Below are 57671 nucleotides of genomic sequence, written 5' to 3' on the forward strand. Positions count from 1 at the left end.
GACACCAGTCCACGCACTCTCGATCCGGAAGAGCCGCCATACCCGACGCATCCGGCGCGATTATCAAACGAATGGTTGTGCTCGAAACCGTCAACAAATTCGAAGATAGCCCGGATCGGAAGCTACGCGAAAAGCTGGAAGCCGAACTGCCAGGAATCTTCAACTGGGCGCTCGACGGCCTGGAACGACTCAACGCGCAAGGTGAGTTCACCGAACCGAAGTCATCCCGCCAGTTGGCCGCAGAAATGGATGAAGCCGCAAGCCCGATCACTGAATTCATTACCGAAACCTGCGAACTGGACGAAGCCGGTTTCGTGCCGCGAAGCATCCTGTATTCACACTGGAAAATGTGGTGCGAGCGCAACGGATATTTCAGTGGATCAATGCGCCATTTCCTAGCCCAGATCAGGGCAGCATATGGCCGGAAGATCGTAGAGAGTCGACCCGGTGGCGTAGGGAGCCAGCAACGCGGCTTCTCGGGCGTGGCGCTCGGTGACCGAGTGATCGGCGCAGAGAACGTGATCCGGCTGCATTCACCGGCCAGTCAACGGAGCAAAGCGCCGTGACCAGCGCGTAGACACGAAGCCACCGCCATATCCACGACATATCCACTACCGAAACCGGCTCTGACCTGCACATATCCCTGGTATCCATGTATCCACTTCTTTTATTAGAGAGAGAAAAATAGGTATATGAGGGGGTAAAAACGTGGGAGAGAAAAGTTTTCGAAGTGGGGTGCATTTCGTGGATTCGTGGTTTCGTGCCTGGTCAGAGCGTTTTCGTTCGTGGCTGCACGCGACTGGTATCACTGGACGGGCCGACCAGCCCCAGCGGGACACGACCGGAAGGAACTAATAGCGTGTTGTTACGGCCCTGCGTAGAGTGTGGAGAATTGTCCGAGAGTTCCCGATGCGACGAACACAAAACTACCGATAACCCGGAAGTCAAGGCACCGACAACCGCACGCGGCTACGACCACGCTTGGCGCAAACTGTCAGAGAAAGCGCGAAAACTGCAACCGTTCTGCTCGGATTGCGGGGCTACCGACGATTTACAGTCCGATCACACGCCGGAAGCATGGGCCAGAAAAGCCGCTGGAAAGGCGATACGCTTACGAGATATCGCCGTAGTGTGCGGACCATGCAACCGGAAACGTGGAGCCGCACGCGGCCAGTCAGCAAGGGTGGGGGATAAACCGTCAAAGGGGGGTTAACGACCCGATGGGGGGACTCAAACTTTCGATTACACACGCCAAAACCGCCAAAAGTGAGGATTTTAGAAAATGAGAGCCGGCCCGAAAGGTGCGATTACAGCTAAACCGCTGGATTTCGACCATTATCCAAGTAATCGCGCTCTGCGACGACAGAAATTTATCGAAGACTATCTGATTACGCCGCGTGGTCACGGGGCGAAAGAGCCGTTTAAGCTCCGTTCGTTCCAAAAGGAGATCATCAAGGGAGCTTTTCACCGAAATATCCGCACTGCGCTAATCAGCATCCCCCGTGCGAACGGTAAAACGATGCTCGCTGCCGCGCTCGGATTGTCTGAAATGTTCGTTGGACCACCGTCTGCCGAAGTTCTGGTAGTCGAATCCGATCAGCGTCAGGCCAATATCACCATGCGGTATGCGAAGCGAATGGTTGAACTGAACCCGACGCTGGATGAACGGATTCAGATTTACGCGGATCGGCTGTATCTGCCGGAAAACGATGCCACGCTACTACCGCTTCCCGCTGAACCCGGCGCTTTGCACGGTCACGACCCTAGCCTGATGGTCGTGGATGAACTTCACGTCGTGACCGAAGACGTGTGGGAAGCGGTTACTTCCGTGGCGGGGAAGCGACCAGAATCGTTGACTCTGGCGATTTCGACTCCAGCTGACTCTGCTGATTCGGTGATGTGGCGGCTAGTTGAACATGGCCGATCCGGCATAGATTCGTCTTTTTACTTCAAGGAGTATTCCGCTCCCCCTGGCTGTGACGTTGACGACCGGAAAGCCTGGCGGGAAGCAAATCCTGCTCTCGCGTGTCATCACCCGTTTCTGTCGGAAGATGGCCTAGAAGCTGTTTTGAAGACTATCCGCGAACCGGTTTTTCGCCAGTTGCGGCTAGGCCAGTGGGTTACCGGTGTGGAGTCCTGGCTTCCGTGGGGAACGTGGGCCGAATGCCAGAAGCGCCGGGATATCAAACCTGGCGAGCGCGTGGTTTTGGCTTTTGACGGTTCCGCGTCCGGTGACTCTACGGCGCTGGTCGGTTGCACGATGGACGGTTACGTTTGGCTTGAGGGTATTTGGGAGAATCCCGGCGACGACCGCTGGCGCGTTCCGCGTGAAGATGTCAGTAACGCGGTCGATCTGGCTTTCCAGAAATACGAGGTTGTCGAACTGGCGTGTGATCCGTGGGGATGGCGGTCGGAAATCGAAGCGTGGGCGAAACGTCACGGAGAGCGTCAGGTGATCGAATGGAATACCGCGACGGCTGCCCGAATGGCACCGGCAACGGATCGGCTGTATCAGGCTGTCGTGACTAAGGCGATGACGCACGACGGCGACGAACGGCTTTCTAACCACGTCCTGCATTGCGTGGCGAAGCGGACTCCTATGGGCGATTTGGTGAGTAAGGATAAGCGTGGTTCGCCGCGCAAGATTGACGCGGCGGTGGCTGCTATTGTGGCTTATGATAGGACCGCGTGGCATTCGACACGGACGACCAGAAGACGAACTAGGAGTTTCGCGTGACCGCACCGAATCCAATCAGTAATTTCGATCTTCTGCAAAATCTGCTTCAAAAGTTAGATGAGCCAATCGGGCGATATTCGCTTCTTGACGCTTATTACGACGGAGCGCAGCCGCTCGCTTTCTTGAGTCCCGAAGCGAAGATTGCGCTCGGGGATAGGTTCGGTCGCATGGCATCGAATATCCCCCGTTTGTCGGTTACCGCACTGGCTGAACGTTTGCGGATCACCGGTTTCTCGGATAAATCGCTTTGGGAAGATTGGATCAGAAACGACCTAGATCAGCAATCAGCGGTCGCGCACCGGGAAGCATTGCTGCTCGGGGATTCGTACGCGATTGTGTGGGCTGATCTGGCGGGACAACCGAACGTAACCGTCGAATCCGCGAAACAGGTCACGATTCAGGTTGACCCCGGAACACGCGAAATCGTTGCCGCCGTGAAGCGGTGGGAAACCGACAACACGACCGAAGCGGTTTTGTTCCTGCCGGATCAGATCGTTCGGTTCAGCGCGAACCACGTTGGCGCAACTGTCGGTTTCAAGGTCACGAAAGAAATTGATAATCCGCTCGGCGTGGTCCCCGTCGTGAACCTCCGGAATTCGGATCGGATTCTGGACGATTACGGTTCCAGCGAGATTGACGACCTTATGCCGTTGTGCGACGGCCTGAACAAATCGCTAACTGACATGATGACAACCAGCGAATATGTCGGTAGGCCGCGCCGATGGGCAACGGGCATCGAACTTGAAGAGCAGGAAGTTCTAGACGACGACGGAAACCCGATTCTCGAAAATGGTCAGCCCGTCATGGACGCGGTAAATCCGATCCCCGAGGGAAACCGGGCGATGATTTCCGAATCGCCTGACGCGAAATTCGGACAATTGCCTTCCGCTGACCTGGCGGGATACGACGCTTCCGTGCGCGTGCTGCTCGGGCAGATCATGGCCGTTTCCACGCTCCCGGCGCACTACGTCGGCGTGTTTGCCGATCAGCCGACCAGCGCCGACGCTCTGCGGGCCAGCGAAGCCAGCCTGACGGCCAGGGCCGAAGCGCGTCAGCAGACGTTCGGGCGAGCGTGGGAGCAGACGGCGAAATTGATGCTGGCCGTGCGCGACGGTTTCGATCCCCGGCTGATTCCTGACGTTCGCGTTCAGTGGGCCGACGCGGCAACGCGAAGCGTAGCGCAGGAAGCCGACGCGACTGTGAAGCTGTATCAGGTCGGCCTACTCCCCCGAGATTTTGCGCTGAAAAAGCTCGGATACTCCGATACCGAGATTTCGGAGATTCGTGCGGCCGGCCAGTTCGCGCAGAATCAGCGCGGCTCTATCTCGCAATATCCCGTAATGCCAACTAGCTAGACGATAGAAGGATCGGAAAAATGGCCCGTAATGATGAGCGCGTTTCTGAAGGTTTCAGCGCGGAATCGGATAACGACGTACCCGCAAACGCGACCACCGACGACGCCGATTCGACTGACGGCGAAAACACGGCAGACGGCGAAAGCGCAAACGGGGCAGATACGTTCAGCCGTACCTACGTCGAAAAATTGCGTCGTGAAAGCGCCGGATATCGAGAACGAGCGCAGAAAGCCGATGAACTGGCGCAACGCTTGCACGTCGCGCTGACCGCTGCCACCGGAAAGCTAGCCGACCCGACCGACCTACCATTCGACGCGACGCACCTAGACGACCCGGACGCACTGGCCGCTGCTGTGGACGCTCTGCTGGCGGGAAAGCCGCACCTGGCAACGCGGCGCGTTACTGGCGACGTGGGTCAGGGCAATCGGGGCAATTCGGTTGACCCGGTGAATTTGCACGCCATGCTTCGCGCTCGGGCGTGAATTCCTGCTACTATCGACGGTATATCGCGCCTGGCGTGCGATTGACGTGAAACGTCCCGGTGGCGTGGAATCCCCCGAAAAGCGTACGATTCACAATTAAGGATATTTCACAATGGCCGTCAGCACCGTTTCCGCAAATGAATTGACTCAGCAGCAGGTCGCGCAGATTCTCGTTAAGCCGCTTGAGGAAGCCGCAAAGTTCCTGGCTGCTGGTCCGCGCATTTTTGACACTGCGAGCGAACTTCGAATCCCGAAGCTCGGCGCACCTACGAACGTTTCGTGGGTCGGTGAGAATGAGCAGATTCCCGAAGCTAACCCGGATTTCGATGAAGTGGTTCTTTTGCCGTCCACGATGAAATCGCTGAAAACGCTGACCCGGTACTCCAACGAACTGGCCCGCCAGTCGGTTGTAGCTCTGGACGCCGCTTTGCGGGATCGGCTGGTTACCGACGTTGCCGCCGTTCTGGACGGGCAGCTCTTCGGCGCTTCCGGCGACGGGACGACCACGCCGCAGGGTTTGTTCGCGTGGGCCGGTACGCAAGACCTCGCTGTGGCCGGTCCTCTGGAACTGGATGATTTGCACGACGCGGAAGCTCTGGCGCTCGGAGAGAACGTGAATCCGGCGAATTTGAAGTGGATTATGCGGAGCCGCGAACTGATTGATCTTCGCAAGATCAAGGATTCCACCGGGCAGTACATCGTTCAGTCTGACGTTACTGCCGCTGGCGGGTACACACTGCTCGGGCATCCGGTGATCGTGTCCAATCGGATTCCTGACACCGGCGATTCCACGCCTACCGGTCGGGCCGCTTTGGTCGATTTCAGTCAGATTGCGGTTGCGCGTGACGTTGCGCCGACCGTGAAGATTCTGGATCAGACTTACGGCGATTTCGACCAGATGGCGCTTCGCGTGGTTTGCCGTTACGACGCTAAGCCGCTGAACGCGGAAGCCGTCGTGAAGCTGACCGGAATCACCATCTGATAATGGCCGCTGTCACCGGCCAGACGGTCGCTGATTTTCTCGGCGGGGGCGACGATACAGGATTAGTCGCCCTCGCCGGGAGCCACGCGGCCATCGTTACGGCGCTTGCTCGGGGCTACACGCGAGGGATCGGATTCGACGCTTCGGAGCCGAACGACGAAATCGCCGCCGTGATCGTTACCGCTACGGCGCGATTGGTTGCGAATCCGCAGCAGCTTTCTACCGACGTTGGCAACGTTTCGATTCGTGGTGGTTTCTCCGGTTTCAACCTGGCAGAGCTTTTCGTTCTGAATCGGTATCGGAAGCGTGCGGAATGATTTTCAGCGATCGGGTTACCGTAATCCTGAAAGAAAAGAAGTTCGTTGCTGGTACTGCGACGTTCGTAGAAGTCTTTCGTGGCCCGGTTCCGGGGATCGTTACGACACTCGCCCCTAGCGTGACGTTCGATCCGACTGGAAATAAGGTTCATTCGCGGCTGCAAATCTTTCTTTCACCGTTCGGCTTCGATATTCCGCCGATGCCAGCGTCGGGTAATTTCTCTATGTCATGGGGTCCGTTCACTGCTATTAATGTGGAAGGCATGGTAGAGCCGCACTACCTGAATGGACGATTGCATCATTACGAGATTATCGCTGCTGCGTTTACCTAATTAAATACTTGGGGTGGTTCCGTTGGCGTTAAACCCTAAAATCCAGTCCCTTCGACCGGTCTTTTGAACCGTAGGGCAAGGGATCGCCAGGACCGCATTTCCGAGCGCGAGCGGTCACCTGCGCTGGCGGGACTACCTCAACCTAACTGGCTAATTCGGGTTGCAAATATGCCGGAAGACGATCAGCGTCCCATGGGCAGTAATACTTAACGGCACCAACGATATTCCGATGCCGATTTGCCGAGTCGGGTGCGTCCTGCATTAAATCGTTGTATTCGAATCCCCGATTAAGATAATTGCAAATATCTATGCCAATTTGGCGTGTTATTCGTCTGTGTTCGTCTTCGTGGCCCTGGAGCGGCGTGTTGCCAGCCAGCACGTAGTCCTCATATGCGTCATCGGATCGACTGCTGGGGTTCGGTGTAGGTCTGTCCGGGTCGCCCATCGCCGGGGCTGCGACGGTCAGCGCGGCTGCCAGCAGACCGGCAACGACCGCGAAGCAAGCTCTCATGGTCGGGATGCTACGGGAGCCGGTCGCGTTGGACGCACTTTGGACACGATTTGCTCGCACACGCCGTGATTTGGCGTGACTTACCTTGACATGTTTTTGCTGGTAAACCGTGCTTTTCGGCTTTGACCAGCACCTTGCATTACAGTTCGAATCTCACCGAGGGCACTCCGATTACCCGGCGAATCAGCCGTCGATGTGCCCGGGCTGGCCGAACGGGATGTTGCCGGCGTCGAGGGTGACGCACCGACCGGTCTCCGGGATGTAGCCGCCGATCCCGCCGCTGCCGTTGAAGAACGGCACCGAGGAGGTGTGCCAGCAGCGCCGCCAGGTGCCGTCCGGTCGGATCGGCTCGTCGCACCACTGGGTGGTGCCGAACGCATCGGACTCGCAGCGGGTGTCGGGGTCGCCGGGGATGCCCGGGTCCGCGCCCGCCGGTGCGGTCGGCGTCAGTGCCGTCGCAGTCACAACAGCTCCGATAACGATGCCGCGGAGGGCGGAATTGGTTGCCATGGCTGCACCGTAGTGCCAGGGTACGACGGGGTCCGTCAGTGCACCGTCCGGTGCGGCGGGGCCATGCCGCCGCCTCCACCGATCGAGGCGCCGCCGTCGAGGTTCCAGCTCCAGGAGATCTCCGGCGTGATCCGCAGGTACGGCTGCGGCCCGTCGACGACCTCGGCGGTGCCATAGATCCGCAGATACCGCGGCACCCAGGGCCGCTCTGACAGCAGGTCGTCGATGACGACCGCAACCTTGGGATTGCCGGCCAGCACGTTGTGATGACGCCGGGTCGTGGCCGGCCGGTAGCCCCCGATGTTGAGGTGGGTGCCGTCGAACTCGAAGCCCACCGGCACCACGTCGGGTTGTCCGTCGGGGCTGACCGTGGCGATCCGCGCCAGCCGCTGGGAGCGCAGGTAAGCAATCTCTTCGTCGCTGAAACTCATCGTGCACACCTTTCGTCGTCAGCATTCGAGGTTTCGGATGGGGCGATCAGGGCCCGCAGGGCCGGGGTGAGGACGGCCAGGATCTTCTCGGTGTCCACGTCGCACAGATCCGGCATCCCCAGCAGGTAGCGCTGGCTGGCCACCCCCATCAGCATCGCGCCGAGCAGTGCCGCGCGCAGCCGGGCGTCGGGGGCGTCGATGACGCCGGCCAGCGCGGGGGTGGCCTCGGTGGTGATGTGGGTGCGCAGGACCTCGGCGGCGTCCTCGCTGGTCATGCTGGCGCGCAGCAGCACCGTCATCGGTGAGTTGGGCTTCGCCGACCACGCGGCGAACATCCCCCGCGCCAGGTTCTCGGCGGTCTGGTCGGCGCTGTCACCGACCGCGGCGACCGCCGGAACAGTCCAGTGCACCGCCTCACGGAACAGGTTCTGCTTGGTGCCGAAGTACTGGATGACCGACGACTTGTCGGCGCCGGCGGCTGTCGCGATAACCCGGATGGTCGCGCGCTCGTAACCGAGGTCGGCGAACACCCCGCGGGCCGCTTCCAGGATGCGACGACGGGTGCGCTGGCCCTTGCGCTCGGCGGTGTCGTCGGGCACCACCGGATCAGTCTCGCTCACCGCACCCTCCCGATCGTCGTCTCACCGAAAATTATAGACAAACGTTGAGTTTTATGCATACTGGAAACGGCGCGAATGCATCCCGCGCTTCGAGGAGGATCCATGACTTCCCCCACCACCGAACCGGTCACCGACCGCGGGCACCGGCTGGTCGGCAAGCGCGCGCTCGTCACCGGCGGCAGCCGCGGGATCGGCGCCGCGATCGCCCGCCGCCTTGCCGCCGAGGGCGCGTCGGTAGTGATCAACTACGTCGCCAACTCGGCAGCCGCCGACGAACTGGTCGATGAGTTGCGTGCCGCCGGCACTCACGCCGCGGCACTGCAAGCCGATGTCAGCAACGCCGAGCAAGCGCATGACTTGGTGCGGAACACCGTGGCGAGCCTGGGCGGGTTGGACATCGTCGCCAACAGCGCCGGTATCGAGCATTTCGGGCCGCTGGCATCGCTGACCCCCCGCGACTTCGATCGGGTGTTCCACACCAACGTCGCCGGGCAGCTCTTCGTCACCCAGGCCGCGGTGACGGCGATGGGCCGTGGCGGTCGCATCGTGCTGATGTCATCGGTCAGCGCCCGCATCGCGGTCTACCAGCACACGCTGTACGCCGCGAGCAAGGCAGCCGTCTCGGCGATGGTGCTCAACCTGGCCCCGGAATTGGCAGAGCGCGGCATCGCCATCAATGCCATCGCACCCGGTGGAACGGCCACCGATATGGCCGCCGAGGTCGGTGCGCGCTACACCCCGCCGGCCCTGCGCACCGCCCCGCCCGAAGCGGTGATCGCGTCGATGAACGCCCTGGGCAGACTGGCCGAGCCCGCGGAGATCGCCGCGGTGGCCGCATTCCTGCTCTCCCCCGATGCCTCCTACCTGACCGGGGCCACCATCGACGTATCCGGGGGCTGGGTGTGATGACCGCTTCGGACATGACGGCACTGGTCGTCGGCGCCAACGGCAACCTAGGCCAGCGGATCGCAAAAGCGCTGCGGGCACGCGGCTTACAGGTCCGCTCCGGCGTCCGCGACCCCGACCGCGCACCTGGGCTGCTGCAGGAACTCGGCGAGGTGGTCCGCGCCGACCTCACCGACCCGGCGTCGCTGGCCGCCGCCTGCGACGGCGTTCAGGTCGTGATCTCCGCGGTGCAGGGCGGCCCGGAGGTGATCGTCGATGGTCAGAGTCGACTGCTGGCCGCCGCGCAGCAGGCCGGCGTGACCCGATTCGTGCCCAGCGACTACTCGCTGGACCTGTTCGCGCTGGCACCCGGTGAGAACTGGAACTCCGATGCCCGGCGCGCTTTCGACCGGCAACTGATCGACAGCGGGCAGGGCTACACCATCGTGCTCAACGGATGCTTCATGGAGGTCATCGCGTCACCGTTCCTGGACCTGATCGACGACACCGCCGGCACCCTGTCGTTTTGGGGTGACGGTGAAACCCCGGCCGATTTCACCTCGATGGACGACGCCGCCGCGTACCTGGCCGAGATCGTCTGCGACCCCGGCACACTCAACCGAGTGGTGCAGGTGGTCGGCGAGACCGCCACGATGGCCGACATCGCCCGGTTCTACCGTCAGGCGACCGGGCGGCCGCTGACGCTGCGGTCCCGGGGCAGCATCGCCGACGGGTATGCGGAGTTACAGCGACGTGAAGCCGAAGGTGCCGACCTGATGCGGATCCTGCCGCTGATGTATCAGCTGCCGATGATGTCCGGCCGCGGCCGGCTGGAGAACCCCGAGAACGACCGCTACCCGAACATTGCTCCAACCACCCTCACCGCCGTCCTGCGCGGACCGAGCCCATCCGAGTAGAAAGGCATCCGCCGATGATGAAGAAGGACCAGGTGCTGGCGTTCAACGAACGCAATATCACCGAATTCCGCAGCCGCGGAGGGAAACTCGGCGGACCATTCGAAGGTGCACCAGTGCTGTTGCTGACCACCACCGGCGCCAAGTCCGGCCAGCCGCGCACCAGCCCGATGATGTATTTGCCCGACGGCGACCGGATCATCGTCTTCGCGTCCAACGAGGGCCGGGACACCCACCCGAGTTGGTACCACAACCTGCGGGCGAACCCCTCGGCGACCGTCGAGGTCGGCACCGAGACGTTCCCGGCAACCGCCACCGAGATCACCGGCGAGGAGCACGACCGCCTCTACGCCATCCAGGCTGAGCGTTACCCCGGTTTCGCCGGCTACCAGGCCAAGACCGACCGGGTGATTCCGGTGGTGGCACTGACCCGTTCTACGGCGTCATGAGCACCAGGATCATTGCCGTCACCGGCGCCACCGGTTCCCAGGGCGGTGGGCTGGCGCAGGCGATCCTCGACCACGGTCCGGGCGAACATGGGTTCACGCTGCGCGCCATCACCCGTAACCCGAGCAGCCCCAAAGCCCGGGCGCTGGCTGAGGCCGGGGCGCAGGTGGTCTCCGCGGACCTCAACGACCCGGCGTCGCTGACCGCGGCGTTCGACGGCGCCTACGGCGCGTACTGCGTCACCAACTTCTGGGAGCACATGGATCCGGCCGTCGAGGACACCCAGGCTCGCCACCTCGCCCAGGCCGCGAAGAACGCCGGTCTGCAGCACGTGATCTGGTCGACGCTGGAAGACACCCGCCTGCAGGTTCGACTGGACGACGACCGGATGCCCACCCTGCTGGGCAAGTACAAGGTGCCGCACTTCGATGTCAAAGGCGAAGCCGACCAGTATTTCCGCGACCTCGGGGTGCCCACCACCTTCCTGCACCCGCCGTTCTATTGGGACAACCTACTGACGACGTTCGCGCCCACCGCCGGTCCGGACGGTCGACTGACACTCACCCTACCGATGGGCGACCGGAAACTCGCCGGCATCGCCGCGGTCGACATCGGTCGCTGCGCCTACGGAGTGTTCGAGCGCGGCGGTGACTTCATCGGCAAATCCATCGGGATCGCTGGGGAGCAATTGACCGGCGACGAGATGGCGGCCGCGATGAGCCGGGTACTGGACCGCGACATCACCTACCGCGCGATCACGCCCGAGGCGTTCCGCGCCTCCGGCGCGCCCGGCGCCGCGGATCTGGGCAACATGTTCGCCTACTACGCCGACTTCGAGACGGAGTTCTGTGCGTCGCATGATCCCGCCTTCGCCCGCTCCATCAATCCCGCGCTGCAGACCTTCGAGACGTGGTTAGCCGGAAGCGCCACCCAGCTGACCCTGACCTGACCACTGTCGACCCAACCGAAAGGCGCTCCGCGACAATGAAAGAGCCGATCGACAAGGCGCTGTTGACGCCACTGCTGCGCGACCCGGGCGTCGGCGACAAGTTCCCGTACTTCGCTGCCGAACTGGAGCGAGTGATCGCCCGCTCGGAGACCAACGACACGATGAGCATTCTGCGGTTGACACTCACCCCCGACGGCTCCCCTCCCCTGCACATGCACACCCGCGAAGATGAGATGTGGGTGATCCTCGCCGGTGAGGTGAAGTTCTGGACCGGTGGGCAGACGCTGGCCGACTGCGATTCCGGGGTGGTCTCCGCCGGCGGGGTGGCATACGGACCACGACTGGTCCCGCACACTTTTCAGACCCACACCCCGCAGGCCGAGGTGCTCATCGTGATGACCCCAGGCGGCTTCGAGGATCACATGCTCAGTATCGGGACGACGGCCGATTCCGAGAAGTCCAACAGCGCCGCGGAGATGGCGAGCTTCGGGGTGACGATCCTGGACCGTCCGCCGATCTTCGGTCAGGACTGACTCGACAGCCCGATCGCCGACGTGGAACGCGCAGGTGGTGACACGCTAGGGTGCATGGGTCGGCCGCAGACTAACCCGCCGATAGAACGGTTGGGAGAGAGCTCATGACTGCAGCGCCGGAGGCGTCACCGCTGGAATCGCGGATCGGCCACTACTACCAGGCGGACCGGCCCTACCTCGTCGGCCGGGAGAAGATCCGCGAATACGCCCGCGCGGTGCAGGACTACCACCCCGCGCACTGGGACATCGCCGACGCCGAGAAACTGGGCTACCCGGATCTGGTTGCGCCGCTGACGTTCACCTCGACGCCGGGCATGGTGTGCAACCGGAAGATGTTCGAGTCGGTGGTCGTCGGCTACGACACCTACATGCAGACCGAGGAGGTCTTCGAGCAGCACCGGCCGATCGTGGCCGGAGACGAGCTGCTGATCGACGTCGAGCTGACCGCGGTGCGCCGCGTCGCCGGCCGGGACCTGATCACGGTCACCAACACCTTCACCGACACCGCCGGCGAGGTGGTGCACACCCTGCACACCACCGTCGTCGGCGTCACCGCTGAGGAGATCGACGCCTCGGTGAAGACCGCGGTGCAACGGGCGATGATGCACGACGTCAACATCCTCGACATCGACGAGTCCCAGGCGAACTACGTCAAGACGGTGCGCCCCGAGGGCGAACTGCGGATCGCCACCGGCGGGGACACCCGCACACCGGGCACACCCGCATTCGAGGACGTGCAGGTCGGCGACGCGTTGGCGGTGCACCACACCCGGCTGTCCCGCGGCGACCTGGTGAACTACGCCGGGGTGGCCGGCGACGCCAACCCGATCCACTGGGACGAGGACATCGCCAAGCTCGCCGGGCTGCCCGACGTGATCGCCCACGGCATGCTCACCATGGGGCTGGGTGCCGGCTTCGCCTCCACCTGGTCGGGCGACCCCGGCGCGGTCACCCGCTACGCGGTGCGACTGTCGGCGCCGGCGATCGTCACGGCCACCGAGGGCGCCGACATCGAGTTCAGCGGCAAGGTCAAATCGCTGGACCCGGCCACCCGCAGCGGCGTGGTGATCGTCGGGGCGAAATCCGCCGGCAAGAAGATCTTCGGGCTGGCGACGCTGAACGTGCGCTTTAGCTGAGCCGAGCGGCTACACCTCCGCAACGCACCCGTTCTCGACCCGCCAGGACCGGTCCAACCGGACGTTGGCCAGCATCCGCCGGTCATGGGTGACCAGCAGCAGCGCGCCGTCGTAGCTGTCCAGCGCCTGCTCCAACTGCTCGATGGCCGGCAGATCGAGATGGTTCGTCGGCTCGTCGAGGACGAGCACGTTAGTGCCGCGGGCCTGCAGCAACGCCATGCCGGCGCGGGTGCGCTCGCCCGGTGAGAGCTCGTCGACCGTGCGTTCCACATGATCGGCGGCCAACCCGAACTTCGCCAGCAGGGTGCGCACGTCGGCGGTCGAGAAGTCCGGCACCCACTGCTCGAACCGGTCGACGAGGCGTGCACTGCCGGTGAAAGCCGCACGCGCCTGGTCGATCTCGCCGACGGCGACGTTCGCGCCCAGGCTCACCCGGCCCGCGTCGGGCTGCCGGCGGCCCAGCAGCAGCCGCAGCAGGGTCGACTTGCCGGCCCCGTTGGGCCCGACGATGCCGATCCGCTCACCGGCATCCACCTGCAGCGACACCGGGCCCAGCGTGAAATCCCCTTGCCGCACAACGGCGTTGTCGAGGGCGGCGACGACCGAACTCGACCGGGGCGCCGATCCAATGCTGAATTGCAGTGTCCATTCCTTGCGGGGTTCGACGACTTCTTCGAGCCGGGCGATCCGGCTCTCCATCTGCCGCACCTTCTGCGCCTGCTTCTCGCTGGACTCGGTCTGCGCGCGACGCCGATTCTTGTCATTGTCAGGCGCCTTCCGCATCGCGTTACGCACCCCCTGGCTCGACCATTCCCGCTGAATGCGGGCACGCGCCACCAGATCCGCCTTCTTCTCGGCGAACTCCTCGTACTGCTCGCGGCGGTGCCGGCGCGCCACCGCCCGCTCCTCGAGGTAGCTGTCATACCCGCCGCCGAAGACGGTGGTGGTGTTCTGCGCCAGGTCCAGTTCCAAGACGCAAGTGACGCTGCGCGCCAGGAATTCCCGATCGTGGCTGACCAGCACCACACCGCCGCGTAATTCGGCGACGAACTGCTCCAGGCGGGCCAGCCCGTCCAGGTCGAGGTCGTTGGTCGGCTCGTCGAGCAGCACGATGTCGAACCGCGACAGCAGCAGCGCCGCCAGTCCCACCCGGGCCGCTTGCCCACCGGACAAACCGGTCATCAGCGTCGACTCCGGTGGTAGTGCTTGGGCGTCCATGCCCAGATCGGCCAGCACGGCCGGCAGCCGTTCGTCGAGGTCCGCGGCGCCGGTGGCCAGCCAGTGATCCAGCGCGGCGGCGTAGACGTCAGCCGGATCGGTGCCCGGGTCGGCCTGATCCGGGTCGGCCAGGGCGGCGGCCGCCGTATCCATTGCCAGTGTCGCCGGGGCGCACCCGGTTCGTCGCGCGATATAGCCGGTGACGGTCTCCCCCGGCACCCGCTCATGCTCCTGGGGCAGCCAGCCGACGAACGCGTCCGCCGGGGCGAGGTGGACCGTCCCGTCGAGTGGCTCCAGGTCCCCGGCCAGGATCCGCAGCAGCGTGCTCTTGCCGGCACCGTTGGCGCCGACCACGCCGACCACATCCCCCGGTGCCACGGTCAGGTCGACCCGCTCGAACAGCGTGCGGTGGGCGAAGCCACCGGCCACATTCTTGGCCACGAGCGTTGCGGTCATCGGTATATGGTCGCACCGCGACGTTTTGACGCATTCATGGGGAACTCCCCGACACAACGGCAATCCCGGAAATTGCCCGCTGTGCTGTGCCAGAATTTGCGTATGGGAACAACTGTTCTGCCCAATCTGTGGAAATCAACACTGGTCTCCGGTGTCTTGGCGCTGGCGCTCGGCGCGCTCACACTGGTCTGGCCGGGCCGCACGATTCTCGTCGCCGCCATTCTCTTCGGCGTCTATTTGTTGGTCAGCGGTGTCGCTCAGGTCTTCTTCGCGTTCGGACTGCCGCTGGCGTCCGCCGGCGGTCGGGTTCTGCTGTTCCTGAGCGGGACGGCCTCGGTGATCCTCGGCGTGCTGTGCTTCCGGCACTTCAACTCCGACGAGGAAGCCGTCGCGGTGGTGCTGCTGGCAATCTGGATCGGGGTCGGTTTCATCTTCCGGGGGGTGGCCGCGACCGTCGCCGCGATCAGCGACCCGGCACTGCCGGGTCGCGGTTGGCAGATCTTCAGCGGCGTCGTGAGCCTGCTGGCCGGGTTCGTGACGCTGGCGTCGCCATCGCGGTCGCTGGTGGTCATCGCGCTGGTGGTGGCTATCTGGCTGGTCGTGATCGGTATCGCTGAGATCATCACCGCACTGAAGATCCGTGGGACCGGCAAGAAGGTCGAGGAGATGCTGTCCGGCGAGCCTCGCTGAAGGACAGCCGAAGCTGGACCGCCGTATAAAAGCCCGCGGTCAGCCCGCGCTGTACTGGGCCGATCGTGGACTTCTGGAACGCGGGTACGCTGAGGGACGCCCCCGTTGACACCCGTCTAGACGCCCCGATCCGGAGTCCGCGCGATGCCCCAGTACGGCACCCCCCCACTGCCGCCCGCACCCCCACAGCCCTGGCCGCTCTACCCCTATCCGACGCCGTACTCTGGCTACGGATCGCCGAGTCAATACACCGCTCCGCGGAACGGCCTGGGCATCGCCGCACTGGGTGTCGCCGTTGCCGGACTGCTGACGGCGCTGACCATCATCGGCGGTATCGCACTGGGTGTCGTCGCGATCCTGCTCGGGTTCGCCGGGTTGGCCCGGGTCCGGCGCGGTGAGGCGAACAACGGCGGCGTCGCCATCGCCGGCATGGTGTTGGGTCTGCTGGCGGTGGTCGCCGGGATCGGCTGCATCTTCATCTACATCGGCATCTTCCGGACCGCCGGTGCCGGTGATTATATGGACTGCATGACCAAAGCCGGGTCGGATCCCGCAGCGCAGCAACGCTGCACCGATCAACTGCGCGAGCATTTCGAGCGCACATTCGGCGGCACCGGTGGCCCGTCGGTGCAGGAATCCGATTTACCGGGTGTACCCGCTTAGCGTTTGACGCTGGGAAAGTATTTCAACACACCTTCCTGCACGACCGTGGCGACCAGTTCGCCGGCACGGTCGAAGAAATGCCCGGTTCCCAAGCCCCGGGAATCCGCTGCCACCGGCGAGGACGTCGAATACAGCATCCAGTCGTCGAAACACACCGGCCGGTGGAACCACATGGAGTGGTTCGCCGAGGCGGCGAAGATGCGGTCGTAGCCCCAGGACAGGCCGTGGGTGGTGATGATCGAGTCCAGCACGGTGGTGTCCGACGAGTACACCATCATCGCGGTGTGCAGCAGGGTGTCGTCGGGCAGCGGGCCGTCGGCCTTCACCCAGACCCGGTTGTAGTCGAGTTGCCGGTCCTGGCCGCGCAGCACCCAGGACGGGTCGTTGGTGTAGCGCCACTCGATCGGGTGCGGGGCGTTGACGAAGCCCGGGACGACTTCCTCGTAGCCAACCAGCAGTTCGCGCAGCCTGGGCAGCGCCTCCGGTTCGGTGACCGTCGGAGCCGTCGCACTGTGCTCCAGTCCGGACCCGCCGGACATGTAGGACAGCAGGGTGGTGGCGATCAGCGTCTCCCCCTGCAGCGCGTCGACGCGCCGGTTGGCGAACCGCCGTTCGTCGCGCAGTCGGGTCACCCGGAATTCGATGTCGTGCGCCGGATCCCCGCCGTTGATGAAGTGCACCGACATCGCGGCCGGTGGCAGGTCGACGGTCAGGGTGCGCCCGGCCGCGATGAACGACTGCGCCATCAGCTGACCGCCGAACGTGCGCAGCGGCGTCTTGCTGGGATGGGAGCCGACGAACACGCCGTCGGCGGTGCGGTCCAGATCGAGTATCGCCAGCAGTTCGTCGAAGTCGGTGTTCAGCGCGCTTCCCCCGTCAGACGTCATCCTCCCCGATCCGGTGCACGTGGATCAGGTTGGTCGAGCCTACTGTGCCCGGCGGAGCACCCGCGACGATGACCACCAGATCACCGCGCTGGTAACGGCCCAGGTCCAGCAGCGCCTTGTCGACCTGGCGGATCATCGAGTCGGTGGACTGCATCTGCGGGACGATGAATGTCTCAGTGCCCCAAGTCATTGCCAGCTGGTTACGGATTTCGGGCAGAGCCGTGAACGCGAGCAGCGGCAGCGGGGTGTGCAACCGCGCCAGCCGGCGCACGGTGTCGCCGGACTGGGTGAACGCCACCAGTGCCTTCGCGTCGAGGCGTTCGCCGATCTCGCGGGCCGCGAACGAGATCACCCCGCGCTTGGTGCGCGGCGTGTGGGTCAACGGCGGTGCCGCCGTGGAGTTCTGCTCCACCGCGCACACGATCCGGCTCATGGTCTGCACCGCCTCCAGGGCGTGCTTGCCCACCGCGGTCTCCCCGGACAGCATCACCGCGTCGGCGCCGTCGAGGACAGCGTTGGCGACGTCGGAGGCCTCCGCCCGAGTCGGCCGGAAGTTCTCGATCATCGACTCCAGCATCTGGGTCGCGACGATCACCGGGCGCGCGTTCTCCCGGGCCATCTGGATGGCCCGCTTCTGCACCAGCGGCACCTCCTCCAGCGGCAGTTCGACGCCGAGGTCGCCGCGGGCGACCATCACCGCGTCGAATGCCAGCACCACGGCCTCGAGGTTCTCGATGGCCTCCGGCTTCTCCAGCTTCGCGATCACCGGAACCCGGCGCCCGACCCGGTCCATCACCTCGTGCACCAGGTCGACGTCGGACGGTGATCGGACGAACGACAGCGCCACCATGTCCACACCGAGATTCAGTGCGAACTCCAGGTCTTCGATGTCCTTCTCCGACAAGGCCGGTGCGGACACGTTCATGCCGGGCAGTGAGATGCCCTTGTGGTTGCTGACCGGACCGCCCTCGGTGACGGTGCACACCACGTCGTCGCCGTCGATGTGCTCCACCACCAGGCCGACCTTGCCGTCGTCGACCAGAACCCGGTCGCCCGGCTCGGCGTCGGCGGCCAACTGCTTGTAGGTGGTGGAGACCCGGTCGTGGTCGCCGGGGCAGTCGGCGACCGTGATCCGCACGGTCTCACCGTTGTTCCACTCCACCGGACCGTCCGCGAACCGCCCCAGCCGAATCTTCGGCCCCTGCAAGTCGGCCAGCACACCAACGGCACGACCAGTGGCCTCCGCCGCGGCGCGCACCCGCTCGTAGGAAGCCTTGTGGTCCGCGTGCTCACCGTGGCTGAAGTTCAACCGCGCCACGTCCATACCCGCGTCGACCAGTGCCTTGACCATTTCGGCGCTGCGGGTTGCCGGGCCGAGAGTGCAGACGATCTTGCCGCGTCGATTCACGACGTCAGCATAGTCGGGCAGGCTGAGCCGACCGCTCAGCAAGGTTGGTGTGCGGCCGGGTCAGCGCAGCAGTCGATGCTGCGCATCGCGCACTCGGCCGGTCAAGATCAAGACCGCGTCGATGACGCCCCAGATCAGCGCTACTCCGATTCCGATCCCCCGGGTGGCGCCGGCGATGAACAGGCAGCCGAGCATCTGCGCGATGCCGAACCCGACCTGGCCGAGGTAGATCCGCCCGAACCCGACCAAGCCGAAGAACCCGATCAACTGCAGCAGCGCGGCGGAGACCTTCGACCTGTCGGAGAACGGTTCGCCGCTCACCGGATCCCGGCCGTAGGGCGCCCACGGGTCGGCACTGGAACCGCTCGGCGGCGGGTACCAGGGCGGACCGGTCATGGCTGCAGCATGCCAGATCGGCCGGTTCTCCGGGCCTGGCTCAGGGTCAGGAGGACTCTGCTACCGCATCCTCGGACGGCGCGTCGGTGTCGTCGGTGGCGTCGTTCTCAACCGTGTCGCCTTCGACCGCCTCGGAGTCGTCAGCATCGTCATCGGCTTCGGCAGCGTCAGTGACGGCCTCGTCGGAGTCTTCCTCGTCCGTGTCGTCTTCGACCGTGTCGTCTTCGACGGCCTCGGTCCCTACGGCGTCATCCTCGACGGAATCAACTGTGTCGTCGGCGACGTCCCCGTCTGCGACGGCCTCGGCCGTATCGTCTTCGGCCGCATCGGCCTCTGGGACGTCGTCGGCATCCTCCTCGGCGGAATCGACAGCGTCGTCATCGGCTTCACCGCTGGCGGTTTCGACCTCGTCGGCGACGGTTTCGTCGGAGTCTTCCTCGACCGTGTCGTCTTCGACCGCATCGGCCGCTGTGACGCCGTCGGCATCCTCCTCGGCGGAATCGACAGCGTTGTCATCGGCTTCGCCGCTGGCGGTTTCGACCTCGTCGGACTCGACAGCGTCTTCGTCGGCGTCGACATCCTCCTCGGTCGCGTCTTCCTCGTCGGCGTCGGCCTCATCGGCGTCTTCCTCGACCGCTTCGCCCTCGACAGCGTCGCTCGCGTCCGCGTCGTCCTCGACGACGGCGTCCTCATCGCCGGCGCTGTCGCCGTCGGTCTCATCGGCGTCGGTCGCAGCATCCTCAGCGGATGCGTCCGATTCCGCTGCGGCGTCGTCCTCGGAACTGTCATCCCCCGGCTCGCCGCCACCCGATGCCGCGTCACCTGCGTCACCCGCGACATCGGCGGCCGCGATGCTCGCGATCATTCCGGCGCCGACGGCAACCATCTCGCGCTCCGGCTCTTTGGCCGGCTCAGGCTCGGCCTCGGGCGGCGCCTCTGGCGTCTCGTCGGGTTGCCAGGCGCGACGCAGCGCCTCGGGATCCTCGCGGCCCTTGGTGGCCAGCAGGATGTAGACGACGGCGCCGATGAACACGAACGTCGACGTGAACGAGTTCACCCGGATCCCGGAGATGTGCGTGGCGGTGTCGTCGCGCAGCAGTTCGATGCCGAACCGTCCGATGCAGTACGCCGCGATGTACAGCGCGAACAACCGGCCGTGCCCCATCCGGAATCGTCGGTCGGCGTAGAGCAGCAGCGCGAACACCAGGAGGTTCCAGAGCAGTTCGTACAGGAACGTCGGCTGGACGATCTTGTAGATCTCACCGGTGGAAACGCCGTCGAGCAGGTGCGGGTCCCGCATCCCGGAGGCGTCCTCGCGCCAGAAGATCTCCAGGCCCCACGGCAGCCCCGTCTCGCGCCCGTAGAGTTCCTGGTTGAAGTAGTTGCCGATACGTCCGATCGCCTGCGCCAGAATGACACCCGGCGCGACCGCATCGCCGAACGCCGGCAGCGGAATCCCCTTGCGACGGCAGCCGATCCAGGCGCCCACTGCGCCGAGTGCCACCGCACCCCAGATGCCCAGACCGCCGTCCCAGATGCGTGGCGTGGCCTGCCAGCCGACACCGGACTCACCGAAGTAGGTGCGCCAGTCGGTGGCCAGGTGATAGAGCCGGCCCCCGATCAGGCCGAACGGCACCGCCCACAGCGCGATGTCGTAGATGACGCCCGGCTCACCGCCACGGGCCTGCCAGCGGCGGTCGCCGATCAGCAGGGCTGCGATGATCCCGACGATGATGCACAGCGCGTACGCCCGGATCGGGATCGGACCCAGATGCCACACCCCGCGAGCGGGACTGGGGAAAAAGGTCAGCCAATCCAATGTCATATCTGTGAATTCCTCTGCCGCACACCGGAAGCGAGTTCTTCGGTCAGGGTCCGCAGCGCGTCCGGTCCGGCACTCAGCGCGCTGACCAGCGCCGACCCGACGATCACACCGTCGGTGTAGCCGGCGATCTCCGCCGCCTGGGCGCCGGACCGCACCCCCAGTCCGACCCCGACCGGGATGTCAGAGACCTCCCGCACCCGTCGCACCAATTGCGGTGCCGCGTCGGACACGGTGTTGCGGGCGCCGGTGACGCCCATCGTCGACGCCGCGTAGACGAATCCGCGTGATGCATTGACGGTCTCGACCAGTCGCTGCGGCGTGGAGGACGGCGCGACCAGGAAGATCCGGTCCAGTCGGTGCGCCTCGGATGCGGCCAGCCAGTCCTGCGCCTCGTCGACGATCAGGTCAGGGGTGATCAGCCCGAGGCCGCCGGCTGCCGCGAGGTCGCGGGCGAAGGCGTCGACCCCGTACCGCAGCACCGGGTTCCAGTAGGTCATCACCACGGCGCGGCCGCCGGTGCTGCTGATCGCTTCGACCGCGGCCAGGGTGTCCCGCACCCGCACCCCGCCCTGCAGGGCGACCTCGGTGGCCCGCTGGATCGTCGGCCCGTCCATACCCGGGTCGGAGTACGGGATCCCGACCTCGATCAGATCGCAACCGGACTCGACCAGCGTCCGCATCGCCGCGATCGATCCGGGAACATCGGGGTATCCGGTGGGCAGGTAGCCGATCAGCGCCGCCCGGTTCTCCTGCCGGGTCTGAGCGAAAAGCGGTGCCAGCCCGCCGGTTTCGATCCCTGCGCCGATCACTTCTGGCCTCCGATCACCTCATCGGCGCCGCCGAGCAGGCCGAACCACTTCGCGGCGGTCTCGACGTCTTTGTCGCCCCGACCGGACAGGTTCACGACGATCACCTTCCCCGGACCGAGTTCGGCCCCCAGTTGCAGCGCACCGGCGACGGCGTGCGCGGATTCGATGGCCGGGATGATCCCCTCGGTCCGACTGAGCAGGCCGAACGCGGACATCGCCTCGGCGTCGGTGACGGGCCGGTACTCGGCGCGGCCGTTCTCGCGCAGCCAGGCGTGCTCCGGGCCGACCCCGGGGTAGTCCAAACCGGCCGAGATCGAATGGGATTCGACGGTCTGGCCGTCCTCGTCCTGCAGCAGATACGAGAACGACCCCTGGAAGGCTCCCGGCGACCCGCCGGTGAACGTCGCTGCGTGCCTTCCGGTTTCGACACCGTCACCGGCCGCCTCGAACCCGACCAGCCGAACCTGCGGGTCGTCGAGGAACGCGTGGAAGATCCCGATCGCGTTGGATCCACCGCCGATGCAGGCGACGACGGCGTCGGGCAGCCGCCCGGCCTGGCGCTGGATCTGCACCCGCGCCTCGAGTCCGATGATCCGCTGGAAGTCGCGGACCATGGCCGGGAACGGATGCGGGCCGGCGGCGGTGCCGAAGCAGTAGTAGGTGTCGTCGGCGTGCGCGACCCAGTCCCGGAACGCCTCGTTGATGGCATCCTTCAGGGTCGCCGAACCGGTTGCGACCGCGATCACCTTGGCGCCCAACAGTCGCATCCGCGCGACGTTGAGCGCCTGCCGGTCGACGTCGACCGCGCCCATGTAGACGATGCAGTCCAGGCCCAGCAGTGCGCACGCGGTCGCGGTGGCGACCCCGTGCTGACCGGCGCCGGTCTCGGCGATAACCCGGGTCTTGCCCATGTGCCGGGCCAGCAGGGCCTGACCGAGCACGTTGTTGATCTTGTGCGAACCGGTGTGGTTGAGGTCTTCGCGCTTGAGGAAGATGCGGGCGCCACCGGCATGCTCGGACAACCGGGTGGCCTCGTACAGCGGCGACGGCCGCCCGCTGTAGTGCGTCTGCAGGTCGTCGAGGGTGTCGAGGAACTCGCGGTCGGCGCGCACCTTCTCGTAGGCGGCGGTGACCTCCTCGATGACGGCCATCAGCGCCTCGGGCACCAACCGGCCGCCGTAGGGGCCGAAGTGGCCACGGGCATCCGGGTCATGGGCGCTGCGCTCGGCCACCCCGGCACTGGTGTGCGGAAACTCCGGGTCCATCCGCGACATTCAGCGAGCCGACTTCGGGCAGGACGGGTGCCTGCCCGCACTGACCAGGTCCGCGACCGCCGCCCGCGGGTCACCGCTGGTGACCACACCCTCGCCGACCAGCACGGCGTCCGCGCCGGCACCGGCGTAGGCCAGCAGGTCGGCGGTGCCGCGCACGCCCGACTCGGCGATCTTGACGACCTCGGTCGGCAGGCCCGGCGCGATCCGCGCGAAGCAGTCCCGGTCGACCTCCAGCGTGGTCAGATCGCGGGCGTTGACCCCGATCACCTTCGCGCCGGCGGTGAGCGCCCGGTCGGCCTCCTCCACGGTGTGCACCTCGACGAGCGCGGTCATCCCGAGCGACTCGGTGCGGTCGAGCATCGACACCAGCGCCTGCTGTTCCAGGGCGGCGACGATCAGCAGCAGGATGTCGGCGCCGTGGGCGCGGGCCTCGTGAATCTGGTAGGGCCGCACGATGAAATCCTTGCGCAGCACCGGAACCGACACCGCGGCCCGCACTGCGTCCAAGTCTGCCAGCGAGCCGTTGAAGCGGCGCTGCTCGGTCAGCACGCTGATCGCGCGGGCCCCGCCCTCGGCGTAGGCGGCGGCGAGCTCGGCGGGGTCGGCGATGGCGGCCAGCTGGCCCTTGGACGGGCTCGCACGCTTCACCTCGGCGATCACCGCGATGCCCGGCTCGCGCAGCGCCGCCATCGCGTCCAGCGGCGCGGGCATGGCCTCGGCTGCCGCCTTGACTTCGGCGAGGCTGACGGCGGCCTCGCGGGCGGCAACGTCGGCAAGGACTCCCTCGATGATGGAGTCGAGCACGGTTGCCGAAGTCATGACTGCCGGTTCCTCTCCCGCATTCGGTTGACCTTGATCGAAAGGGTAACGACCGTCACGACGCTCGGTGTCACCGGCCCTCATCGGCGGCACCGTCGGACGTCCGTTCGGTCGGGTCGCAGCCCTCGTCGAGGGCGTCCCAGATCATCCGTTCGGACAGTTCCGCGGCCGGGCCGGCGGATTCCGCCCCCTCACCCCGGGCCGCCGACCGGCGCGCCCCCGGGGCGGCGTACTTCGCGGTGGCCGCGGCGCCGGCCGACGCCGAACGCATCAGCAGCGCGGCGCCGATAATCGCGCAGACCCCGGCTACCAACGTCAGCACAGCGCCGGTCGGGCGGCGCTCAGCGCTCAGCAGTGCGGTCAGCGGGACGCCCGCGATGTCCAGCGCCCGAAGTTCGATGTCCCGGGCCACCCAGATGCTGACGGCCAGGTAGCCGCCGGCCAGGCTCGCCACGGCTGTCAGCACCGCCAGCAGCCGCAGTTTCCAGCCGCGGACCGCCACCGCCGCGATGGCCGCCGCCAGGCAGAGCAGTGCCAGCGGCAGCAGCGCCGTCGACCAGGATGCGCCGGTGACCGCGACCTGCCGCGGCTGCCCGAGGCCGTCCGAGGACCGGATCACCACCCACGGCAGCCGCGCCGCGGCCCACAGCCCGCCCGCCGCGGCCAGCAGCAGCAGTTGGGCCACCCGCAGGGCACGCCGGCCGTCGGACTCACCCATCGCGGCCGGGCACCGTCAGCGTCTCCGCCGCCGCGATCGCCGCGAGCACCGCTCGGGCCTTGTTCGACGACTCGGTGTACTCGTAGGGGCCGTTGGAGTCGGCCACCACCCCGCCGCCGGCCTGCACGTAGGCGGTGCCGTCGCGCATCAGCGCGGTGCGGATCGCGATCGCGAAGTCGGCGTTGCCGGCGAAGTCCAGGTAGCCGACCACCCCGCCGTACAGGCCGCGCCGGGTCTGCTCGACCTCTTCGATCAGCTCCATCGCCCGCACCTTCGGCGCCCCCGACAGGGTGCCGGCCGGGAAGCAGGCGGTGACCGCGTCCAGCGCGGTGTTGCCGTCGGCGAGCTCGCCGGTGACGGTCGACACCAGGTGCATGACGTGGCTGTAACGCTCGATGTGGCTGTAGTCGCGGACCTCCACGGTGCCCGGCACGCACACCCGGCCCAGGTCGTTGCGGCCCAGGTCGACCAGCATCAGGTGCTCGGCCCGCTCCTTGTCATCGTTGAGCAGCTCCTTACCCAGCTGCTCATCCTCCGCCTCGGTCGCGCCGCGCCACCGGGTGCCGGCGATCGGGTGGGTGGTGGCCCGCCCGTCCTGCACGGTGACCAGTGCCTCCGGGCTGGAGCCGACGATCGAGAACGCGACCTCGGCTCCGTCGTCGGCGGGCACCTGCAGCAGATACATGTACGGGCTGGGGTTGGAGACCCGCAGCATCCGGTACACGTCGATCGGGTCGGCGTCGGTGGTCATCTCGAAACGCTGCGACGGCACCACCTGGAAGGCCTCACCGGCTTCGATGTCGCCGACCAGCCGCTCGACGATCCGGCCGTATTCGTCAGGCGTGCGCTGCTCGCGATAGTGCGGATCGGGGCGACTGAACGCGGCCACCGTCGACTCCAGCGGCCGGCTCAGCGCGGCGGTCATCACGTCCAGGCGGGTCAGCGCGTCGTCGTAGGCCTCGTCGACGTGCTCGTCGGTGCCGTTCCAGTTCACCGCGTTGGCGATCAGCGTGATCGTGCCCTCGTGGTGGTCGACCGCGGCCATGTCGGTCGCCAGCAGCAGCAGCATGTCGGGCAACCCGAGGTCGTCGACCGCCAGTTCCGGCAGCCGCTCGAGTCGGCGCACCAGGTCGTAGGCGAAGAACCCGACCATCCCGCTGGTCAGCGGCGGCAGCCCGGGCGGTGCGACGGTGTGCAGCAGGCTCAGCGTCTCCCGGAGCGCGATCAGCGGGTCCCCGCCGGTGGGGGCGCCCTGCGGTGCCGCACCGAGCCAGACCGCCTCACCGTCACGCACGGTCAGCGCCGACGGCGCCCCGGCGCCGATGAACGACCACCGCGACCACGAGCGGCCGTTCTCCGCCGACTCCAGCAGGAAGGTGCCGGGCCGGCCGGCGGCGAGTTTGCGGTACGCCGACAGTGGTGTCTCGGCGTCGGCCAGCACCTTGCGGGTCACCGGAATCACGCGGTGCTCGGCGGCCAGCGCACGGAAGTCCTCCCGCGACACCGTGCCGGTACTCGAAGCGCTAGCGGTTTGCACGCCCCTCATCCTCCCAGACGCGTGCCGTGGCGATCGCAAGCGCGGCGGAGTCGGGCGCAGCGGGTCGCCGCGCATTACACCCAGCCCCTCGGTCGCTTGGTCAGGCGTCCAATCGGGTGAACTGACCGCGGCGGTACCGCTCCCCGCAGGCGGCGCGCCGGATCTTGCCGCTTGTGGTGGTCGGGATGGACCCGGCCGGGACCAGGACGAGGTCGGCGACGTTCAACCCGTGCACGGTGGAGATCGCCGAGGTGACGTCGGTTTTGACACCGTCGAGCCAGGTCGCCGCCTGCTGATCGGCACCGTCCGGTTCCTTGAGTTCGACGATGGCGACGAGGTGCTCGGTGCCGTCCAGTGGCACCGCGATCGCCGCGACCCGGCCGTGGGTGATCTGCCGGATCGTCGCCTCGATGTCTTCGGGGTAGTAGTTGCGTCCGCGGATGATCACCAGGTCCTTGATGCGGCCGACGATGAACAGCTCCGACCCGGAGATGAACCCCAGGTCGCCGGTTCGGAGCCAGGGCCCCGCCGGCGTACCGGGTGACGGGTCGGCGAGTGTCGCGCCGAAGCACTGCTGCTCGGCCGGCGGTCGGCGCCAGTAGCCTTCCGCGATGTTGTCGCCGTGCACCCAGATCTCACCGACCGCGTCCTGCGGGAGTTCGCGCTGCGTGCTGCCGTCGACGATCCGCACCGCGGGTGAGTGCGGCACCGCGTACCTGACCAGTGCGGTGCCGGTCCCCTCCGCGCACCGCGTGACCCGGGCCGCGGACGGGTCTCCGAGATCGAAGTGCGCCGCCGGCGAGGATTCACTCCAGGAACCGGTCGCCACGAAGACGGTCGCCTCCGCCAGGCCATAGGACGGGCGGATCATGTCGTCTCGAAAGTTGAAGTGCGCGAATCGATCCACGAACCGCTGCAGGGTGGCCGGTTCGACACGTTCGGCGCCGCTGATGATGCCCAGTACCCCGCCGAGATCGAGTCCGGCGAGGTCGGCGTCGGTTGTCTTCCGGGCGGCCAACTCGAAGGCGAAGTTGGGCGCCGACGACCACGCGTGCGGATTCTCGGCCAGTGATCGCATCCAGCGGGCCGGTCTTTCCAGGAATGCGACCGGATCGGACAGTTCCGAGCGGAAGCCGCCCAGGATCGGTGCGCAGACTCCCAGCATCAACCCCATGTCGTGGTACAGCGGCAACCACGACACCATCGTGGTGTCCGGTGGGAGCTTCGTGTTGGTGAAGTAGCCGCGCATCAACTGGTCGAAGTTCGCGGTCACGTTGCGATGCGTGATCATCACGCCGGTCGGCGAACGGGTCGACCCGGAACTGTATTGCAGATACGCCAGGTCTGGCAGATCGGTTGCCGGAGTGCCGATTCCACCGTCGGCGTGCAGATTCAGCCGATCCATCTCGACGATCTTCGGCGCGGTGTCGACCCGTGACTGATCGACGTGATTGCCCACCTCCGCCGCGACCGCCGACGTCGTCAGAACGACGACGGGCGCCGTGTCGGCAAGCACTGAACCCACCCGTTCGTGACTCGCTCCGCGATACGGCAGCGGAAGCGGGACCGCGATGAGTCCGGCCTGCAGGGCTCCCAGGAATCCGACGACGTAGTCGAGGCCCTGGGGTGCCAGGATCACCGCCCGGTCTCCGGCCGCCCCGTGCAGGCGGAGTTCACGTGCCATGTTCAGCGTTCGGCGCGCCAACTGCGACCAGGTGACGCTCTCGCGAACACCGGCGACGTCGCGCTGGTAATCGGTGAAGGTGAAGGCGACGTCATCGGGCCGCAGGCTGGCGCGTCCGTGCAGGATTGAGATCAGCGATGACTGCGCCATCAGATGTTGGTTCGCATCCGCACTAGTTACCCGGCTCCGTCTGCTGACGTTCCGGCGAGCCCATGCCGCCGGACAACACCGACATCGCACCGTTGAGTATCTGCGAGAACGGATCGGCGCCACCGCCGAACGTCGCCTGCGTGGCAGGTGCGGTGACCGCGGCCGGGTCGAAACCGTTCACCGGGTCGACCTGGATCGGCGCGGTGGCCGGGTCGTCGTTGCGGGAATAGCCGGCATTGACGCGCGGGGCCAGGATCGCGTCGAGTTGGTTCAGCGTGTCCTCGGGAACCCCGACGTACGCCAGCGGCATCACCAGCGGCAGGTGCTTCTCCGGGATGAGGTAGGTCGTCGTCGTCGCGCCGCGGGAGTTGACCGTCGTCCGGATGTTCTGCGGCGGCACCATGCTCGGGTTGGTGAAGGCCACCGCGGTATGACCGGTGGCCAGCCCCAGCAGCGTGTTGGCGAGGGCGAACAGGTTGTCCGGCCGGTCCGGGAAGTCGGCGATCGAGTCGTAGGCGGAGACGAAGATCTTGGTGTCGTACTGGCTCTCGAACGGCGGTGGGATCCGGTAATCCATTGCCGGGACGACGCTGCCGACCGGGAACATCGCGGTCAGGAAGCTCTGCCCGAACGCGTGGCGCGCAATCGGATCGCCGAACGTGGCGAAGCTCAGCCGGTCCGGGGGTGGGGCGGTCGGGTCGTTCGCCAGGCGCGCCTGTTCGGCCTCCAGCACCAGCGAACCCTCCGACAGGCCGATGGCGGTGCCCGGGCCGCCCCGGCGGATCGCGGCGTCGAGGTTGCCCTCCCCCTCGTCGACCGACTCGCCGATGCTGGGGCCGTTGACGCCCAGACCCGGGAAGCTCTCGTCGAGTTTGCCGATGCCCGGGAAGAGCCGTTCCAGCACGTGGCCCTGGACCTGCCCCGCCGGGTAGCGGACGATCTGTCGCTTCAAGCCGGGAAACCACTCGTCGCCCTCACGGCGGATGTACTCGTCATAGGGGATGCCGAGTACGTGGGCGCCCCCGAGTGCGTACGCGGTCCCGCCGGTCGCCGTCCCCGGAGTCTGCGTGTCGTCGGTCGGCGTGTCGTCGCCGGTCGCAGACCCGACGCCGAAGCAGCCTGCGGCGCAGACCGTCACCAGCGAGGTCACCCCTGCCAGTAGCTTCTTCATCCGTACCCCCAGCCGTTCGGCTTCGCTCTGCAGTGTCACACAGATCACCTCCTGGTCGCCAACATGTTTCATCCGCCGTGTCCGGTCGACGGCGACACCGCGGATCCGGCCCCGAGGCGCGACGGCCACCACGCCGCCTTCCCGAGCAGTGCGGCGATCGCGGGAACCGTCACGGTCCGCACCAGGAAGGTGTCCAGCAGGATCCCGACGCCGATCACGAAACCGCCCTGGACCACCGTGCCGATGTGGGAGAACAGCAGGCCGAACACCGACGCGGCGAAGATCAGGCCCGCCGCGGTGATCACGCCGCCGGTGGACCCCAGTGTGCGAATGACCCCGTAGCGAACGCTGTGCGGCGACTCGTCGCGTAATCGTGAGACCAGCAGCATGTTGTAATCGGCCCCCACCGCCACCAGCACCACGAACGCCAGCGGCGGCACTGACCAGTGCAGTTCCTGACCCAGAATGAATTGGAACACCACGACGCCGATTCCCAGTGCTGACAGATACGAAATCACCACGGAAGCAATGAGATACAACGGCGCGATGATCGCGCGCAACAGTGCTATCAAGGTCAGCAGCACAACGGCCAGGGTCACCGCGATGATGAATCGGATGTCGTGCCGGTAGTAATCCCGGGTGTCGGCCAGACTGACCGGGTATCCCGCCATCGTCACGGTGGCGTCCGCCAGCGCGGTGTTCGGTTGCGCTCCCCGGGCTGCCGCGCGAATCGCGTCGACCTGATCCATGGCCGCGCTGCTGAACGGATTCAGCCTGGTCTGCACGATGTAGCGCACCGAGTGGCCGTCCTGCGAGATGAACATCCTGGCGGCCTCTTTGAACTGCTTCAAGTGCAGTATCTGCGACGGGATGTTGAATCCCGCCATCGTCGGTTGCGCCGCTTCTTGTTTCAGCATCAGCAGGAACATCGCCGAGTCGCCGAGCATGACGCCCATTTCCTTGACGCGGCTCACGAGTTCTTCCACACCGTCGGCAACCTGCCTGCTGCCGCCGGCCAACCGATCCGCACCGGTTCGCATCTGGTTCAGGTTTCCCTGCAGCCCGCCGGGCCGATCCATGCCCATCGAGTGCATCACCCTGGTGAGGTTCGTCAGCGCGGCCCGCACCCGGTCTATCGACCCGGTCAGCGACTTCCGGTCCGGGTAGGACTGCAACTGCTGGGCCAGGTCGCCGATCGCGTCGAGGTCTTCGCGATCATTGGTTTCCAGCATCCGCTCGAACTGTCCGCGGGTGGCGACGCACGATTCGCTGCCGTCACACACCGGGTTGGCCTGCAGTGCCGCCAGCACCGGACCTATCCAGGTGAACATGTCCCGGCCGGCCGAGAAATTCCAGCCCATGGCGTTACTGAGCGAGTTCACGTGGTCGACCAGTTTGGCTGCGGTGTCGACCTCCTTGACCAGGGTGTCGCCGCTGTACTGCCCGCGCATCGCGGAGAAGGAATCCACCACGCTCTGGATGCCGGCGCTGAACTGTCTGATCTGGGTGCGCACATCGGCGAGGTTGTCGGCGAGGGTGTCCGCCCCGTCGACCAGCCGGTTGAGGTCAGGGGTCCGGTCGTTGATCTGGTCGGATCCGTCGCCCAGAAACGCGCCGATGGCGCCGGCCTGGTAGGTGGCCCGGAATTCGTCGGGTACGACGCCGGTGGGGCGGGTGACGCCGCTGACCGCGGCGATGTTCGGCAGCTGGCTGACCCGATCGGCAAGCTGCTCCAGATCGGCCAGCGCCTGCGGCGTGCGCAGGTCCTGCGGTGACTGGATGAGGATGTACGACGGGATCAGCTGGTTCACCGGGAAGTGCCGCTCCAGGGCGGTGTAGCCGATGGAACTCGGGACGGTGGACGGCAGCGCCTTGCGGTCGTCGTAGTTGTACCGCACCAGCCCCGCGTAACCGGCCAGCACCATCAGCACCAGCAGGCTCGCCACTAGGTGCAGCTTCGGCCGCCGCACGATCCGGATGCCCGACCGCCGCCAGAACCGCGCGGTGAGTTCCCGACGGGGTTTGACCCAGCCCCGGGGACCGGCGACCGTGAGGATCGCCGGCAGCAGCGTGACCGCGGCCAGGAATGCGACGCCGATACCGATCGCCGAGGACGTTCCGACCGTCTTGAACACACCCATCCGGGCGAATCTCATCAGCAGGAAGGTGATTCCCACGGTCGCCGCCGACGCCGCGATCACCTTGCCGATCGAGACCATCGCCTCGGTCACCGCCCGGTCGTACTCGGCGCCGGTCCGTAAATGGTCGTGATAGCGGCTGATCAGGAAGACCGCGTAGTCCGTTCCGGCGCCGGCGATCATCGCGCTGAGGAAGACGATGGACTGATTGGAGACGCCGGATCCGGTCAGTTCGGAGAATCCGGCCACCGCCGCCTGCGCGATCACCACCGAGACCCCGATGGTTATCAACGGCAGCAGCATGGTGACCACGCTGCGGTAGATCACCAGCAGGACGACGAGTACCAGAACGGTGATCGCCAATTCGATCACCGTCCGATCCCGATCGCCCACAACGGTGAGGTCGGCGACGGTCGCGGCGGGGCCGGTGAGGTTCGCCGTCAACGGGGTTTCCGCGACGATGCCCTTGACGATGTCACCGATGTGGTTGAAGGCGTTGTAGGACAGCGGCGTTCCCAACTCGCCGGCGACGCCGACGGGAATCACCCAGGATTTGTTGTCCTTGCTGGTCACGATCGAACGCAACGGCGGCGTGCTGACGAAATCCTGCACCATCACCACGTCGTGTTCGTCGGCGCGCAGTGCGGCGACCAGTTTGCGGTAGACGGCCTCGTCGTCGGGACCCAACCCGTTGTCGTCGGTCAGAACCACCAGCAGCAGGTCGTCGGAACCGGCCTCCTGAAACGTCTCGGCCATCTGCCGGGCCGCGACACTCGACGGCGCATCGGCGGGCAGGATGGCAAGCGGGTGCTGCTGCGCCATCACCGTCAGGGAGGGCAGGGTCAGCGGCAGGGCGATCGCAGCGGCGATCCAGGCGGCTATCACCACCCAGGGCCAGCGCACCACGAAATTCGCTAGGCGTCGCATGTCGTCCCCGCTCCGATCGGCCCCGTCACTATGCGACGCGTCCCCAGTGCCCGCTGTCGGCGACCCGGATGCAGACCGAGCGCATCGCCGCCATATAGCGGGCGACCGATTTTCGGGCGACCGGATTATCAGGGTGCATGATCGCCATCATCGTGCCCTCCCGGTAGCGGAAGACGTAGATCGTCAATTGATACGAATACCGACCGTCGGGATAGATCCCGATGTTGTTCGCGAGTCCCAGGTCGGCAGCGGCCAGGATCGCGTTGAGCGGCGCCGCACCGCCGTGTAAGAAGTTCGACACCGGAAAGTTCGCCTGCGGCCACTTGAGCCACGGCGCCAATTCCAGAACCCGGTAGTACGGCACCTTGGCCATATCCAGGCCTGAATCGAACGAGGTCTGCGCCGCCCACGCGGCATCCGCGAAGGACGCCGCAGCGATCGGCACGGTGATCGGGATGAGGCCGGTGAACCAGCCCTGCGTCATGAAATTGTCCGAGGCGGTCCGCGAATCCCGCGGTGTCAGTCCGTAGTACGTGAGGACACCGGTGAATTCGTGTTCGACGAGAGCCAGGCAGGCGAACAAGCCGCCCACGAAACGCGCGCCGGCCGCCGTACAGGCCGCTTCGAATCGCTCCGCCTGCTCCGGGCTCATCAGCAGTTCGGAGGTCATCTCGCTGCGGGTCGCATCCGATCGGGTGCCCAGCGGCAGTGGGAACTCCGGGAAGCTCCCATTGTTGTTCTCCGCGAAGTCAATCCACGCGCGGACCTGCGGCGAATCCAGGGTCAATCCCGACGTGTACTCACGTTCCCGGGAGCAGAAATCGTCGAAGCTGCCGGCGGCGGGGAGTTCGAAGGGCTTGCCGTCCTGGCTCAACGCCGTATACATCCCGTTGGCCTCGAGCATCGTCGTGCCGATCAGCGTCGCGTCCCCGTGCACATGATCCATCGCGGCGAAGAACGCGAAACGGTCCGCGCTCTGGACGATCCCGAAAGTGAAGCAACCCCATTCGAGGGGATTCGGTATCGCGGTGACGTGCTCGCGTATCTGCTCCACCGTCATTTCACCGTGGTCGACCGGCACGAATTCGATGTCCGCGGGATCACTCAGGCTGCGCCGGACGAATTCCCCGTCGCCGGTGTCCTCGAACCAACTGCGGAACGTATCGTGCCGGCGCAGGTACGCGTTGAGCGCGTGATTCATTGCGGCGACGTCACATTGGCCGGGCAGTTCACAGCTGGCGATGATCTGGCGGGAGAACCCCAGCCCCGCGGCGGTCTGCTCGTGATAGTTGCGAAGATGCTGGCGCTGCATGTAGCTGACCGGCACCGGGCTGACCGGCGCCTGCCGGGCTTTATCGAGTGCCGTGGCGGTCGGGCGCCAGGAGATGACGGTGCCGGGGGTCAGCACCCATTCATCGAGTGCACCGATCGTGATTTCCCCGATACGCAAGACGTCTCCCCCTTGGCTTGAGCAGCTCCGACACCCCGCTCGACATGAGCGGTTCGGACTCGGCCACGCTGGCAGCGCGGCCAGGATAACCCCGCCAGCGGCCGATGTCGCCCCCCTGGCGACCCGCGTTCAGCCGCCCCTCGGTGCAGCCTGACACTCTTCCCTGGCAATCGCATGGGAGAGCCGACACAGCCCTTGCAATGGCACGCGAGCCGGGATTGGCTGGAGCGATCAGCCGCCTGTGAGGGGAGCCCGGGTGGCAGGGTGTTTCGTAGATCTTCACCGGCATCTTCACCAGCCGAAGTCAGGGAGGGCGATAGCTATGGCAGCTAGGACATCGAGCGAGGATTCGAGCGGAGCACCCGCAGGTTTCGCGGTCATCGGCTACGCGGCGCGCTTCCCGGGAGCCGTCGACGCCGCCGGGTTCTGGGACGTGCTGCGAGACGGCCGGGATGCGGTGTCGGAGATCCCGGCGGACCGCTGGGACGTCGACGAGTTCTTCGACCCCGACCCCGGCGCCCCCGGCAAGGTGGTCGCACGACGGGCGGGCTTCGTCGATGACGTGACCGGGTTCGACGCCCCGTTCTTCGGGATCTCCACCCGCGAGGCCAGGCTGATGGACCCCCAGCACCGCCTGCTGCTGGAAACCGCGTGGCGGGCGGTCGAGCATTCCGGCACCGCGCCAACGGCTTTGGCGAACACCAACACCGGTGTCTTCGTCGGCCTGGCCACCCATGACTACCTGGGAATGGCATCGGATGAACTGACGTACCCGGAGATCGAGGCCTACATGGCCATCGGGACGTCCAACGCCGCCGCGGCAGGCCGGATCAGCTACCGGCTGGGGTTGCAGGGCCCCGCGATCGCCGTGGACACCGCATGCAGTTCGTCGCTGGTCGCGATCCACCAGGCATGTCAGGCGCTCAGTTCGGGAGAATGCGACCTGGCACTGGCCGGCGGCGCGAACGTACTGCTCACGCCCGCAACCATGATCACGTTCTCGCACGCGCACATGCTCGCCCCGGACGGGCGATGCAAGACGTTCGACGCGGCCGCAGACGGCTATGTGCGCGGCGAGGGCTGCGGCATCATCGTGGTCAAACGGCTGGCGGACGCGATCCGCGACGGAGACCGGATACGCGCGGTCATCCGTGGCAGTGCCGTCAACCAGGACGGTGCCTCGGGCGGCTTGACGGTGCCCAACGGGGTGGCTCAGCAGCGGGTGATCGCCGATGCGCTGAGACGTTCCGGGGTGGCCGCCGCCGAGGTCGACTACCTGGAGGCGCACGGCACCGGAACGTCGCTGGGCGATCCGATCGAGGCGCAGGCCGCCGGGGCGGTGCTCGGCGAAGGCCGCGCGGTGGACCGGCCGCTGCTGATCGGCTCGGCGAAGACCAACATCGGCCATCTGGAGGCCGCGGCGGGGATCGCCGGTGTCATCAAGGTGATCCTTTCGCTGGAGAACGAACTGCTTCCCAAACATCTGCATTTCCACACCCCGTCGCCGCACATCCCCTGGGATCGGCTTCCGGTTGAGGTCGTGCGGGAGGCCACCGCCTGGGAACGCAACGGACGGCCCCGGATCGCCGGGGTGAGTTCGTTCGGTTTCGCCGGCACCAATGCGCACGTCATCATCGAGGAGGCACCGGACCGGTCCGGGTCCGCCACAACGGTTCCGCCTGCCCCCCCGAGGTCACGGATTCTTCCGATCTCCGCGCAGACACCGACCGCGCTGACGCAGGTCGCCGAGGAGTACCGCGACTGGTTGGTGGCGAACCCGCAGGCGACCGTGGCGGACATCTGCTTCACCGCCGGGGTGGGGCGCGCTCACCTGCCGCACCGCGCCGCGCTGGTGGTCAACTCCGGCGAGTCCGTCCGTGACCTGCTCGGTGCGCTGGCCGATGACCGCCCGGCGCCCGGTCTGGTGCACGGGGTTTCGGCTGATCCGCCGAAAACCGCCTGGCTGTTCACCGGTCAGGGCAGCCAGTACCCCGGCATGGCGCGGGGGCTGTTCGACGCCGAACCGGTGTTCGCCGAGACACTGACCCGATGCGCCGCAGTGGTCGCGGACGTGCTCGACAAACCGCTGCTGGACGTGATCTTCGCTGCGGACGGCCCGGACGGTGACGAGACCCTGCGGCAGACGACGTACGCGCAGCCCGCACTGTTCGCCGTCGAGCTGGGCCTGGCCCGGCTGTGGCAGTCGTGGGGTATCCAGCCGGATGTCGTGCTGGGCCACAGCGTCGGCCAGTACGCGGCGGCGTGCGTCGCCGGGGTGCTCAGTCTTGAAGACGGTGCGCTGCTGATGGCCGAGCGCGGCCGGCTCTTCGGCAGCCTGCCCGCGGGCGGGCGGATGGTCGCGGTGTTCGCCGCCGCCGAGCGCGTCGAGGGTCTTACCGACGAGTTCCCGGCGCTGTCGGTGGCGGCCTACAACGGCGCGAACACCGTACTGTCGGGCCCCGCAGCGGAGCTGGAGAAGGCGGTGGCCACGCTCAGCGCCGACGGGGTGCGCTGCGACTGGCTGGAGACCAGCCACGCGTTCCATTCGGCACTGCTCGACCCGATCCTCGACGAGTTCGAGGCGTACGCCGACCGTTTCGAGTTCCGGGCGCCGGAACGCATTCTGGTGTGCAACCGCACCGGTTCCGCGCTGGGCCGCAGCGTGCGACTGGACGGCAACTACTGGCGCCGGCACGCCCGGCAGCCGGTGGAATTCGCCAAGAGTGTGGCGACCCTCGCCGATCTGGGTTGCAAGATGCTGCTGGAGATCGGCCCGCAGCCGGTGCTGACCGCCGCCGCCCTGCGGGCCTGGCCGGACCCGGCCGGCGCCCCGCGGGCGATCGCCTCGTTGCGCCGCAACACCGACGACCAGCGGCAGATCACCGAAGCCCTCGCCGACGCGTACGTGCTGGGCCACCTGCCCGATTTCGGTGCCGTCGGCGGTCCGGCACGCAAACTGGATCTGCCCGGCTACCCGTTCCAGCACCAGCAGTACTGGTATCGCGACAACCGCGTCAGCCCCAACCAGCAGCAGAACGTCGCCGCGCGCACCGAAGCCGTGCGGCTGCTCGAGGATGGCCGGATCGATGAGCTGGCCGCCCTGCTCGGCGACACGGGCGACGATCCGCAGACCGTGGCTGTGCTGACCAGGCTTGCCGCCCAACACAATCAGCAGCGGGCCACGCAGTCGATCACCGATGCTCGCTACGAGATCCGCTGGCAGGAGTCCGCCGCGGGTCTGCCCCCGACGACCGGAACGGACGGCGGCTGGCTGCTGATCGGCGCCGACACCGACGCCGACCTGATCTCGCCGCTCACCGACGCGTTGGCCGCGTCCGGACAGCGGTACCGCCCGCTGGGCCTTCCCGAATCCGACGCCGACGAAGAACACCTGACGGCGGCTCTGGCCGCCGCGCTGGCCGACGATCCGGCACTGCGCATCCTGCACGTGGCGGCACTGCACCCGGAGACCGCATCATCGGCGCGGTCGCTGCTGCGGATGCAGCACCGGATTCTCAGTGGAACCCGACGCCTGTTCCGCGCGGCGGCCGCCGCGGAACTGCGCCGGCCGATCTGGGTGGTGACCCGCGGCGCACAGCGGGTCGTCGACGGCGACGCCGTGTCGCCGGACCAGACCTGCCTGTGGGGCTTCTGTCGGGCGGCGTCGCTGGAGTACCCGCAACTCTGGGGCGGTCTGGCGGATCTTGCCGCGGCGGGAGTCGACGAATGGTCGGCGCTGATCAGCCACCTGGCAACCGGATCGAACGGGGAAGATCAAGTCGCACTGCGGGATCGGTCGGTTCACGTTCCACGGCTGGTTCGGTCGCCCGGACGGCCGAAGGCCGCACCACCGGCGCTGCGCGGTGACGCGACGTATCTGGTGACCGGCGGCCTGGGCTCGATCGGGCTGGAGATCGCCGGGCACCTGGCCGCGCACGGTGCCCGCCACCTGATGCTGACCAGCCGGCACGCACCAGGAGATGCCGCGCAACAGCGGATCGCCGCGATGCGCGAACAGCACGGATGCGACGTCCGGGTCGTTACCGCCGACGTCGCCGACCCGCACGACATCACCCGCCTGCTGGGCACCGTGCGCGCCGATCTGCCGCCGCTGGCCGGTGTCGTCCACGCCGCCGGTGAACTCGGCACCACCCCGCTGAGCACGCAGGACTCCGAATCCCAGCAAGCCGAAGTGGATCGCGTGTTCGCCGGAAAGGTGTGGGGCGCCTGGCATCTGAGCGAGGCGACCGCGGACCTGGGGCTGGACTTCTTCGTCAGCACCTCCTCGATCGCCGCGGTGTGGGGCGGCTTCGGTCAGACCGCCTACGCCGGCGCGAACGCGTTCCTGGACGGCCTGGCCTGGCGGCTGCAGGCAGAGGGTGTGCCCGGTGTCAGCGTCGACTTCGGGCCGTGGTCGACCGGGATGGCCGATGCACAGGCCCGGGAGCGGTTGGGCAAACGCGGTATTCGCCCGCTCTCCCCCGCCGACGCCCTCGCGGGCATGGACGACGTGATCGCCGCCGCCGGGGACGGCCCCGCCCAGGGAGTCGTGGCGCATGTCGACTGGGCGAAGTTCCTGCCGCTGTACCAGCAGGCGGGTCGGCACGCGTTCCTGGCGGAGTTGGAACGCGAAGTGCCCAGCGCGGCACCCGCACCGACGGCGTCCGGAAAGACCGAACTGGTCGAGCGGCTCACCGCGGCGCCGGTGGGTCAGCGCCGCAGGCTGCTCTCCGACTACCTGCGCGACGCGGTGGCGCAGGTGACCCGGGTCAGCCCGGCGGAGATCCGGGAGGACGCGGGCTTCTTCGACCTCGGCATGGATTCGCTGATGGCGGTGGAACTTCGCCAGCGCATCGAACAGGGGGTGGGAAAGGAGATCCCGGCAACGCTGGCGATGGATTACCCGCGCCTGTCCGATGTGGTGGACTACCTGCTCGGCGAGGTGCTCGACCTCGGCGAGCAATCGGCGCCCAAGCGGCCCGAGGCGACGGTGTCGGCGCGCACCGACGAGCCGATCGCGATCGTCGCGGTGTCGTGCCGATTCCCGGGCGCACCCGATCCAGAAGCCTTCTGGGAGGTGCTTTCCGGCGGTGTCGACGCGATCCGGGAGGTTCCGGAGGACCGTTTCGACATCGACGAGTTCTACGACCCGGACCCGGAGACACCCGGCAAGATCTACACCCGCTTCGGCGGGTTCATCGACGGCGTCGACGGATTCGATCCGGAGTTCTTCGGCATCTCCCCGCGCGAGGCCGTGTGGATCGAACCGCAGCAGCGCCTGGTGCTCGAAACCGTCTGGGAGGGACTCGAACGCGCCGGGTACGCCCCCGCAGCGCTGCGCGGCAGCCGCACCGGCGTCTTCGTGGGCGTGGCCGCCAACGAATACGCGCACCTGCTGTCGGCGGAGTCGGTCGAGAAGATCGAGCCGTACTTCATCACCGGAAACGCACTCAACGCCGTCTCCGGCCGGGTCGCCTTCGCACTCGGGCTGGAAGGGCCGGCGATGGCGGTCGACACCGCATGCAGTTCATCGCTGGTCGCCGTTCATCAGGCCTGCCAGGCGCTGCACTCCGGTGACTGCGATGTCGCGTTGGCCGGCGGCGTGAACGTGCTGCTGAGCCCGGTGACGTCGATCGCCGCGTCGCGGGCGAGGATGCTCTCCCCCGTCGGCCGCTGCAAGACGTTCGACGCGTCGGCCGACGGCTATGTGCGCAGTGAGGGCTGCGGGATCCTGGTGCTCAAGCGGCTGAGCGATGCGGTGCGCGACGGCGACCGGGTCGCCGCGGTGATCGGCGCCAGTGCGGTCAACCAGGACGGCGCGTCCAGTGGCCTGACGGTACCGAACGGCGGTGCGCAGCAGCGACTCGTCGGTACGGTATTGGCTCGTGCCGGACTGGTCGGCGCGGACGTCGACTATCTCGAGGCGCACGGGACCGGCACCCCGCTGGGCGATCCGATCGAGGTGCAGGCCGCCGGCGCCGTTTACGGTGCCGGCCGCACCCCGGACCGGCCGCTGCTGATGGGGTCGGTGAAGACCAACATCGGTCACCTGGAATCGGCGTCGGGGACCGCGGGTCTGATCAAAGTGGTGTTGTCGCTGCAGCACGAGATGCTGCCACCGAGCCTGCACTTCGACACGCCGTCACCGCACATCCCGTGGGACACCCTGCCGGTGCGGGTGGTGGACAAGCCGACTCCGTGGCAGCGCAACGGCCGGCCGCGACGTGCCGGCGTCAGTTCCTTCGGATTCACCGGAACCAACGCGCACGTGCTGATCGAGGAGGCACCGGCACCGCCGGTGGACCCAGGCGGCGAGGCGCCGACAGCGCACGACCAGGCCGAGTCGGGCGGCGCCAATGTGTTGGTGCTGTCGGCGAGGTCACCGGAGGCGCTGGTGTCGTCAGCGCAGCGCTACGCGACCTGGCTGGCCGACCACCCGGAGGCGGACATCGCCGACGTCTGTTTCACGGCCGGGGTGGGCCGGTCTCATTTCGAGCATCGGGCCGCCGTCGTCGTGGATTCGGGCACGGATGCGATTCAGCGGGCCCGCGAAGGCCTGGCCGAGTTGGCGGAGGGCCGACTGCGGCCCGGCGTCATCCGCGGCGAGTGCACCGACCGACCGACGACGGCGTGGCTGTTCACCGGGCAGGGCAGCCAGTACCCGGGGATGGCGCGCGAATTGTTCGACGCGGAACCGGTTTTCGCCGAGACGGTGCGACGCTGTGCCGACGCGGTCGACGGGATGCTGCCGCGCCCGCTGCTGGAGGTGCTGTTCGCCACCGACCGGGAAACCGGCGGTGCGGCCAGCGCGACGCTCAAGCACACGTCGTTCGCGCAGCCGGCGCTGTTCGCGGTCGAGATGGGCTTGGCCCGGCTGTGGCAGTCGTGGGGCATTCAGCCCGATGTGGTGCTCGGGCACAGTGTCGGCCAGTACGCGGCGGCCTGTGTGGCGGGTGTCTTCAGTCTTGAGGACGGGGCCCGGCTGATGGCCGAGCGCGGTCGGCTTTTCGGCAGCCTGCCCGAGGGCGGGCGCATGGTGGCGGTGTTCGCCGATTCCACCGCGGTCGAGAACGCCGCCGCCGGATTCCCACGGTTGTCGGTCGCGGCCTACAACGGCCCCAACACCGTGCTGTCGGGTCCCGAGGAGGATCTGGATCAGGTCGTCGCCGCCCTCGAAGACGAGGGGATCCGCTGCAGCCGACTGGAGACCAGCCACGCCTTCCACTCGGAGTTGCTGGAACCGGTGCTCGACGACTTCCAGGCCTACGCCGCGCAACTGTCGTTCGCGGTGCCGACGCTGCCGCTGATCTGCAACCGCACCGGCACCGTGCTGACCGCCGAAACCCCACTGGACGCCCGGTACTGGCGTCGGCATTCCCGCCAGCCGGTGCAGTTCGCCGAAAGTGTGCGCACCGCGGCGGCACTGGGCTGCTCGGTGCTGATGGAGATCGGCCCGCAGCCGGTGCTGACCGGGGCCGCGGTGCAGGTCTGGCCGGACCATCTGGCCGCGCCCCGGGCGATCGTCTCGCTGCGCAAGGGCGTCGGTGACCGACGTCAGATCGCCGAGGCGCTGGCCGCGGCCTATGTCAGCGGCCATCAGCCCGCTTTCGCCACGCTGCGCAGCGGTCCGCATCACCGGCTCGAACTGCCCACCTACCCGTTCCAGCGGCGGCATTTCTGGCCGAAGACGTCCGGTATCGCCGGCTTCGACGGTCAGGCTGTCGCGGCGTCCGGAATCCTGGGCAGTGCAAAGGATCTCAGCTCCGGCGATTCGGTGTACACCAGCCGGCTGTCGGTGAAGTCGCAGCCGTGGCTCTCCGATCACGTCATCTACGGCACCGTCGTCGTGCCCGGTGCGACCTATGCGGCGATGGCACTGGCCGCTGCCGGTCCGCCCGCGCACGTGCGGGACGTCTTCTTTTACGAGCCGATCATTCTCCCCGAGAAGGACTCCCGTGAGGTGCAGCTGACTCTGCATCCGCTTGACGGCGGCGCCGGCTGGACCTTCCAGGTGCACAGCCGCCCCTACGGCGTTCGCGATGTGGACTGGTCGCTCAACGCCGACGGCACCCTGGTCGCGGGTCTCGCCGACGAGCAGGACGGGGCCGAAGCCGAGCCGGCCGACGTCTCGGTGATCGACACCGCGATCGAGCGGATGCAGCGGATGCGTCCGCAGCAGCTGTTCGAGACCTTCGCCGACATGGAACTGGCCTGGGGGCCGGCGTGGTCGGGTTCGCTGAAGTCGCTGTGGCTCGGTGACGGCGAGGCGGTCGGGGACATCATGATCGGTGCGGAACTGGCCGAGCACCTCGGCGGCGAACCGATGCATCCGGTGCTGCTGGACCTGTGCACCGGGGTCGCGTTCCCGGCGTTTCCGGCGGTCCTCGCGGCCGAGCAGGGCGTGAGCGACCTGTATCTGCCGTTGCGCTACGGACAGGTGGAGCTGCGCGAGACGATGCCGCGCAGGTTCTACTGCCGGGCGCGATGGCACACCGCGGCGCTGGACAGCGAGACACAGGTCTTCGATCTCGACTTCATCAGCCGGGATGGCAACCGGTTGGGCGGGATTCGCGAGTTCACCGTCAAGCGCGCCCCGCGCGAGGCGTTGCTGCGCGGGCTCGGCGGCGACGCCACCCGGCTGCTGTATGTCCTCGGCTGGCACGAGGTGCCGCCATCGCCTGCGCAAGACGACACCGAGCACCCGGCCGGGACCTGGCTGGTGACCGGATTCGACGAACTCGCCGCCGGGATACCGGGCTGCATACCGTCCGAACGGTCCGCGCTGCCGACCGCGCAGGTGCTGGCTCAGGCCGCCGAACGGGGTATGCCGTTCTCGGGGGTGGTCTTCCGCGCCACCCCGCCGACGGGCGACGAGTCGACCTCCGACACGGCCACGCGGTTGGAGTCCGACATCGCCGACCTGCTCGACGTCGTGCACACCGTGCAGTCCGGTACACCGGCCGGACTTCCCCACGGACTGTGGATCATCACCGAACGGGCGGTCGCAACCGAATCCGGCGAACCGGTCGACCCGGCCCAATCGGCGCTGTGGGGACTCGGACGCACGATCGTCAACGAAGAGCCGGCGCTGCGCTGCCGACTTGTCGATCACGACGGAACCGATGAGGGGCTGCGGCTGCTGACGGGTCTCGTCGACTCCCGGAATGCGGATATCGGCGAACCGGAACTCGCAGTGCGGCAAGGAAAGCTGCTGACGCCCCGGTTGCTGCAGTGGGCGCGCAGCGGCCACCTCACGGTGCCGCGGACAGCCGACTACGCACTGGCGCCCACTGAGCGCGGGGCCATCGACAATCTGCGGCTGACCGAAGCCGAGGTGGCTGCCCCCGAACCGGGTTATGTGCAGGTCCGGGTCGAGGCGGCCGGGCTGAACTTCCGGGATGTGCTCAATGTGCTCGGGCTCTACCCCGGTGACCCGGGACCGATCGGCGGCGACTTCGCCGGCGTCGTCACCGCGGTGGGCGACGGTGCCACCGGAGTCGAGGTCGGTCAGCGTGTGTACGGCTTCATGCAGGGCGCGTTCGCCAGCCGGTTCAACGTTCCGGCGCAACTGCTGGCGCCGATTCCCGCTCGCGTCAGCGCCGTGCAGGCTGCCACCATTCCGGCAGCCGCGCTCACCGCTCGGCTCGCCTTCGACTGGGCGGAACTCAAGCCCGGTGAACGGGTGCTGATTCACGCCGCCAGCGGTGGTGTCGGGCTGGCCGCCATCCAGATGGCCCAGCAGCACGGCGCGGTCGTCTTCGCCACCGCGAGCACCTACAAACGCGCGACGCTGCGCAGTATGGGCGTGGAGTACGTCTACGACTCGCGGAGCACGGATTTCGCCGACCAGATCCTCGCCGACACCGACGGCACCGGAGTCGACGTGGTGCTCAACAGCCTCACCAACGAGGGGTTCGTCGAGGCGACGGTGCGGGCCACCGCCAGGAACGGCCGGTTCGCCGAGATCGCCAAGCGCGACATCTGGACGACCGAGCAGATGGCGGCGGCCCGTCCCGACATCGCTTACGAGATCGTTGCGCTGGACGTGACGACCTTCCAGGAGCCCGAACGGATCCGCACGCTGCTGGGTGAGGTGTCGGACGGGCTGGCCAACGGCGAGTGGGCTCCGCTGCCCGCGGAGATCTACCCGCTGACCGAGGCCAGGACGGCGTTCCGCCGGATGCAGCAGGCGCGGCACATCGGCAAGATCGTGCTGCAGATGCCGAAACCGCTGCAGCCGCGGGCCGATCGGAGTTATCTGATCACCGGCGGGCTCGGGGCGATCGGACTGCACCTGGCGGCGTACCTGGCCCAGCTCGGAGCCGGCGACATCGTGCTGACCAGCCGGCGTGCGCCGGATGCGGAGGCGCAGCGGACGATCGACGACATCGCCGAGCGGTACCGCTGCCGGATCCATGTCTTCGCAGCCGACGTCGCCGAGCAGTCCCAGGTCAGGGAATTGCTGGCGCGGATTCGCGCGGAGCTGCCGCCGCTGGCCGGGGTTGCGCACCTGGCGGGTGTGCTCGACGATGCGCTGCTGTCCGATCAGGACCTGGAGCATTTCCGAACGGCGTTGCAGCCCAAGGCGTTCGGGGCCTGCTACCTGGATGACCTGACCAGCGGCGACGACCTGGACTTCTTCGTCGTGTCATCCTCGGTCTCGAGTCTGCTCGGCTCACCCGGCCAGGCCAACTACTCGACCGCCAATGCGCTGCTCGACGGCCTGGTCGCCCAGCGCCAGTCGCAGGGCCTGCCGGCGACCGGGGTCAACTTCGGCCCGTGGGCGCAGGGCGGGATGGCGTCGTCGGCGGCGGCGCGCGCCAATATCGGTGCGCAGGGCCTGATTCCGCTGGAGCCCTCGGCTGCGCTGGCGGCGCTCACCGAGGTCGTCGCCAACGGGACCGCGCAGGCGACCGTGATCAAGGCCAACTGGCAGCGTGCCGCCAAGGTGCTGGGCAGTTCGCGGCCGCCGATCCTCGACCTGGTCTTGCCGAGTGCCGCCACCGAGACGATCGGCGACAGCGAACTGCTCCGGCAACTGCAGGACACCCCGGTGGCGCAACGTGGCGCGTTCGTCACCGAATTCCTGCAGCGCGAGGTGCAGGGCTTCCTACGGCTCGCACAGCCGCCGGCGGCGACCAGTCGGTTCCTGGACCTGGGCACGGACTCGCTGATGGCGGTCGAACTCCGTAATCGGCTGCACAGTCAGTTCGGTGGTGCGTTCACGATCAATGCCACCGCGGTGTTCGACTACCCGACGATCGGCGGGCTCGCCGAGTACCTGGCCGGGCAGTTGCCGGATGCGCCGGCGCAAGCCGGGGCGGACTCAGCGGCCGGTGAGACCGGCGGCGAGCAGCAGGGCGCCGACGACCGCGAGGAGGGTGGCGACCTCGACGCGCCGGCGTGAGCGGATCCAGTCCTGCACCGCGGTCATCGCAGATCGCGTTGTCCGGGGCGCGAAAACGTAGGCCAGTAGCGGAATCTCGATCACCGCGAACGCCAGGACGTGGAACAGCACCAGCGCTCCGACCTGCGCGGTGACCGCGGCGCCGGAGGCCAGAATGATCGCGAGTGCGGCCAGGTAGTCCACCGACGGCAACGCGATGCCCAAACCGGCTACTCCCGCAACCCAGAGCGAATCGGCGGTGAGCAGTCGTTGCGCCTGTGCCCCAAGCATTCCGGTGCGGGGTCGCCGCCATCGGGTGGCGTCGGCCGTCGCGATCACGGCGGCGGCGAGCAGCGCCATCGTGCCGATGAGGATCTGCACCGCGGGCAACGTGACGTGACTGGAGCCGGCGAAGCTGCGCCGGAAGACGAACAACACGGCCAGTCCGACCGTCATCCCCATGGCGAAGCCGCCGCACAGGAACGCCAGCAGTTGCAGCAGCGGCCTGGGCCTGTTCAGCATCAGGACCGTCATGCCGATCCGGAACGGTTCGAGGCTCACCGCGAACGCCATCACCGCGATCGTGATCAGCATGAGCCGGTCGGCACGGCGTCGCTCATCCGCGGTACCCGCACGCCGATCATCGCCAGCAAGCCCGCCACCAGGACGACGCACAAGCCGCCCATACCGGCCCGATCGGCGCTGAAGAGGTCGACGAAGGTGAAGAACATCCACGGCGCCAGGAACGACGCGGCACGCCCGGCGGTGGTGTACAGGCCGAACGCCACACCTTCCTTGCCGTCCACGGACATTCGCAGCATCAGCGACCGCGCAGCGGCCAGAATCGGCCCGACGAACAGGCAGAGCAGCAATCCGCAGATCCAGAATGCCAGCGGGCCGGAGAGGGCCACCAGCGCTAGCTCGACGGCGATCATCGCGGTGAGCGAGACGGTGATCACCGGCTTAGGACCCACCCGGTCGGCGAGGTGCCCGCCCGCCCCCGCGCCGATCGCTGCGACGATGCTGGCGCACATGCCGAACACGAGCACGTCGGCTTGTGAGACGCCGTAGACGGTGACGCCCAGGACCGCACCGAACGCGAAGACCCCGGTCAGGCCGTCCCGGAACACCGCGCTGGCCAGCAGGTAGTAGACGACGTTGCGGTCGCGCCGCCACTCCCCTTTCACCTCCCGCCACAACTCCCGGTAGGCGCCCCAGAGGCCGACGGGCCGACGACGGTCACCGCGGTGCGGGGTGCGCAGGGTCACCAGCAGCGGGCCGGCGAACAGCGCCAGCCACCCGGCCGCAACAAGCATCGCGATCCGGACGTTCTGCCCGTGTGCCGCCGGGATTCCGAGCAGACCCCGGGTTTCGCCGTCGCCCTGCATGAATCCGATGTAGAGGATCAGCAGCAGCAGCACACTGCCGCAATACCCGGCAGCGGAGCCGATCCCCGATATCCGGCCCGAGGTGCGGGGGGTGGCGAGTTGGCCGAGCACCGCGTTGTACGGCACCGTAGCCAGGTCGCTGCATGCCGCGGTGCACGCCAGCAGGATCAACCCCGGCCAGAGGTAGTGGTAGTCGGTGTCGATCAGGCTCATCGCCGCCGTCATCGCGACGACCGCGCCGGTGAGCACTGCCAGTGCGGTACGCCGGCGGTGTGGGGCGTCGACCCATATTCCCGTCGCCGGGGCCAGAAACGCCACGGCCAGCCCGGCGAAGGTCAGCGCTCTGCCCAGCCAACTCGCGGGTGTTGTCGCGCCGGGCAGTCCCAGCCCGACCTCCCCGGTGAGGTACACGGAGAAGACGAACGTGATGACGACGGCGTTCACACCCGTCGCGCCGAGATCCCACAGTGCCCAGGCGGCCACTCGCGATCGCGAGGCGGGAGGAGAATCCGCCGCCGGATTGCTCATGGCTGCACTCTAGTGGGGTGGCGGTGCGGCACCTGCGAGGGTGGGCCGCCCGGCGCGTGTTCCCAACCCGCGGCGCAGCGCCGCGTAGCGTGATCGTCATGAAAACCGGGGACACCGTGGCGGATTTCGAGCTTCCCGACCAGACCGGAGCACCGCGCAGGCTCAGTGCGCTGCTCGCCGACGGCCCGGTGGTGCTGTTCTTCTACCCGGCCGCCGGCACCCCCGGCTGTACCCGCGAGGCGTGTCACTTCCGCAACCTGTCCGCGGAGTTCGCCGCGGCCGGTGCGGTCCGGGTCGGCATCAGCGCCGACCGGGTCGCCAAGCAGGCGAAATTCGCCACCGATCACGACTTCGACTACCCGCTGCTGTCCGACACCGACGGCGCGGTCGCGGCGCAGTTCGGGGTCAAGCGCGGCCTGCTCGGCAAGCTGATGCCGGTCAAGCGCACCACATTCGTGATCGACACCGACCGCACCGTGCTGGACGTGATCGCCAGCGAGTTCAACTTCAACGCGCACGCGGACCGCGCGCTGGACGTGTTGCGGACCCGATAGGCGACGCCCGGCAGAACGATCGGGAGCACGCACCGGACATGGAATCGTTGCCAGCGCGGGCGCATCTCGCTCCGGCACTGACGGATGCCCGCATTGCCGACTGGTGCCTGGCCAACCTGGGCTCGACACCGCGGCAGCGGTTATTCGAAAGACACCACCTGTCCCGCGTCATCGGCTTGGCGTTGGTTGACGGACGACGCATCGTCGTCAAAGTCCGACCAGATCATCCGCGACTCGACGGGTGCTATCAGGTGCAGCGACATCTTGCGGCCACGGGTTTTCCCTGCCCCCGACCGCTGACTCCACCGGTTCGTGTCGGAGCCCTTGCGGTGTCGGCGGAGACGTACGTTGCGGGCGGGCGAATCATCCGGTTCTCGGACGCCAGGCCCGAGTTGTTCGCACGCGCACTGGCCCGGTTGATCAGCAGCACCGAGGGACTAGCGGAGAGCGTGGATGTGAGTCCCTCACCGCCGTGGGTGTCGTTCGAGTCCGGAAGCAGCCGGCTGTGGCCCCAACCCGACGACGTCGAAGGCGATCTCAACGATCCCCGACTGTCGGGGTGGATCGACGACGTGGCACGCAAGGCGCGAGAACGGATCGCACGACACAGCGGCCGACGCGTCTATGGACATGGCGACTGGTACGCCGCCAACATTCCCTGCCGCGGCGACCGCATCCACACAGTCCACGATTGGGACAGCGTCGTCCGTGAACCGGAATGCGTGATAGCCGGCGTCGCATCGGCGATATTCCCCGGAACCGGTGCGCCGGGCGAGGTTGCGTCGGTAGCTCAATCGGATGCATTCCTGCGCGCGTACGCCGACGAGCGAGGTGTGAAACGGTCGACCGACGACATGCAGATCTGCTGGGCCGCGTCGGTATGGACCAGAGCATTCGATGCGAAGAAGGAGATGCTGCGCGGTGGCGACATTCTCGCGCTCGATCGCCAGGAAGCGACTGAACGGCTGAGGCGGGCCGGAGTCCGTTTCTGACGTCGTCGCGATCGACGACACCGCCGGCAGTCACACCGTGTCACGGCGGTACCGCCAGCGGTCACGACCGCTAGTCGGCGGCGACCTCCGCCAAGTCCTTCACTGGCGCGGCCTCCTTGACCGGTGTCGGATTCTTGGCCGGCGCCGAATCCTTGACCGGCGCGGCGTCCGCCACCGACTCCAGCGCATCAGCCGGCAGCGCGGCCTGGTCGCCCCGTCCGGTGCCGACCGCGGTGTCGATCCAGCTGCGGATCTCGTTGAGGTGGGTGACGATCCCGGCCCGCTCCCGGACCAGCATGTCAACCTCGGCGTGGGTCCGCTCGGTGAGCGACTTGGCCTCGCGCTTGGTGGTGGCGATCAGGGTGGACGCCTCCAGGCGCGCTTCCTTGTCCAGCTTGGCGATGCGCTCCTCGGCCTGCTCCCAGGCGGTCTTCATCTGCTGGTCGAGCCGACGCTGCGCATCGCGGCGGTTGCGCTCGTCGTCCTCCCACGCCAGCTTGATCTGCTCGTCCAGGGATTCCTGCGCGGCCCGGCGGTTACGCTCGTCCTCCTCGGCCAGCCGCTGGTACAGCTCGCGGCGGCTGCGCTCGGCCTCCTCGATCTCCCGTGCGACGCGGCTGCGGTCCTCATGCGCGGCGCGCAGGATCTCCTCGGCCTCCGCGGTCGCCGCGGCGAGGATCTTCTCGCGGCGGACGTTGGTCGACGCCTGGAACTCCGCCAGCGCCTCGCTGGCCGCGGCCCGGTCCTGCTGGGCCGCGTCGACCTGCTCGCGCAGCTCACTGGTGAGCGCTTCCGCGTCCTGACGGGCCAGGTCCTTGGTGCGTCGCGCCTCCTCGGAGGCGATCCGCATCATGCGGGCGATCCGATCGGACATGCCCTCGACCGACTCGCCCTGGACGACGCCGCCGCCCTGCGCGATCTGACCCTGCAGCTGTGCGATCTCCCCGGCGAGGCGTTCGCGCTCCGCCTCGGCGTCGGCGGTCATCCGGACGGCGTCGCTCTGCAGCCGGGAGATCTCCGCGGTCAGCTGCTCACGGTCGAAACGGGTCTGCGTCTTCGCCGCCTCAAGGGAGTTCACCTTCCCCTGCAGAACTTCGACCTCGCGGTGCAGCCGCACGATGTAGTCGCTGACTTCGTTTCGGTCGAAACCACGCATCTGGGTTTCGAATTCGGGAATCTCCAGTGGCACCGGGCTTCTCCTAGCAATTCGCGGAATCGATGTGCGATCTGACGGACGATCGGCGGGCCCCTGTGTTGACTTGGGGCCGGGCGAAGCAGGCTGCCGCTCCGCTAAGCCCACCGTGCCGGGCAGCGTAACAGATCAGGAACGCCGACTGAAAGGAGCAGTCACCCTGGAAACCCTTCCTCATGGTCGAAATTTGTTCCGCGAGGCAGGGATTCGCGATTAACTTGCACTGTGGACCGCCTGATCTGATCGATGATCTTCGCCCGTGCACCGATCAGTTCATTGAGCCGCTCCTGCGCCTCGGTGACCTGTGCGGTGATGCTGTCGTTCATCTGAGCCAGGATCACCATCGCCTGACTCTCGGCTTCCTCCATGATCTCCGCCGCACTGAGCACCGCTTGCTGCCGCAGCTGTGCGGCGTGCGCCCGCAACTGGCTGTGCTGAGCTTCCAGCTCAGCCCGCAGTTCCGCGACCGACTCGCGCTCCGCGCGGGCTTCGGCGAGCAGCGCTGAGGCTTCCCGCTTGGCCGCACTGCGCGTCTCGGCGGCAAACCGCTCGGCCGCCGACCGGATGTCCTCGGCCTCCGTCATCGCGCCGTTGAGAATGCCCGAGAGGCGCTCGCTCAAATCGCTGATGTCACCCGGGATAGCCGCGGCGACCTCGTTGAAACGCGCTGACGTCGATTCCAGGCTGGACTGCGATTTATTCAACTGTTCACTGAGTGCGACGATTCGGGAACCCATTCGCGGAAGTGCACTGCGGAACTCGTTGAGGGAACCGGTCGCGTAGTGGGTGTCTATCTGGACGGAGACACGTTCCACCTCGAATTTCGCCGAACTGCTGGTGTGCTCCAACTGGTACACGTCGTCGGCGTCGTCGGAATTCACAGTCGGCCAGCATACCGGCCCGCAGACGTCGCGGTATCAGTCCGCGGAAGCGAGCAGGACATCCGCATCGAAACAGCTGTGGTCACCGGTGTGGCAGGCACCGCCGGTCTGATCCACCTGAAGCAGCACCGCGTCACCGTCACAGTCCAGTCGCACCGCGTGCACGTACTGGGTGTGCCCGGACGTCGCACCCTTGATCCACTGCTGCCCGCGGGAGCGGGAGAAGTACGTCGCCTCCCGGGTCTGCAGGGTTCGTGCCAGCGCCTCGTCGTCCATCCAGGCGACCATCAGCACGTCACCGCTGCCGCGCTCCTGCACCACCGCGGTGAACAGGCCGTCGACGTTGCGTTTGAGCCGGGCGGCGATCGTGGGGTCCAACTCGAACGTCATCGGACCACTATCCCCTCGGCCGCCATTGCCGCCTTGACCTGCGGAATGGTCAACTCACCGAAGTGGAACACGCTGGCGGCGAGCACGGCGTCAGCGCCGGCGGCGACGGCCGGGGCGAAGTGCTCCAGCGCGCCGGCCCCGCCACTGGCGATCACCGGCACCCCGACCGCGGCGCGGACCGCGCGCAGCATCGGCAGGTCGAAACCGGCCTTGGTGCCGTCGGCGTCCATCGAGTTCAGCAGGATCTCGCCGACGCCGAGGTCCACCCCGCGCATCGCCCATTCGACGGCGTCGATTCCGGTGCCCTGCCGCCCGCCGTGGGTGGTCACCTCCCAGCCCGACGCAGTGGGCGCCGACCCGGCCGGCACCGTGCGGGCGTCGACGCTCAGGACGATGCACTGGGAACCGAACTGGCGGGCCAACTCGGCGAGCAGCTCCGGGCGGGCGATCGCCGCGGTGTTCACCGACACCTTGTCGGCGCCGGCCCGCAGCAGCACGTCCACATCGGCCACGGTGCGCACCCCGCCGCCCACGGTGAGCGGGATGAACACCTGGTCGGCGGTGCGCTGCACCACCTCCAGCATGGTGGCGCGCCCCGACGACGACGCGGTCACGTCGAGGAAGGTCAGTTCGTCGGCGCCCTCGGCGTCGTAGGCGGCAGCGAGTTCGACCGGGTCACCCGCGTCGCGGAGGTTCGCGAAGTTGACCCCCTTGACGACGCGTCCGCCATCGACGTCCAGGCACGGGATGACCCGCACCGCCACATCACCGGCCATGCTCAGTACTCCCCCGGTTCGCCGACCCGTTGCAGGATCTCGATGATCTCGCCGTGCACACCGGGCGCGGCCGCCAGCGCCGAGCGCGATTGCGCGGTCCAGTCCGCCCCGGCCAGATCGGTGACGATCCCGCCGGCCGCTCGCACCAGCGCGACACCGGCGGCGTGATCCCAGATGTGGTCGCCGAAACTGATTGCGCCACCGAGGATTCCACCGGCCACATAGGCGAGGTCGATCCCGGTGGCACCGTGCATCCGCGGCCGTGAGGTGACCCGGCTCAAACCCTCGAGCACGGCCTGCCGGTAGCGCCCGGGGAATCGGCCGCGCCAGTCCACGTTGAACGTGCCGATCCCGACCAGCGAGTCGGCCAGCGCGACCGGCGTCAGCGCCGGCTGCGGGATGCCGTCGCTGATCAGGGGTCCGCCGCTCACCGCGGTGTAGCGCTGGCCGGTGAACGGCAGCCAGGTCAGCCCGGCCACCGGTTCGCCGTCGCGCAGCAGGCCGAGCAGGATCGCCGCCATCGGCGATCCCGCGGCGTAGTTGAAGGTGCCGTCGATCGGGTCGAGCACCCACACCAGTGGCGAGTCGACCGGCGGTCCGCCGAACTCCTCACCGTGCACCCCGATCCCGGTGGCCTCGGTCAGCGCGCTGGAGATCTGACGCTCCAGTGCCAGATCCACTTCGGTGGCGAAGTCGTTGCCGCCCTTGCGGACCGCGGAATCCGCGCGGTGTCCGGCGATGAACGGCCCCACCGCGGCGTCGAGGATCGCGGTCGCCTCGGCGACCAGAGCGCCCAGGTCCGCGGTGTCCAGCGCCACGACGGATCTACCCCCGCACCGCTGACAGCGCCTCGGGCAGGGTGAACCGGCCCGCGTACAGAGCCTTGCCGACGATCGCGCCCTCCACGCCGTCCGGCACCAGGGTGGCGATCGCGGTCAAGTCGTCCAAGCTGGACACACCGCCGGAGGCGATCACCGGGGCGTCGGTGCGGCCGGCCACCTCGCGCAGCAGTTCCAGGTTCGGCCCCTGCAACGTGCCGTCCTTGGTGACGTCGGTGACCACGAACCGGGAACAGCCCTCGCGGTCCAGGCGATCCAGCACCGGCCACAGGTCGCCGCCGTCGGTCTCCCAGCCGCGCCCGCGCAGCCGGTACGTCCCGTCGACCAGTTGGACGTCGAGGCCGACCGCCACCTTGTCGCCGTGCTCGGCGATCGCCTTAGCGCACCAGGCCGGGTTCTCCAGCGCCGCGGTACCCACGTTGACCCGACGGCAGCCGGTCGCCAGCGCCGCCGCCAGCGACTCGTCGTCGCGGATGCCGCCGGATAGCTCGACCTGAACATCAAGGCGCCCAACCACATCGGCGAGCAACTCGCGGTTGGAGCCGCGGCCGAAGGCGGCGTCCAGGTCGACCAGGTGGATCCACTCGGCCCCGTCGCGCTGCCAGGTCAACGCGGCGTCCAGCGCGTCGCCGTACGCCGTCTCACTGCCGGCCTTGCCCTGCACCAGGCGGACCGCCTTGCCGTCGACGACGTCGACGGCGGGCAACAGAACCAACGATGTACTCACAGTGCCTCCACCCAGTTGCTCAGCAGTGTCGCCCCGGCATCCCCGCTCTTCTCGGGGTGAAACTGGGTGGCGGCCAACGGCCCGTCCTCGACAGCCGCCAGGAACCGTACCTGATGGGTCGCCCAGGTCACCAACGCGTCCGGGCTGCCCTCCCAGCGCTGCGCGGCGTAGGAGTGCACGAAGTAGAACCGGGTGTCGGCGTCCAACCCGCGGAACAGCGTGCTGCCGGGCGCGGCGTCGACGGTGTTCCAGCCCATGTGCGGGATGACCGGGGCGTCGAGACGGGTGACCGCCCCCGGCCACTGCCCGCACCCGGTGGTGTCCACCCCGAACTCGACGCCGTGCGCGAACAGGATCTGCATGCCGACGCAGACCCCCAGCACCGGCCGGCCGGCGTGCAGGCGCTCGGCGATGATCTTGTCGCCGTTGACCTCCCGCAGCCCGGTCATGCACGCCGCGAAGGCGCCGACGCCCGGCACCACCAGGCCGTCGGCCGCCGCGGCCGCACCGGGATCGGCGGTCACCTCGACGTCGGCCCCGGTGCGCTGCAGTGCGCGCTGCGCCGAGCGCAGGTTGCCTGAGCCGTAATCCAGTACGACGACCCGCTTGGTCACAGCGCACCCTTGGTGGACGGCACGCCGGTCACCCGCGGATCGGGTTCGACGGCCTCGCGCAGCGCACGCGCGACCGCCTTGTACTCGGCTTCGGTGATGTGGTGCGGATCGCGCCCGTAGAGCACCCGCACGTGCAGGGCGATCCGCGCATTCGACGCCAGCGTCTCGAACACGTGCCGGTTGATGACGGTGTGATACGGAACCTGCGATCCGGCGATCACGGTGTGCGCCAGGTGATCTGGCTCGCCGGTGTGCACGCAGTAGGGCCGCCCGGAGACGTCGACGGCGGCGTGCGCCAGCGTCTCGTCCATCGGGATGAAGGCGTCCCCGAACCGGCGGATGCCTTTCTTGTCGCCGAGAGCCTGCCCGAGCGCCTGACCGAGCACGATCGCGGTGTCCTCGACGGTGTGGTGTGCCTCGATCTCGACGTCGCCCTCGGCGCGCACTGTCAGGTCGAAGCTGGCGTGACTGCCCAGCGCGGTCAGCATGTGGTCGTAGAACGGCACGCCGGTGGAGATGTCGACGACCCCGGTGCCGTCCAGGTCGAGTTCGACGGTGATGTCGGACTCGCGGGTCTTGCGCGTTACCCGGGCGCGGCGGTGTTCGGTCACGATGCTCCTAACGGCTGGGCGAGTTCGAGGGCGGCCAACTCGGCGCTGACCGCCAGGAACGCGTCGTTCTCGGCGGCCAGACCGGTGGTGGCCCGCAGATAGCCGGGGATGCCGACGTCACGGATCAGCACGCCGGCGTCCAGGTAGCGCTGCCAGGCACGCGGGGCGTCGGCGAACTCACCGAACAGCACGAAGTTGGCGTCGCTGGGGATCACCCGGAAACCCATGCCGGACAGGGCCGCCCCAACACGTTGACGTTCAGCGATGAGCTGGGCGACGGTACCGAGGGTGTCGTCGGCGTGCCGCAGGGCGGCGCGGGCGGCGGCCTGGGTGACCACCGACAGGTGATAGGGCAGGCGCACCAGCAGCATCGCGTCGATGACCGCCGGCGCGGCGACCAGGTAGCCCAGTCGGCCGCCGGCGAACGCGAACGCCTTGCTCATCGTGCGGCTGACCACCACTTTCGCCGGGTACTGCTCGATCAGCGCGACCGCACTGCGCTGCGACGAGAACTCGCCGTACGCCTCGTCGACGACGACGATCCCGGGTGCCGCATCCAGCAGCACCCGCAGGTCATCGAGCGGGATGCTCTGCCCGGACGGGTTGTTCGGGCTGGTCACGAAGACGATGTCGGGCTGCATCTCGGTGATCGCGGCGGCGGCGACGGCGGTGTCGAGGCTGAAGTCGTCGGCCCGCACGGTCTGCAACCACTCGGTGTGGGTGCCGTCGGTGATGATCGGGTGCATCGAATACGACGGCACGAACCCGACCGCGCTGCGGCCCGGGCCGCCGAACGCCTGCAGCAGCTGCTGCAGGATCTCATTGGATCCGTTCGCCGCCCACAGGTTTTCGACACCGACCCGAACCCCGGTGCAGCCGGTCAGATACGCGGCGAGGTCGGTGCGCAGCGCGACCGCGTCACGGTCGGGGTAGCGGTGCAACTCCGCGGCGGCCGCCTGCACCGAGGCCGCCACGTCGTCGATGAGCGCCTGACTCGGCGGGTGCGGGTTCTCGTTGGTGTTGAGCTGCACCGGCACCGATAGCTGCGGCGCGCCGTACGGCGACTTGCCGCGCAGATCGTCGCGGAGCGGCAGGTCGTCGAGTGTGATCCGGTCACCCGGCCGCGGTTCGCCGGTCACCGCTCGAACCTCCGCCGGACCGCTTCGCCGTGCGCCGGCAGGTCCTCGGCGTTGGCCAGCGTGATGACGTGACCGCTGACGTCTTTGAGCGCGGCCTCGGTGTAGTCGATGACGTGAATGCCGCGCAGGAAGGTCTGCGTGGACAGCCCGCTGGAGTGTCGGGCGCAGCCGGCGGTGGGCAGCACGTGGTTGGACCCGGCGCAGTAGTCGCCCAGGCTCACCGGCGACCACGGCCCGACGAAGATGGCGCCGGCGTTGCGGATTCGGGCCGCGACCTCAGCGGCATCGACGGTCTGGATCTCCAGGTGCTCGGCGGCGTAGGCGTTGACCACCCGGATTCCGGTATCGACATCGTCGACCAGCACGATCGCCGACTGCGGGCCGGACAGTGCGACCCGCACCCGCTCACGGTGCCGGGTGGTCTGCAGTTGGTCTTCGACGGCGGCGTCGACGGCGCCGGCCAGTTCGGCGCTGTCGGTGACCAGCACGCTGGCCGCCAGTTCGTCGTGCTCGGCCTGGCTGATCAGGTCGGCGGCGACGTGCACCGGGTCGGCGGTGTGGTCGGCGAGGATCGCGATCTCGGTCGGCCCGGCCTCGGCGTCGATGCCGACCTGGGAGCGGCACAGCCGTTTGGCGGCGGTGACGTAGATGTTGCCCGGCCCGGTGATCATGTCCACCGGGGCCAGCTCCGCGCCGTCGGTGTCCGTGCCGCCGTAGGCCAGCAGCGCCACCGCCTGCGCGCCGCCGACCGCCCACACCTCGTCGACGCCGAGCAGCGCGGCGGCGGCCAGGATCGTCGGGTGCGGCAGGCCGGCAAAGGCGGCCTGCGGCGGGGAGGCGATCACCAGCGAGTCGACGCCGGCCGTCTGGGCCGGCACCACGTTCATCACCACGCTGGACGGGTAGACCGCGTTGCCGCCGGGCACGTACAGGCCGACCCGCTCGACCGGCACCCAGCGCTCGGTGACGGTCGCCCCGGGGGCCAGCGTCGTGGTGGTGTCGGTGCGGTGCTGGTCGGCGTGCACGGCGCGAGCGCGGGTGATCGCCACCTCCAGCGCGGCCCGCACGTCGGCATCCAGTTCGGCCAGCGCCGTGACCAGCGCGGCAGCCGGCACCCGCACCGCAGGGGGACGCACGCCGTCGAACTGTTCGCCGAACTCCAGTGCCGCCGCCCCACCGCGTTCGGCGACCTCCTCGACGATCGGGCGCACCTTCGGCAGCACCGCTTCGACGTCGACACCGCCACGCGGCAGCGCCGCCCGCAGCCCGGCCGCCGACAGACTGGTGCCACGCAGGTCGATGCGGGAGATCAGGGAGCCCGTGTTCACGTCGACCATTGTCCCAGAGCCGTTCAAGTCGATTTCGCCGCACATGGCTAGGCTGGCGACATGCGCATCGAGGACGAGTACAAGAGCAAGCCCGGAGTGCCCTACATCTTCCCGGATTGGCTCGACGGTATCCAGAACAAGTACGTCAGCCCGCTGGTGAAGCGATTCCAGCGTTACATCCCGACGTTCACGGTGATCGAGCACAAGGGCCGCAAGTCCGGCAAGCCGTACAAGACCGTCGTACACGGCTACACCAAGGGTTCGTCGTTCGCGGTGATGCTCGGCCACGGCAAGGCCGACTGGGTGCGCAATGTGCTGGCCGCCGGCGGGGCCGACGTGCATCTGTTCCGTCGCAGCGTGCACATCACCAACCCGCGCATCGTGCCGATCGGCGGCGACGTCAGCAACCTGCCGCTGATCGTGCGACTCGCGGCACGCCGGGTCGGCATTCTGGTCGCCGACATCGACAGCGCGGCCTGAGTTCGGGTTCGAGGAGAAACGGAGTCGTCATGACCGAGGGTGCGAAGCTGCCGGTGATCTTCCCACCGTGGCTGGACCGGCTGCAGATCAAATACATGAACCCGGTGGTCAAGCCGCTGGCGAAGTACCTGCCGGGCACGTCGACGATCAAGCATCGCGGCCGCAAGTCCGGCAAGCCCTACGAGACGGTGGTCACCACCTATCGCAAGGGCAATGTGCTGGCGGTCGCGCTGGGCCACGGCAAGGCGGACTGGGTGAAGAACGTGCTGGCCGCCGGCGAGGCCGACGTGCGGCTGTTCCGCACCGAACTGCACCTGACCAACCCGCGGATCCTGCCGCCGGGGACGGCCGGCAAGGATCTGCCGCTGGCGGTGCGTTTGCAGAACCGCAAGGTCGCGGTGCTGGTCACCGACATCGCCTGAGGTCGCCTGATCAGCATCCCCGCCGAAATCGACAACAGCGCGGAAAACACCGAGTAGGGAACA

At 67.5% G+C, this 57671-nt stretch carries 49 protein-coding genes; 20 read left to right on the forward strand and 29 right to left on the reverse strand.

Annotation, left to right across the window (positions count from 1 at the left end):
• The 7 genes from KIH27_RS11710 to KIH27_RS11740 all read left to right on the forward strand — a co-directional run.
• A partial coding sequence (locus KIH27_RS11710; RefSeq protein ID WP_250149989.1) for a primase-like DNA-binding domain-containing protein occupies positions 1–566 on the forward strand: 566 nt, incomplete at its 5' end.
• 716 nt (positions 567–1282) lie between these two features.
• A complete protein-coding gene (locus tag KIH27_RS11715; RefSeq protein ID WP_214093126.1) occupies positions 1283–2737 on the forward strand; it encodes a terminase large subunit domain-containing protein in 1455 nt (484 codons plus the stop codon).
• A complete protein-coding gene (locus KIH27_RS11720) occupies positions 2734–4092 on the forward strand; it encodes a phage portal protein (protein ID WP_307856852.1) in 1359 nt (452 codons plus the stop codon). Before KIH27_RS11715 ends, KIH27_RS11720 begins: the two co-directional genes overlap by 4 nt.
• 20 nt (positions 4093–4112) lie before the next feature.
• On the forward strand, positions 4113–4574 hold the full coding sequence (locus KIH27_RS11725) for a hypothetical protein (protein ID WP_214093127.1): 462 nt from the start codon (positions 4113–4115) through the stop codon (positions 4572–4574).
• Positions 4575–4686: 112 nt separating this feature from the next.
• Positions 4687–5556 (forward strand): phage major capsid protein, encoded by an 870-nt coding sequence (locus tag KIH27_RS11730; RefSeq protein ID WP_214093128.1) that lies wholly within the window; start codon positions 4687–4689, stop codon positions 5554–5556.
• A 2-nt stretch (positions 5557–5558) separates the two neighbouring features.
• Complete coding sequence (locus KIH27_RS11735; RefSeq protein WP_214093129.1) at positions 5559–5873, forward strand: hypothetical protein; 315 nt, start codon at positions 5559–5561, stop codon at positions 5871–5873.
• Complete coding sequence (locus KIH27_RS11740; RefSeq protein WP_214093130.1) at positions 5870–6205, forward strand: hypothetical protein; 336 nt, start codon at positions 5870–5872, stop codon at positions 6203–6205. Before KIH27_RS11735 ends, KIH27_RS11740 begins: the two co-directional genes overlap by 4 nt.
• Before the next feature lie 694 nt (positions 6206–6899).
• Here the strand turns inward: KIH27_RS11740 and KIH27_RS11745 are convergent.
• From KIH27_RS11745 to KIH27_RS11755, 3 genes are read right to left on the reverse strand one after another with little or no spacing between them, the layout of a single operon-like run.
• Positions 6900–7226, reverse strand: coding sequence for a CDGP domain-containing protein (locus tag KIH27_RS11745; RefSeq protein WP_214093131.1), 327 nt, complete (start codon positions 7224–7226; stop codon positions 6900–6902).
• A 35-nt stretch (positions 7227–7261) separates the two neighbouring features.
• Positions 7262–7657 carry a PPOX class F420-dependent oxidoreductase gene (locus KIH27_RS11750; RefSeq protein WP_214093132.1) on the reverse strand — a complete coding sequence of 132 codons (396 nt, stop codon included), beginning with the start codon at positions 7655–7657 and terminating at the stop codon, positions 7262–7264.
• Positions 7654–8277: a TetR/AcrR family transcriptional regulator gene (locus KIH27_RS11755; RefSeq protein ID WP_443677225.1), complete on the reverse strand. Its 624-nt coding sequence runs from the start codon at positions 8275–8277 to the stop codon at positions 7654–7656. The genes KIH27_RS11750 and KIH27_RS11755 overlap by 4 nt, the downstream gene beginning before the upstream one ends.
• Positions 8278–8379: 102 nt before the next feature.
• Here KIH27_RS11755 and KIH27_RS11760 point away from each other — a divergent pair, with 102 nt between their 5' ends.
• The 6 genes from KIH27_RS11760 (at position 8380) to KIH27_RS11785 (ending at position 13141) form a co-directional block, all read left to right on the forward strand.
• Positions 8380–9183: an SDR family NAD(P)-dependent oxidoreductase gene (locus tag KIH27_RS11760; RefSeq protein WP_250149990.1), complete on the forward strand. Its 804-nt coding sequence runs from the start codon at positions 8380–8382 to the stop codon at positions 9181–9183.
• Complete coding sequence (locus KIH27_RS11765) at positions 9183–10079, forward strand: NmrA family NAD(P)-binding protein (protein WP_214093133.1); 897 nt, start codon at positions 9183–9185, stop codon at positions 10077–10079. Before KIH27_RS11760 ends, KIH27_RS11765 begins: the two co-directional genes overlap by 1 nt.
• Positions 10080–10093: 14 nt before the next feature.
• Positions 10094–10525 (forward strand): nitroreductase family deazaflavin-dependent oxidoreductase, encoded by a 432-nt coding sequence (locus tag KIH27_RS11770; RefSeq protein ID WP_372451356.1) that lies wholly within the window; start codon positions 10094–10096, stop codon positions 10523–10525.
• The gene (locus KIH27_RS11775) at positions 10522–11472 is read left to right on the forward strand and encodes an NmrA/HSCARG family protein (protein WP_214093134.1); all 951 of its coding nucleotides are present in this window, start codon (positions 10522–10524) and stop codon (positions 11470–11472) included. Before KIH27_RS11770 ends, KIH27_RS11775 begins: the two co-directional genes overlap by 4 nt.
• A 35-nt stretch (positions 11473–11507) precedes the next feature.
• Complete coding sequence (locus tag KIH27_RS11780; RefSeq protein WP_250149991.1) at positions 11508–12005, forward strand: cupin domain-containing protein; 498 nt, start codon at positions 11508–11510, stop codon at positions 12003–12005.
• A gap of 104 nt (positions 12006–12109) precedes the next feature.
• Positions 12110–13141, forward strand: coding sequence for a fused (3R)-hydroxyacyl-ACP dehydratase subunits HadA/HadB (locus tag KIH27_RS11785; RefSeq protein WP_214093135.1), 1032 nt, complete (start codon positions 12110–12112; stop codon positions 13139–13141).
• Positions 13142–13150: 9 nt separating this feature from the next.
• Here the strand turns inward: KIH27_RS11785 and KIH27_RS11790 are convergent, their stop codons facing one another.
• Positions 13151–14815 carry an ABC-F family ATP-binding cassette domain-containing protein gene (locus tag KIH27_RS11790; RefSeq protein ID WP_214093136.1) on the reverse strand — a complete coding sequence of 555 codons (1665 nt, stop codon included), beginning with the start codon at positions 14813–14815 and terminating at the stop codon, positions 13151–13153.
• Positions 14816–14917: 102 nt separating this feature from the next.
• Between KIH27_RS11790 and KIH27_RS11795 the strand changes: the two genes are divergently transcribed.
• Positions 14918–15505: an HdeD family acid-resistance protein gene (locus KIH27_RS11795; RefSeq protein WP_214093137.1), complete on the forward strand. Its 588-nt coding sequence runs from the start codon at positions 14918–14920 to the stop codon at positions 15503–15505.
• Between the two features lie 144 nt (positions 15506–15649).
• A complete protein-coding gene (locus KIH27_RS11800) occupies positions 15650–16168 on the forward strand; it encodes a DUF4190 domain-containing protein (protein ID WP_214093138.1) in 519 nt (172 codons plus the stop codon).
• Here the strand turns inward: KIH27_RS11800 and KIH27_RS11805 are convergent.
• From KIH27_RS11805 to KIH27_RS11865, 13 genes are all read right to left on the reverse strand, one after another.
• A complete protein-coding gene (locus tag KIH27_RS11805) occupies positions 16165–17055 on the reverse strand; it encodes an acyl-CoA thioesterase II (RefSeq protein WP_214093139.1) in 891 nt (296 codons plus the stop codon). The two genes, KIH27_RS11800 and KIH27_RS11805, sit on opposite strands and share 4 nt — an antisense overlap.
• A complete protein-coding gene (gene pyk / locus KIH27_RS11810; RefSeq protein WP_214093140.1) occupies positions 17045–18463 on the reverse strand; it encodes a pyruvate kinase in 1419 nt (472 codons plus the stop codon). Before pyk ends, KIH27_RS11805 begins: the two co-directional genes overlap by 11 nt.
• A 60-nt stretch (positions 18464–18523) precedes the next feature.
• On the reverse strand, positions 18524–18859 hold the full coding sequence (locus KIH27_RS11815) for a TM2 domain-containing protein (protein ID WP_214093141.1): 336 nt from the start codon (positions 18857–18859) through the stop codon (positions 18524–18526).
• A 46-nt stretch (positions 18860–18905) separates the two neighbouring features.
• Positions 18906–20684: a prolipoprotein diacylglyceryl transferase gene (gene lgt / locus KIH27_RS11820; protein ID WP_214093142.1), complete on the reverse strand. Its 1779-nt coding sequence runs from the start codon at positions 20682–20684 to the stop codon at positions 18906–18908.
• The gene (gene trpA, locus KIH27_RS11825) at positions 20681–21493 is read right to left on the reverse strand and encodes a tryptophan synthase subunit alpha (RefSeq protein ID WP_214093143.1); all 813 of its coding nucleotides are present in this window, start codon (positions 21491–21493) and stop codon (positions 20681–20683) included. Before trpA ends, lgt begins: the two co-directional genes overlap by 4 nt.
• Complete coding sequence (gene trpB / locus KIH27_RS11830) at positions 21490–22767, reverse strand: tryptophan synthase subunit beta (protein WP_214093144.1); 1278 nt, start codon at positions 22765–22767, stop codon at positions 21490–21492. The genes trpA and trpB overlap by 4 nt, the downstream gene beginning before the upstream one ends.
• Positions 22768–23586 carry an indole-3-glycerol phosphate synthase TrpC gene (gene trpC / locus KIH27_RS11835; protein WP_214093145.1) on the reverse strand — a complete coding sequence of 273 codons (819 nt, stop codon included), beginning with the start codon at positions 23584–23586 and terminating at the stop codon, positions 22768–22770.
• A gap of 70 nt (positions 23587–23656) precedes the next feature.
• A complete protein-coding gene (locus KIH27_RS11840; RefSeq protein ID WP_214093146.1) occupies positions 23657–24304 on the reverse strand; it encodes a TIGR02234 family membrane protein in 648 nt (215 codons plus the stop codon).
• Positions 24297–25850 (reverse strand): anthranilate synthase component I, encoded by a 1554-nt coding sequence (locus KIH27_RS11845; RefSeq protein ID WP_214093147.1) that lies wholly within the window; start codon positions 25848–25850, stop codon positions 24297–24299. Before KIH27_RS11845 ends, KIH27_RS11840 begins: the two co-directional genes overlap by 8 nt.
• 91 nt (positions 25851–25941) lie before the next feature.
• A complete protein-coding gene (locus KIH27_RS11850) occupies positions 25942–27675 on the reverse strand; it encodes an AMP-binding protein (RefSeq protein WP_214093148.1) in 1734 nt (577 codons plus the stop codon).
• Positions 27676–27697: 22 nt separating this feature from the next.
• A complete protein-coding gene (pe, locus tag KIH27_RS11855; protein WP_214093205.1) occupies positions 27698–28846 on the reverse strand; it encodes an acyltransferase PE in 1149 nt (382 codons plus the stop codon).
• Positions 28847–28914: 68 nt separating this feature from the next.
• Positions 28915–31911 carry an MMPL/RND family transporter gene (locus KIH27_RS11860; RefSeq protein WP_214093149.1) on the reverse strand — a complete coding sequence of 999 codons (2997 nt, stop codon included), beginning with the start codon at positions 31909–31911 and terminating at the stop codon, positions 28915–28917.
• Between the two features lie 28 nt (positions 31912–31939).
• Positions 31940–33361 (reverse strand): condensation domain-containing protein, encoded by a 1422-nt coding sequence (locus tag KIH27_RS11865; protein WP_214093150.1) that lies wholly within the window; start codon positions 33359–33361, stop codon positions 31940–31942.
• A gap of 322 nt (positions 33362–33683) precedes the next feature.
• Between KIH27_RS11865 and KIH27_RS11870 the strand changes: the two genes are divergently transcribed.
• Positions 33684–44768: a type I polyketide synthase gene (locus tag KIH27_RS11870; protein ID WP_214093151.1), complete on the forward strand. Its 11085-nt coding sequence runs from the start codon at positions 33684–33686 to the stop codon at positions 44766–44768.
• Here the strand turns inward: KIH27_RS11870 and KIH27_RS11875 are convergent.
• On the reverse strand, positions 44688–45341 hold the full coding sequence (locus tag KIH27_RS11875; RefSeq protein WP_214093152.1) for a GAP family protein: 654 nt from the start codon (positions 45339–45341) through the stop codon (positions 44688–44690). The genes KIH27_RS11870 and KIH27_RS11875 overlap by 81 nt on opposite strands.
• Positions 45335–46663: an MFS transporter gene (locus KIH27_RS11880; RefSeq protein ID WP_214093153.1), complete on the reverse strand. Its 1329-nt coding sequence runs from the start codon at positions 46661–46663 to the stop codon at positions 45335–45337. Before KIH27_RS11880 ends, KIH27_RS11875 begins: the two co-directional genes overlap by 7 nt.
• Positions 46664–46761: 98 nt before the next feature.
• On the opposite strand from KIH27_RS11880, the gene KIH27_RS11885 reads away from it, so the two are divergent.
• Together KIH27_RS11885 and KIH27_RS11890 are read left to right on the forward strand one after the other, a co-directional pair.
• Entirely contained in the window at positions 46762–47217 is a 456-nt protein-coding gene (locus tag KIH27_RS11885) for a peroxiredoxin (RefSeq protein WP_214093154.1), read from the forward strand.
• A gap of 38 nt (positions 47218–47255) precedes the next feature.
• The gene (locus tag KIH27_RS11890; protein ID WP_214093155.1) at positions 47256–48209 is read left to right on the forward strand and encodes an aminoglycoside phosphotransferase/kinase family protein; all 954 of its coding nucleotides are present in this window, start codon (positions 47256–47258) and stop codon (positions 48207–48209) included.
• Between the two features lie 70 nt (positions 48210–48279).
• Here the strand turns inward: KIH27_RS11890 and KIH27_RS11895 are convergent, their stop codons facing one another.
• The 10 genes from KIH27_RS11895 to hisD form a co-directional block, all read right to left on the reverse strand.
• Positions 48280–49398 (reverse strand): coiled-coil domain-containing protein, encoded by a 1119-nt coding sequence (locus KIH27_RS11895; RefSeq protein WP_307856854.1) that lies wholly within the window; start codon positions 49396–49398, stop codon positions 48280–48282.
• 158 nt (positions 49399–49556) lie between these two features.
• The gene (locus KIH27_RS11900; protein WP_214093156.1) at positions 49557–50282 is read right to left on the reverse strand and encodes a M protein; all 726 of its coding nucleotides are present in this window, start codon (positions 50280–50282) and stop codon (positions 49557–49559) included.
• A gap of 36 nt (positions 50283–50318) precedes the next feature.
• The gene (gene hisI, locus KIH27_RS11905) at positions 50319–50672 is read right to left on the reverse strand and encodes a phosphoribosyl-AMP cyclohydrolase (RefSeq protein ID WP_214093157.1); all 354 of its coding nucleotides are present in this window, start codon (positions 50670–50672) and stop codon (positions 50319–50321) included.
• Positions 50669–51454 carry an imidazole glycerol phosphate synthase subunit HisF gene (gene hisF, locus KIH27_RS11910; RefSeq protein ID WP_284144724.1) on the reverse strand — a complete coding sequence of 262 codons (786 nt, stop codon included), beginning with the start codon at positions 51452–51454 and terminating at the stop codon, positions 50669–50671. The genes hisI and hisF overlap by 4 nt, the downstream gene beginning before the upstream one ends.
• Positions 51451–52266, reverse strand: a complete 816-nt coding sequence (locus KIH27_RS11915; protein WP_214093159.1) for an inositol monophosphatase family protein — start codon at positions 52264–52266, stop codon at positions 51451–51453. Before KIH27_RS11915 ends, hisF begins: the two co-directional genes overlap by 4 nt.
• 7 nt (positions 52267–52273) lie before the next feature.
• On the reverse strand, positions 52274–53014 hold the full coding sequence (gene priA, locus KIH27_RS11920; RefSeq protein WP_214093160.1) for a bifunctional 1-(5-phosphoribosyl)-5-((5-phosphoribosylamino)methylideneamino)imidazole-4-carboxamide isomerase/phosphoribosylanthranilate isomerase PriA: 741 nt from the start codon (positions 53012–53014) through the stop codon (positions 52274–52276).
• Complete coding sequence (hisH, locus tag KIH27_RS11925; protein WP_214093161.1) at positions 53011–53628, reverse strand: imidazole glycerol phosphate synthase subunit HisH; 618 nt, start codon at positions 53626–53628, stop codon at positions 53011–53013. Before hisH ends, priA begins: the two co-directional genes overlap by 4 nt.
• Positions 53625–54242: an imidazoleglycerol-phosphate dehydratase HisB gene (gene hisB / locus KIH27_RS11930; RefSeq protein WP_214093206.1), complete on the reverse strand. Its 618-nt coding sequence runs from the start codon at positions 54240–54242 to the stop codon at positions 53625–53627. The genes hisH and hisB overlap by 4 nt, the downstream gene beginning before the upstream one ends.
• The gene (locus tag KIH27_RS11935) at positions 54236–55378 is read right to left on the reverse strand and encodes a histidinol-phosphate transaminase (protein WP_214093162.1); all 1143 of its coding nucleotides are present in this window, start codon (positions 55376–55378) and stop codon (positions 54236–54238) included. The genes hisB and KIH27_RS11935 overlap by 7 nt, the downstream gene beginning before the upstream one ends.
• Positions 55375–56715 (reverse strand): histidinol dehydrogenase, encoded by a 1341-nt coding sequence (gene hisD / locus KIH27_RS11940; protein ID WP_284144723.1) that lies wholly within the window; start codon positions 56713–56715, stop codon positions 55375–55377. Before hisD ends, KIH27_RS11935 begins: the two co-directional genes overlap by 4 nt.
• Before the next feature lie 51 nt (positions 56716–56766).
• Here hisD and KIH27_RS11945 point away from each other — a divergent pair, with 51 nt between their 5' ends.
• Both KIH27_RS11945 and KIH27_RS11950 read left to right on the forward strand, forming a co-directional pair.
• Positions 56767–57186 carry a nitroreductase family deazaflavin-dependent oxidoreductase gene (locus tag KIH27_RS11945; protein WP_214093163.1) on the forward strand — a complete coding sequence of 140 codons (420 nt, stop codon included), beginning with the start codon at positions 56767–56769 and terminating at the stop codon, positions 57184–57186.
• Positions 57187–57215: 29 nt separating this feature from the next.
• On the forward strand, positions 57216–57608 hold the full coding sequence (locus KIH27_RS11950; protein WP_214093164.1) for a nitroreductase family deazaflavin-dependent oxidoreductase: 393 nt from the start codon (positions 57216–57218) through the stop codon (positions 57606–57608).
• The last annotated feature ends 63 nt before the right edge of the window (positions 57609–57671 follow it).

The sequence above is a fragment of the Mycolicibacter acidiphilus genome, from assembly GCF_018455725.1.
Taxonomy (GTDB): Bacteria; Actinomycetota; Actinomycetes; order Mycobacteriales; family Mycobacteriaceae; genus Mycobacterium; species Mycobacterium acidiphilum.

What these genes read in the sequence shown, in the direction of transcription:
- KIH27_RS11805 (WP_214093139.1), bottom strand. Translation starts at nt 17,055, where the DNA reads ATGACGTCTGACGGGGGAAGCGCGCTGAACACCGACTTCGACGAACTG.
- KIH27_RS11950 (WP_214093164.1), top strand. Translation starts at nt 57,216, where the DNA reads ATGACCGAGGGTGCGAAGCTGCCGGTGATCTTCCCACCGTGGCTGGAC.
- trpB (WP_214093144.1), bottom strand. Translation starts at nt 22,767, where the DNA reads ATGTCGCGGATGGACCCGGAGTTTCCGCACACCAGTGCCGGGGTGGCC.
- KIH27_RS11760 (WP_250149990.1), top strand. Translation starts at nt 8,380, where the DNA reads ATGACTTCCCCCACCACCGAACCGGTCACCGACCGCGGGCACCGGCTG.
- KIH27_RS11890 (WP_214093155.1), top strand. Translation starts at nt 47,256, where the DNA reads ATGGAATCGTTGCCAGCGCGGGCGCATCTCGCTCCGGCACTGACGGAT.
- KIH27_RS11860 (WP_214093149.1), bottom strand. Translation starts at nt 31,911, where the DNA reads ATGCGACGCCTAGCGAATTTCGTGGTGCGCTGGCCCTGGGTGGTGATA.
- KIH27_RS11770 (WP_372451356.1), top strand. Translation starts at nt 10,094, where the DNA reads ATGATGAAGAAGGACCAGGTGCTGGCGTTCAACGAACGCAATATCACC.
- KIH27_RS11845 (WP_214093147.1), bottom strand. Translation starts at nt 25,850, where the DNA reads ATGAGGGGCGTGCAAACCGCTAGCGCTTCGAGTACCGGCACGGTGTCG.
- KIH27_RS11725 (WP_214093127.1), top strand. Translation starts at nt 4,113, where the DNA reads ATGGCCCGTAATGATGAGCGCGTTTCTGAAGGTTTCAGCGCGGAATCG.
- KIH27_RS11790 (WP_214093136.1), bottom strand. Translation starts at nt 14,815, where the DNA reads ATGACCGCAACGCTCGTGGCCAAGAATGTGGCCGGTGGCTTCGCCCAC.
- KIH27_RS11880 (WP_214093153.1), bottom strand. Translation starts at nt 46,663, where the DNA reads ATGAGCAATCCGGCGGCGGATTCTCCTCCCGCCTCGCGATCGCGAGTG.
- KIH27_RS11785 (WP_214093135.1), top strand. Translation starts at nt 12,110, where the DNA reads ATGACTGCAGCGCCGGAGGCGTCACCGCTGGAATCGCGGATCGGCCAC.
- KIH27_RS11885 (WP_214093154.1), top strand. Translation starts at nt 46,762, where the DNA reads ATGAAAACCGGGGACACCGTGGCGGATTTCGAGCTTCCCGACCAGACC.
- KIH27_RS11795 (WP_214093137.1), top strand. Translation starts at nt 14,918, where the DNA reads ATGGGAACAACTGTTCTGCCCAATCTGTGGAAATCAACACTGGTCTCC.
- hisD (WP_284144723.1), bottom strand. Translation starts at nt 56,715, where the DNA reads ATGGTCGACGTGAACACGGGCTCCCTGATCTCCCGCATCGACCTGCGT.
- KIH27_RS11850 (WP_214093148.1), bottom strand. Translation starts at nt 27,675, where the DNA reads ATGGCGCAGTCATCGCTGATCTCAATCCTGCACGGACGCGCCAGCCTG.
- hisI (WP_214093157.1), bottom strand. Translation starts at nt 50,672, where the DNA reads ATGACGTTCGAGTTGGACCCCACGATCGCCGCCCGGCTCAAACGCAAC.
- KIH27_RS11750 (WP_214093132.1), bottom strand. Translation starts at nt 7,657, where the DNA reads ATGAGTTTCAGCGACGAAGAGATTGCTTACCTGCGCTCCCAGCGGCTG.
- lgt (WP_214093142.1), bottom strand. Translation starts at nt 20,684, where the DNA reads ATGACATTGGATTGGCTGACCTTTTTCCCCAGTCCCGCTCGCGGGGTG.
- KIH27_RS11735 (WP_214093129.1), top strand. Translation starts at nt 5,559, where the DNA reads ATGGCCGCTGTCACCGGCCAGACGGTCGCTGATTTTCTCGGCGGGGGC.
- KIH27_RS11815 (WP_214093141.1), bottom strand. Translation starts at nt 18,859, where the DNA reads ATGACCGGTCCGCCCTGGTACCCGCCGCCGAGCGGTTCCAGTGCCGAC.
- KIH27_RS11945 (WP_214093163.1), top strand. Translation starts at nt 56,767, where the DNA reads ATGCGCATCGAGGACGAGTACAAGAGCAAGCCCGGAGTGCCCTACATC.
- KIH27_RS11765 (WP_214093133.1), top strand. Translation starts at nt 9,183, where the DNA reads ATGACCGCTTCGGACATGACGGCACTGGTCGTCGGCGCCAACGGCAAC.
- KIH27_RS11715 (WP_214093126.1), top strand. Translation starts at nt 1,283, where the DNA reads ATGAGAGCCGGCCCGAAAGGTGCGATTACAGCTAAACCGCTGGATTTC.
- KIH27_RS11775 (WP_214093134.1), top strand. Translation starts at nt 10,522, where the DNA reads ATGAGCACCAGGATCATTGCCGTCACCGGCGCCACCGGTTCCCAGGGC.
- pe (WP_214093205.1), bottom strand. Translation starts at nt 28,846, where the DNA reads ATGAAGAAGCTACTGGCAGGGGTGACCTCGCTGGTGACGGTCTGCGCC.
- KIH27_RS11780 (WP_250149991.1), top strand. Translation starts at nt 11,508, where the DNA reads ATGAAAGAGCCGATCGACAAGGCGCTGTTGACGCCACTGCTGCGCGAC.
- KIH27_RS11840 (WP_214093146.1), bottom strand. Translation starts at nt 24,304, where the DNA reads ATGGGTGAGTCCGACGGCCGGCGTGCCCTGCGGGTGGCCCAACTGCTG.
- KIH27_RS11730 (WP_214093128.1), top strand. Translation starts at nt 4,687, where the DNA reads ATGGCCGTCAGCACCGTTTCCGCAAATGAATTGACTCAGCAGCAGGTC.
- KIH27_RS11870 (WP_214093151.1), top strand. Translation starts at nt 33,684, where the DNA reads ATGGCAGCTAGGACATCGAGCGAGGATTCGAGCGGAGCACCCGCAGGT.
- trpC (WP_214093145.1), bottom strand. Translation starts at nt 23,586, where the DNA reads ATGACTTCGGCAACCGTGCTCGACTCCATCATCGAGGGAGTCCTTGCC.
- KIH27_RS11740 (WP_214093130.1), top strand. Translation starts at nt 5,870, where the DNA reads ATGATTTTCAGCGATCGGGTTACCGTAATCCTGAAAGAAAAGAAGTTC.
- KIH27_RS11745 (WP_214093131.1), bottom strand. Translation starts at nt 7,226, where the DNA reads ATGGCAACCAATTCCGCCCTCCGCGGCATCGTTATCGGAGCTGTTGTG.
- KIH27_RS11800 (WP_214093138.1), top strand. Translation starts at nt 15,650, where the DNA reads ATGCCCCAGTACGGCACCCCCCCACTGCCGCCCGCACCCCCACAGCCC.
- KIH27_RS11875 (WP_214093152.1), bottom strand. Translation starts at nt 45,341, where the DNA reads ATGCTGATCACGATCGCGGTGATGGCGTTCGCGGTGAGCCTCGAACCG.